Genomic DNA, 57,671 nt, shown 5'->3' with positions numbered 1-57,671 from the left:
GCCAATCCGGCCGATCCTGCGGCTCCGCGCGTCGTGGAAGAAGCCAGGACGGCCGGAGCCAGGCATCGGATCGCTGGTTCCGGTTTCCTTCCGCAGTCGGGCGCCGGAATGGCCCGGCTTCTTGCGGTGGTCGGCCTCGACGCCGCAGCGGTGATGCTGACCTTGCCGATCGCCGTTGCACGCGGAGCGGCGCCGATGCCGCGGGCGGTGCCCACGTCGCTGCTCGCCATGGCCGCCTTTGCCGCCGTCGCGGTTACGGTCTTCTTCGCGCTTCGGCTCTATCAGCGCAGCTGGCGGTATCTGAGCTTCGAGGACTGCGCCTTCCTCGGCGCCACCGTAATCAGCGGGGTGTCTGCCGCCTGGGCGATCCGCCTCTATTCTTCGCCTTCCACCTTTTCCGATGCGACCACCCTCCTTCCCTCCATCCTCCTCCATTTCGCCCTGGTCACCGGCGCGATGGGAGCAATGCGGATCTGCCGCCGGGCGTTGCGCGAGCGCCTTCGCAACAGGGTGGTCCGCAAAATCGAGGTGAAAGATCGCCGGCGCGTGCTCCTGATCGGCGAACTCGACTGGGCGCGTGCGATCATCGAGCTTGCACGCGCGGATCCTTCCTGCACGTTCGAGATCTGCGGGATCCTGACGGATACGCCACATGTCGGTCGGCTGCAGATCGCCGGAGTCCGCGTCCTCGGCCCGCCGGAACGGCTGAGGCTGGTGGTCGCGGCGCTCACCGCCGAAGCGCGGCGGCCGGAGGCGATCATCGTCCACGAGGATAGCGAGAAGTCACACGATACCCTTGCCAGGCTGTTGCCGGCCGCCGACGATCTCGAACTGACCATCGGCCGCATTCGTCATCTGTGGGGAGAGGCGGGCGGCGACGGTTCTCACCTTCAGCTCGAGCAATTGCCGCTCGCCGAGCTGCTCGGACGTCCGATGGTGGAGCTCGACAAGAGCCCGGTCGCACGCACCATCGCCGGCCAGCGGGTGCTGGTGACAGGCGCCGGCGGGACAATCGGCAGTGAGCTGGTGCGACAGATTGCAGGCTTCGGGCCCGCGGAGATCGTCCTCCTCGACCATGCCGAATACAATCTCTACAGGGTTGATCTCGAGGTGCGGGAGCGTTTTCCCGACGTCACGTTCCACTCGGAACTTTGCTCGATCCGGCAGATGCCGGCGCTTCGCCAGATCTTCGATCGGCACCGCCCGCAGCTGGTGTTCCACGCCGCAGCGCTCAAGCACGTCCCGATCGTCGAGGCGAGCCCGTGCGACGGCGTCCACACTAACGTGCTCGGGACTCGCAATGTCGCCAATGCGGTCTGTGAATTCGGCGCGCGTGCGATGGTCCAGGTGTCGACCGACAAGGCGGTCAATCCGGTCGGGATGATGGGGGCAACCAAGCGGCTGGGCGAACTCTACTGCCAGGCCCTCGACCTCATCGGCGCGTCGGACACGGAGAGCCCGCGGTTCATGACCGTGCGGTTCGGCAACGTGCTTGGTTCGAGCGGGTCGCTCATCCCACTCTTCAAGAAGCAGATTGCGGAAGGCAAGCCGCTGACCGTGACGCATCCCGACATGGAACGGTTCTTCATGACCGTAGAGGAAGCCGTCCAGCTGGTGCTGCAGAGCAGCACCCGGACCATGGAGCTCCAGGGCAGCCGCGGTGCGATCTTCGTCCTGGACATGGGCGCGCCGGTCAAGATCATGGATGTCGCCAAGAGGATGCTGAGGCTCGCAGGCCGCGCCGTGACGGAGGACTCGATCCGGGTGGTCGGGCTGCGCCCGGGCGAAAAGCTTTTCGAAGAGCTTTTCGACATTTCGGAGGAACGCGTCCAAAGTCAGATACCGGGCGTGTTCGAGGCGCGACCCTGCCCGCTGCCGCTCGACCGTCTCGTCAGCGGCTTCTTGCAGCTCGAACAGCTGATCGGAGAGGGCGACGCGGACGCGCTGCGGGCGCTGACTCTCAAGCTCATCGAAGCTCCGAAGGGCGCCGCCTGGGATCCGATGCTGCTCAGGCTCATCCAGGAGAGCTCTCAGATCCGTCCCCGCCCGGATCCGCTTTCGCGACGGCTGACGGGGGAGCCCCGGCTGCAGCCGGCGGTGCCGCTCACCTACTCCCAAGGGAACGAAACGATGATCCAGATATGCGCCCTTCAGAAATCCGGCTCGGCTCCCGCGGGAGCGGCGGAGAAAGGACCGACTGCAATCACCAAGGTCCGGACAGCCTGGCCGCGCCACGAGGCAGAGGAGATCGATGCCGTCACCGACATCCTTGCGAGCGGCCGTGTGAATGCGCTCGTGCACGGCGACGAGACGCGCGCCTTCGAGGACGAATTCGCTGCTTATTGCGGCGCCTCGGCCGGAATCGCAGTGGCCAATGGGACGCTCGCTCTCGAGCTCGGCCTGCGTGCGCTCGGCATCGGTCCGGGCGACGAGGTCATCGTGCCGGCGCGAAGCTTCTTCGCAACTGCGGCCTGCGTGGTCGCAGTCGGCGCCTCGCCGGTGTTCGCGGACGTCGACCCGGTCAGCCAGACGATCGACCCGGTTTCGGCGGCACGTGCGGTGACCAGCCGAACCCGCGCCCTGATCTGCGTCCATCTCGGGGGCTGGCCTTGCGCAATGCGCGAACTGCAGGCGCTGTCCAACAGCCGCGGCCTGCGTCTCATCGAGGATTGTGCGCAGGCGCACGGCGCCAGCTATCATGGCCGGCGGGTCGGCTCGTTCGGCGACGTCGCTGCCTTCTCCTTCTGCACCGACAAGATCATGTCGACGGGCGGCGAAGGCGGGATGCTGCTCGTCAACGACGAACGCGTCTACGAGCGCGCCTGGGCCTACAAGGACCACGGCAAGAGCCTTGCCAAGATCCGCACCGCCGCCTCCCCCGGCTGCTTCCGGTACGTGCACGACAGCTTCGGCTCGAACTTCCGGATGACGGAGATGCAGTCGGCGATCGGCCGGATCCAGTTGCGCAACCTTCCACGCTGGCTTGCCCAGCGGCGGGTCAACGCGGCGAGCCTAATTGCGGGACTGCGCGCGGTGCGCGGCCTCAGGCTGCCGATCGTGCCGGACGGCATCGAGCACGCTTTCTACAAGTTCAATTTCCTGCTCGACGATCCCGGGGGGGCGAGGCTCCATTCCGGCTTCATCCAGGAACTCATCGATCGCGGCGTTCCGGCCAGCGCGGGAACCTGTCCGGACATGTCGAGGGAGGAGGCATTTACCGCCCGAAGCTTCGTCAATCCGGTCGAGCTTCCGGGCGCCGACTACCTTGGTGCCCGGAACGTCACCCTGCCCGTCGACCACACGCTCGGCGAAGCGGAAATGACGTTCATGGCGGAGGCGATACGCGCCTCGCTTCTTCCCGTCGCGCGCGCCGTGGAGCTCATTCGATGACCTATACTTCCACCCTCCCGGACTTCGCGATCATCGGAGCCGTCAAGGGCGCGACCACCTGGCTGCACGCCCAGCTCCGGGCCAATCCCGGCGTCTTCCTGCCCGCTCCCGAACCGCATTTCTTCAGCCGAGAATATCATCAGGGCTTTCGATTCTACGCAGAGTTCTTCGAGGACGCGCAACCCGGCCAACTGCTTGGAGAAAAATCGGCCGACTATCTGGCGCATCCCCTCGCACCTGCGCGGATGGCCGCGGCCCTTCCCGACATCCCGCTGGTGGTGCAGCTGCGCAATCCCGTGGATCGTGCCTATTCGGACTACAAGATGCTTTACCGCCGCGGCACGATACGCGGCGGTCCGGAAGCCCATCTGACCAAGGCTGCCGGCGAGCACCGGCGCTTCCTCGAGGACGGGCTCTACGCGATGCACCTGCGGCGCTGGTTCGATCATTTTCCGCGGCATCGCGTCAAGGTGCTCCTTTACGAAGACGTCAAGGCGGATCCGGAACACACCGTCAGGTCTGTCTGTCGGCACGTTGGAGCGCCGGAGCGTTACACGCCCGAAGTCGGAGCGCGCCGGTTCAATGACGGGTCCGAACGCTTCCTGCCGCTCGGGATGCGGCGCCTGCTCGCGCCCCTCAAGTCGGCCGTGAAGCCGCTTCGAACGAACCCCGCCTTCGCAAAGGCAAGGAGCTTGCTGGCGCGGGAGATCGCCTACCCGCCGCTGACGGCCGAGCTCCGGCAGCGCCTTATGGATTTCTACGCGGACGACGTGACGCAGCTCGGAGACCTTATCGGCAGGGACGTCGGGGGATGGGTCGGCCTCGACGAGCCGCCGCTGCGGCAGGTTGCGGCGCGCTAACCACTTTGAGGCAATCCGGATGTCCGAATTCGCACCGGGCGTAACCGGAATCCCCACCCATCGGATCGGGTCGAACGGCTAGTCTGGCTCTGCCTGATCCATGTTGGAGGTACCCATGTCCGCCCCAGGTCTGAAACTGGCATGTGCCCTGATGCTCACGCTGACCGCCGCCTGCTCCACCGGGCTTGGCAAGTTGCCGGAGACGGCAGGCGCTGACGCCGCCGAACTCCGTCTCGGAAGCGGCGACGAGCTGCGGGTCGTCGTTCCGGGCCTCAGCGGAACCGACGCTGCCGCGAACACCGCTTACGTGGTCAACGACCGCGGCGAGATTTCGCTGCCCGTGGTGGGGGCGGTCCGGGCTTCCGGCCTCACCCTCAGCGAACTCGAAAGGGCGATCGCGTCGAAACTGGTGGACGGCGAATATCTCGTCTCGCCAAGCGTCAGCGTGCAACCGGTGAAACTGAGGCCGGTCTATGTGACCGGAGAAGTTCGCAACCCGGGCGAGTATCAGTATCGGCCGGGCATGGCGGTGCTTGCAGCCGTCTCGGCGGCGGGCGGCTACACCTACCGCGCCGTGCAGGGCAAGGTCGCGATCACCCGCGTCGTGGGCGGGCGGGCCACGACGACGCGCGCTACCAACGCCTCCTGGGTGCTGCCCGGAGACACGATCGTCGTATACGAAAAGTGGTTCTGAGACATGAGGCCGATCAGGGGGGCGGTGCTGGTCTCCATCTCCAGCCTTGCGCTCGTCGCCCCCCAATTGGGAGGAGCCCAGGAGCTCAGCCGCGCCACTCCGGTGATCGGCAGCGCCGAAACCGATTTTCCACGGACCCCCGTCACCGTCGGGGACACGCGGCTTTTCCTCAACGGCGATGTCCGGCTCGAATATGACAGCAACATCTATGCTCTCCCGAACGACGTGACCTCCGATTTCAAGATCGTGGCCGCGCCTGCGCTCAACGCGGTGCTCGAGAAAGAGCGCTATCGGATGACCGGTTGGGCCAATGCCCGATTCGAGCGCTTCCTTGATGCCACTACGGAAAATTCCACCGCGGCGTCGGTCGGTGCGACGGGCGAATATCGGGTCCGCGGAACCGATGCGATCGCCGCTCTCGTCGCCTACGAGCGGGCAGTCGAGTCGCGGGGAGATCCCGAGGCGAGGATCTCGCCGACCACGGGTCCTCGCCTGATCGACATCTCGCGCGCGGAGCTCGGCTATACCCGAACCGGCACCCGGGTCGGTTTTCGGGTGCGCGGTACGGCCGCACGGTTCGACCATGTCAGCGCCGTCGATCGCGAACGGGATCATGACAGCTTTTCGCTCAGCGGACGTTTGCGCTACCTGCTCACCGATCTGAGCAGCGCCTTTGCAGAGCTGTTCTACAATCGGCGCAACTTCGCGCTGCCCTTCGACTTGAGCGGCGTGAACCGGGACTCGGATACGGTCGGTGGAAGGATCGGGATCGCGATCGATCCCGGCGGGGTCCTGCGAGGCGAAGCGGGAGCGGGCATTTTCCGGTTCAATCCCGCAGATCCCTCCCTTCCTTCCCGCACCGGCTTCTCGGCGCAGGCGGCACTCATCTACCAGCCTCGCGCGCGGCTCGCCTTCACGCTCGACGGCTTCCATGGCGATGCCGCGACGGTACGCAGCGGCGCCTATGCCAGGGAGGACACGCGCGTGCGCCTCGGCGTGCAGCAGGAGGTCCGTCGCAATCTCCACTGGCAGGCCGGCGCCGTCTACCGCCGCTCGGCCTTTCTCGGCACGTCTGTCGTGGAACGGACGCTCGGCGGCTACGGCGAGGTCGAATATCTCGTCAATCGCCGGGTCGCGGTGGCGCTGAGCGGCCGCTACGCCGATCGCAACAGCAATCGGCCCGGCGAGGATTTCGAGCGATTTCGAAGTGCGCTCGAACTTCGGCTGCAATTCTGAGGCCGATCGTCATGATCTGTTCCGCACGCCCCCAGTTCCAGGCTCCAGGTCTTCGGCGCGGCTCCGCGCTGCTTGCCGGCGTGCTGGCCCTTCTCCCGTCCTGCTCCGGACGGACGGAAGCGGCGCCGCCGCCTCAGCCGACTCCGGTCTCGGGCGAGCTCGCCTTTCCCAGTGCCGTCGGCCATGGCGCCACCAGTCGCGGCGGTCGCGGCGGCCGCATCCTTTATGTCGACACGCTCGAGGATAACGGCCCCGCCTCGCTCAGGAGCTGCATCGAGGCCTCCGGGCCCCGGACCTGCGTCTTCAGGGTCAGCGGAACGATCCGCTTTCACGGCCCCTCTCCGGCGATCAAGCAGCCTTACCTCACGATCGCGGGGCAGACCGCGCCGGGCGGCGGGATTACCATCGCCAATTCTTCGGACGGTGCCGGACGAACTCCGATCATCGTCAAGGACACGCATGACGTGGTGATCCGCCATGTGCGGGTCAGGCTTGACACCTTCGGACCCGATCCGGCGGGGGAGGACGCCTTCACCATCGAGAACAGCCGCAATGTCATTCTCGACCATGTAAGCGGCAGCTGGGCCCGTGACGAACTGGTCAACCCTTATGGCGACAATGACCGGATCACGATCAGTTCGTCGCTGTTCGCAGAGGGAATACCGCCGCACGACAAGTGTGCGCTTCTCGGCAGCGACCCTCAGGGTCCGCAGAATCTGAGCTTCATCGGCAATCTTTGCGCGCACAGCGGCGATCGCAATCCGGACATCAATTTCGCACCCGGATCGTGCGTGGAAGTCGTGAACAACGTCTTCTACAACGCCAATTCGCAGTTCGCGGAAGTCTGGGAAAGCTATGGTGGAACGCCGGTGGCGATCACCGGCAATTATTTCCGTGGCGGGCCGAACACCGCACGCAAGGCGGTGGGCATCGACCGCGAGCTGATCGGCTCCAAGGGGATCTCCAGGGTCTATCTCTGGGACAATCACTTCGACGGCGCTTTCGTGCACATGTCCCCTCTCCTGCCGGCGGCGACCATCGACAAGCCGACCTGCAGTCCGACCGTCAGGACGATGCCGTCCGGACAGGCCTATGAACGGGTTCTGAAAGAAGCTGGTGCCTTACCGCGTGATGCTTTTGACGCCGGAGTGCTCTCGGACGTCCGTACACGGCGCGGCAGGATCAAGACCCGGCCCGGGACGATCCCGGCAGCGGCCGCGGCGCCGCCTTATCGCGACGACGATCGCGACGGAATGGACGACGAATGGGAGCGCCGGATGCAGATCGACCCGCAGCGCCACGATCCGTGGGGCGACGCCGACCATGACGGCAACTACAATTTCGACGAGTTCCTCGACCATCTGCACCGGCGCCTGACCGCAAGCGCTGCCGCAGACGCCGCAACCACGCTCCAGGGAGGGCAATGACATGCGCATCACCATCGTGGGAGCAGGCTATGTGGGCCTCGTTTCGGCAGCCTGCTTCGCCGATTTCGGCCACGACGTCATATGCGTCGACAAGGACGAGGCCCGGGTCACGGCCCTGAAGCACGGCCGCATGCCGATCTTCGAACCGGGTCTCGAGAAGCTCGTCATGCGCAACGCGAGCGCCGGACGGTTGCAGTTCGAGCAGGAGATCGGTCCGGCGGTGGCGACTGCGGACGTGGTGTTCATCGCGGTCGGAACACCGTCGAGGCGCGGCGACGGCCATGCCGACCTAAGCCATGTCTATGCGGCGGCGCGCGAGATCGGCCGGAGCCTCACGGGCTACACGGTGATCGCGACCAAGTCGACCGTCCCGGTCGGCACCGGCGACGAAGTCGAAGTGGTGCTGCGGGAGGCCGCTCCGAACGCGCGGTTCGACGTGGTCTCCAACCCCGAGTTCCTTCGCGAGGGCGCCGCGATCAGCGATTTCAAGCGCCCCGACAGGATCGTGATCGGCGCGGATTCCGGGGCAGCGCTCGCGGTGATGCAGGAGGTCTATCGGCCATTGTTCCTCAACCGCTCGCCGGTTGTCGCAATGGGGCGACGTTGCGCCGAGCTGACCAAATATGCGGCCAATGCGTTTCTCGCCACCAAGATCACCTTCATCAACGAGCTCGCCGACCTGTGCGAGGCCGTCGGAGCGGACGTCCAGAATGTCGCGCACGGCATGGGCCTCGACAATCGCATAGGATCCAAGTTCCTGCATGCAGGACCCGGCTACGGCGGCTCCTGTTTTCCCAAGGATACGCTCGCGCTTCTCAAGACGGCGCAGGATCATGAGACGCCCCTTCGGGTGGTCGAAGCAGTGGCAAGCGTCAACGAGGCGCGCAAGCGCGCGATGGGACGCCGGATCATCCGCGCGCTCGGGCGGGATGTGCGCGGAAGCCGAGTCGCCATTCTCGGCCTTACCTTCAAGCCGAACACGGACGACATGCGGGATTCGCCGGCGGTGGCGATCGTCCAGGCCCTCGAGGATGCCGGTGTCAGGGTCAGCGCCTACGACCCGGAGGGAATGGAGGCGGCACGAACCTATCTCCCCAATGTCACCATGGCCGGGAATGCCTATGAGGCGGCTGCGGACGCGGATGCGCTTGCGATCGTCACCGAATGGGACCTGTTCCGGGCGCTCGATCTCGAGCGGCTCGGCGCGGCGATGCGGCATCGAAGGCTCATCGATCTTCGCAACGTCTATTCGCGCGCCGCTGCGGAGGCTGCGGGGTTCGCCTACAGCGCGATCGGGACAGGATCGCCTGCTGTGTCGGCGTCGGCCGGGCATGCGGCGAACGTGGAACCTTCGGCCGGGCGCGCGCTGGCGGCCGCGGAATGAAGGGCTGGAGGGCTTCATGGCCGGCGACCGGCGTCTGACGGTCTGTTTCCCGTTCACGGGTGACACCGTGGGCGGCAGCCACATCTCCGTGCTCGGCCTCGTCAAGGGCTTGGACCGCGCCCGCTTCCGCATCCTGGTGGTGCCGCAGGCCCGAGAGGGTGCAATCGCCCGCCTGTTCGAAGGCGAGGAGATCGTGGCGAGCCCGGAGGCCGCCAACGAGCCTCTCGAGCCCGGTATGCGGATCGGGCCGCGGCAGGCCTTGCATGCGCTCTCGGGACTTCGCGCGAAGACAGCGTTCCTCAAGGCTCAAGGCGTCGATATCGTCCACAGCAATGACGGGCGCACGCATGCGGCCTGGGGCCTGGCCGCCCGGCTCGCCGGCGCGCGCTTGCTTTGGCACCATCGAGGCGACCCCAACGCGCGAGGACTTCGGCTGATCGCTCCTTTGCTGGCCGATCATGTCCTCGCCGTTTCTCAGTTCGCCTTGCCACCCGCAGGCCGATGGTCTGCGGCCCGCAAGGCGGAAGTGCTCCACAGCCCGTTCGACACCTCCGTCCGTGCGGATCGCCCATCGGCGCGGGCAAAGGTCCTGGCGGAGACCGGGCTGCCGCACGACACTCTCCTGCTGGGCTTCTTCGGAAGTTTCATCGACCGTAAGCGCCCGCTTGCCTTCATCGATGCCGTGGTCGCGGCAAGGGCGCTGCGCGGCTCGCGCCCCGTGGCCGGGCTCATGTTCGGGCGCCCCGAGGAGCCCGGAATGGAAGCTGCTATGGCCAGCCGCATCGCGGAGGGCGCAGCCGCCGGCTTCGTCCGGCTCATGGGCTATCGCTCTCCGGGCACGGAGTGGATCGCCGCGTGCGATCAGCTCGTCGTGCCGGCGATCGGCGAACCGTTCGGGCGCACCCTCATCGAAGCGATGCTGGTTGGAACCCCGGTCGTCGCCACCCGCTCCGGCGGCAACGTCGAAGCGGTCCGGGACGGCGCCGTCGGCATCCTGGTGCCGCCCGACGACCCGATGGCGCTTGCAATCGCCTGCTGTCGGCTTGCCGATCATCCCGGCGAGGCTGCGGCTTTGGCCGAACGGGCGCGCGAGGATGCGATCGCTCGGTTCGGGCAGGCGCGCCACTGCAGCCGGGTCGCGGAGCTCTATGCGACTCTTACCTGAGGCGCACGGACCGCCGGACGAGGCGTCGCGGCGAGTGCCTCGACGACATCGTTCCATGCGTTGAAGATCTGTTCGGGAGCGTAGCGGATCGCGACTGCGGGCGCGGCGTCCCGAAACCGGGCGCGGAGCGCCGCGTCGCCGAGAAGCCTGTTCAACCCTGCCGCGAGGGCCTCCATGTCGTCCGGTGCGACGAGCAGCCCGTTTGCGCCGTCGATGAGCAGATCCGAGGGCCCGAAATCGCAATCGGCGGCGACCGATGGCAGGCCGGCCGCGAGCGCCTCGCCGAGCACGTTCGGGAATCCTTCATAACGGGAGGAGAGCACGAACGCGCTCGCCTCCTTGACCCATGTGCCGGGCTCCGGGCTCAGACCGCGCAGGATCACGCGCTTACTCAGGCCCGCCGCCGCGATCCGCGCCTGCAGGACAGCACGCGATGGGCCTTCCCCCCAGATGTGCAGATCCCAGTTCGGGTGCCGGTCGGCAACGGCGGAAAAGGCATCGATGAGCATGTCGAAGCCTTTCTGCGGCGTAAGCCGGCCGACGGCTGCGAGGACCGGCCTCGCGGTCGCCACGGGCAGATGTTTCGCAGGGTTGACCGGGTTGGGAATGACGCGAACCCGGCTCCGCGCAGCGAGCGGGACACAGCGCCGGCTCCGTTCGGTCTGGCATATGACGAGGCTCGCCCGCAGGTGGACGAGGCTCGAGGCGAGACGCCAGAATATATGCGCATCCTGTCGCTCGGGATTGTTGCGCTCGGCGACCACGACCGGCGCCCGCAACCCCATGGTGGCGAGCAGGGTGAGGATGTTGACCTTGGTCAGGAAGCTCACCACGATGTCGGGTGCAAGCCCGTGCAGCGTGGATCGGAGGCGGCGAAGCCGGGCGAGGAAGGAGGCGCCGCCCTGGCCCGGGATGCCGAGCTTCACGACGGCGATCGGTTCCGGGAGCGGGTGGTAGACACGGTCGCCTGGACGATCGAAGCTGACGATCGTGACCCGGGTCCCGGCAGCCGACCAGCGCCCGGCAATCTCGGCGATCACCCTTTCGGCGCCGCCGGCGCCGAGCCCGGCGGTCACGATGGCGATGTGCCGCGGATGCGCGACGCTGCCGTTCATGCCGCAGGTTCCACCTCGTAGCCGAGCGCCGCGAGATCGTGATCGACGAACGCCTGGGTCCGTTGGTTGCTTTCGAGATAGTGATTGCCGACCCGGGCAGCGATGATCCGCCGAAGGCGGGCGTCCAGCCGACGCTCGACGATGCTTGGCGACAGGGCACGGAAGATGGGGGTCAGCCGCGCGAAGCGCTTGTGGAAGCGCGGAATGTGCAGCAGGGCGCCGGGGCTGAGCTCATTATGGTAGAACAACATGTTGAGCGGGCGCTGAACGGCCTGCATGATCAGCGGCCGTGCGGTGTTGACGCGCTCCCTGGCAGATGTCGGAATGCTCGCCTCGCCTCGGCAATGGCGGGCGATGCTGGCACTGAACGCGTGCGGATCCCGGGCGAGCAGCTCGTAGGGCAGAACCAGCACCCGCTCCTGGCCGAACAGCCGATGATACAATGCGATCAGCCGATCATAGCAGTAATATCCAAGGTTGAAGGTCGGCTTGCGGCAAAGCGCCGGCTCGGGCGTGGACAAGAACCGGGTGATCGATTCGACGCCTCCGTCGGTCACGTGCTGGCTGTACATCGAACGGATGACCGCCTTCTGTTCCCGGATGACGATCAGCACGTGCGCGCCCGGGAACGTCCCGGCCAGCCGCTCGGCCAGCAGCTGGCGGTCCCTACCGCCGGAGGAGGGATAGCCGGAAAGGCGTTCATGGCTGAGGACGAGCGTACAGCCCTTGTCGGCGGCAAGGCGAATGGCCCGGCGATAACCGGCGGCGGCTTCGGCCGGATCGTAGAATAGCGGGTCGGGCACGACGAGCCGCTCGACGAGCGCATGGCGCGGAGAGCCCGTTTCGGTCGTGAAGCCCTGTCGCGGATCATCGAACAGATTCGACTGCAGCCAGGTGGACGCGGTCTTGTGATAGCCGATGTGGAGAAGAAGCGGGACACGCGTCCGCACGCCTTCCTGTGGCATTGCACCGGTTTGCGCCTCTCGGGCCCGTTCGCCGACATGATCCATGCACACGATCTGCCATAGAGGCGGCCGGAATCGAAAAGGCGCAAAGAGCCTAACTCGGAATCGCAATTGCGGCCGGCTGCCCCTCGCCCGATGGTCGGGTCTGGGAGGCCGCAATGCACATCCTGTCCATCCTCACGAGCTTCACCTCGGGCGGTGCCGAGACGCTCGTCTGCAATCTTTCCAGGCAATTTGCCGGCAGCGGCCACGAGGCTTCGGTTGCCGCCCTGGCCGACGCCCGAGCGGTCGGCAATTCCGTCGAAACCGAGCAGGCGATGATGGCGGCCGTTCGCCAGGCAGGCGTGCACGCCAGCTCGCTCGGACTGGTGCGACGCGGCAACGTCCTGACGGGAGCGCTTGCCCTTCGCAGGCTGCTTGCGGACCTGCGCCCCGACGTCATCCATGCCCATACGGCACGAGTTCTTCCGATGCTCTGGCTTGCCCGCACCAGGCAGCCGGTGATTTTGACGCATCACAATACGAGGTTGAGCTTTCCGCCACGCATGTTTCGCTTCTTCGACCGATGTGTCCACGCCTATGTCGCGATCACGCCCGGCTGCGCCGCGATCGCAGCGCGCTACGCGCGTCGACCGATACGGCTTATCCCCAACGCAGCCTCCGAGTCGTTCCGCGCAGCAACATCCCGGGCCCGTCCTGCGTCAATTCCCACGATCCTCAGTGTCGGTGCGCTGACCAGCCAGAAGGATTATCCGACGCTGATCCAGGCGGCGCCCCTGCTGGCCCGCGCACTCTCGCCACACCCGTCGAGCGGGAGGATCAGGATCGTGGGAGGCGGTGCCCTGATGGACTCCCTCCAGGAGCTGGTCGAACGTCATCAAGCAGGATCGATCGTGGAGCTGATGGGACCGCGCGGCGACGTGCGCGAACTCATGGCCGCGGCCGACCTGTACGTGAATTGCTCGCTTTACGAAGGCATGCCGATCGCGGTCATCGAGGCGCTGTCGTCGGGATTGCCGGTCGTTGCGACGGATGTCCCCGGCAACAGGGAGTTGATCGGGCATGGGCGCAACGGCCTGCTCGTCCCTGGCGCCGATCCCGGTCGCCTTGCAGACGCGCTCGCGTCGATGCTGACCGACGAAGCTCTCTACCGTCGCCTGTCAGAAGGGGCGCTGGCCAGCGCGGCCGCCTTTTCGATCGAAGGCTGTGCGCAAGCGCATGTCGGGCTCTACGGCGAGGCGATCGGCAGCGCCACGGACGCGCGCAGAGTGGCCTGATATTCCGGTTCCCTCATACCGGTCCGATCACGGCATGAATACATCTGCGATGTCCGGCGGGCCGCGCTCCAGTCGCCGCGCGGCGCGATCATAAGCATCCGCCATCAGACGGAGGGTGTCGGTCTTCGCGCCACGCTCCGCGGTCGCCGCGAGCGCACGGTAACGATGCGCGCGTCGCCGCAGATCGGCGATGGATAGACTTGTCACTCTCCCCCCGCATTCGCCTGCCATGAAGATCGTCCCCCCGGCGGCTTGCAAGATCCTGTCTAGGCGGGGGGCGGACCATGAACCATAAGCCTAAAGGCGGTAGCGTTACTCTGCGCCCGATCCTTCGCCGCCTGCCGGGCCTGTTCCGCGGCGCGGGCTCACGGGGCGGCGAGGCGGCCGGTCTCCGGACCGCGGCGGGCGTAAACGGCGCTCAGCGCCACCATGACGGGCATCAGCCATAGACGTGCGTACATGTGCGCGCTCGAGTTCGTGTAGACCAGAAACACAACGAGGACTCCGGCCGCCATCGCTCCGGCCGCCTTGTCGATCCGGAGGGCGTTGAATGCGAGCAGCCCCAGCACTCCGAGGGTCGCGAGCAAGCCGAGGAACGCGATGAAGCCTCCCTCGGTCCAGATAAGGAGATACAGTTGGTGGACCGGGGCGCCGTGCAGGCTCTCCTCGCGAAACCGATCGACGCCGAGTCCGATGATCGCCGTGTCCTCTGCCATGCCCCATGCTTCCTTGATCAGCTCGGCCCGCCCGGCGAAGGTGCCCGCCTGGTTGAGGTCGCCGGATGCAATTGCTCCTGCAACGCGCTTTTCGAAGGTTGCCGGCAGCGGTGCGCCGCTGGCGAAGAAGATGGCCGCGGCAATCCCGAGCACGACCGCCAGGCGCATCATCTGCCGCCAGCCCAGGAGCAGGAGGGTGACCGACACGGAAAGCATCGTGGCGGAGAAGCCGGTGAAAGAGGCGCTCAGCAGCAGCCCCCAGACGAGGATCGCCCCGCAGATTGCGGCGGGAATCCAGCCGATGATCCGCTTGTGCAGCGTGTAGATCAGCATCGGCAGCGAGAATGCGATGACCGCACCATTCCAATTGGCTTCGCCGGCAAGCGCACCGAGACGCCCGCTGCCGGTGATGAACTTCGTTCCAAGCAGCGCACTCGTCTGGCCATAGGAAAAGAGATTTATGGCGATGATCCCGATGAGCTCCGACATCGCGGTGCCGAGACAGTAGATGAGCGGCAGCCTGCTCGTCTCCGACATCGAATAGGAATTGAGAAGCATCGGGATGAGGCAGAGCGCAAAGCTGTATTGCGCTCCGACAACCAGCCAGCGGCTGAGGTCCCCATGGATCGCGGTGCTGACGAACAACCCTCCGAGCATCGTCGCGACCGCCAGGAACCAGAGTGGCGTGAGGCCGCCGAACGGGGTGCCGCTGAGCCGCCCGGTCGCCACCATGATCGCGAAGCAGCCGACGAAGGCCACGTCCGAGACACTGATGTTGAGCGTCCCCGGGCGAAGCAGATGCCAGCTTCCGGCAAGCACCGACAGGAACATCAGCAAACGCCCCGTGGCGGTCAGCAGATCGCTTCCGGGCTCGATACGGCTGTCGGAGCGTCGCGGATCGGTGAAGCGCGCAGGGCGTACGTCCATCGTCCGGACCGAGGCCGAAGCGGGACCCGTGCCGTCTCCCGGAGGCACATTCTCGATCACGCCGGGACTCCTTCGCTGCGATCGCGCGACTGTGGAGTGCGGACCTCCGCGCAGCAAATGCGCATGGGGTACTTCCGCGGAACCTTTGACCTACCCCCTATGAGGTAGCTTCCCGGGCCGCCACGCCCCCGGCGGAGGATAACGAAGTTGTCATCGAGCAAGCCGCCCGGACTAACCCTTATGGCCCGTGCACCCACTCGGGAAAGCGATGTACTGTCGGGCCGACGGGACTTCGAAGCGCGCCGGGCGGCCGCTCGAGCGCGATGGCGGCTTACGAACGGAGAGCACCATGACCCTGCGACCTGCGTTCCTCGAGCGGGCCACGAGCGCCCGATGACCCGCTACGCCGGGCGCCCCGCCGACCGAAGCGGACGGGCGGACGGCCTCGCATGCCCGCCGAGCGGGTTCAGTCCTGCCGCGCATGGCCTTCGCGGGATCGCATGCCTGCTCGTCCTTACCGCGCATATCCTCGCGGGCGCATCGGAGCACATCTATCCGGGCGATCGGGACTATGCAGCGCTGGTTCGCATCCCTTCGATGTTCGGCACTTACGGGGTGTACCTGTTCTTCGTCATATCCGGCTATGTGATCCTTCCAAGTGCAGTCCGCTATTCGCCGAGGGAATTCGCGCTGCGCCGCTGGCTGCGTCTGTACCCGCTATTCTTTGCCTTCTCCGTGCTGTTCGTCGTGCTGAATGCGATCACGAACGCGTACCCCAAGGCAAACAGCCTCGAGGCGATCGTCGCCGGCTTTCTCTTCCTGGACCTCTTCACGCCGACGGAGCAGCTCACCCCCAACGCATGGAGCCTGTCCTATGAAGTCATATTCTACATTCTGACCTCGCTGTGCGTCTACGCGCTGCTGCGGCAGAACCGCAATTCGGTGCGGATTGCCGCCTTCATGCTCGCCGCGGCGTTCCTCCTGTTCGAGCCGGTCTCGATATATTTTGTTCTCGGCGTCGCCATCCGCCTCGTCCAGGATCGATGGTCGCTCCGGGCGAGCCCCGGGTCGCGCCTGCTCGAATGCGCCGTGCTCGCGCTGGCGCTCTATGCCGTCAGCAGGGGCCGCCATGAATATGTCTGGCACGAATTCGACCGACCGACCCTCCTCGCCAGCGTCCTGTTCACCGGTGCATTCTTCTATCTCGCAACCCTTCCCGGCAGCCTCACCGGGCAGATGCTCGGCAACCGGGTGACGACCTATGCGGGCACGGTGAGCTACAGCCTCTACCTCGTCCACCCCTATGTCTACTTCCCGGTGCGGGAGATTTTCCAGCGGCTGGGAGTCTTCACCGATGCGATCGCTCCCTCGATTCTGTTGTTTTTCGCAGTCGTCACGTGCCTGTCGATCGGTGCGTCTCACCTCGTCCATCTTCACCTGGAGCGCCGCCCCTATGAGTGGTTCTTCAGACAGAGGATCTACGGCAAGACAGGACAGGAGGCAGGCGCGGGGCGAACCTGCCCCTGAGCGCCGAAGCCGCCTTGTCCGCCGCGACGGTCAGTATTCAGGTCAGCCACGTCAACTTCCGGCGCTCCGATTCGCGGCGCAACGGCTGCCGATTGCGCGGCCGCGCATCGGAATGCCAGCCGCAGAATGGCCGCCCGCTCTTCTTCTGCCGCCGCATGAAAATCACGCAACCGGGTTCGTTGATTAGATAACTTGCTGTTAGCAACCTTCTAACGTCGAGTTTACGCAAGTACGACTTTCGGTCAGTAGTGAATCCCCGGCATTGATATCAGTTGTTGTCGCGGTAAATGGGTCGCGGTCAGCGCTCCAGGGCGCGGCTGTCCGACACGATGGCCTTATTGCCGATGTTTCGGTCGATTGGTCGGGAGTGATCTCGAAGTAGATCGCCTTGCTCCCGCGCGCCCCTGCTCCTGGAAAGCAAATCAACTGCATGTTCAAGGCTCCGAATAGCGTTCGATCGGGCCTGAATACCGGACGAAGAAGGTTATCGCGTTGAATAGCAAATATATGTACCTGTTGGTTGCAAGCGGGCTCGTGCTTGGCGTTGCCGCCTCGGAGGCCGTCGCCTACGACAAACCCAAGCCGACCAACCCGGCTCCGCCGCCGCCGCCGCCGCCGCCGCCGGCCCCTACGCCTCCTCCCCCTCCGCCCCCGCCTCCTCCAGCGCCGTCGCCATCGCCGTCGCCGACACCGGGCGCCTACAATCCCGCAAAATTGTCGACCGGTGCCCAGCGCGCATTTCCCACAGCCGAGGGCTTCGGCGCCGGCGCGCTCGGCGGCCGCGGCGGAAGGGTGTTCGCGGTCACGACCCTGGCGGATTCCGGCCCGGGCTCGCTCCGCGAGTGCATGATGGCGACGGGCCCCCGCACCTGCGTTTTCCGTGTATCGGGAACGATCGAGCTGCTAAGCCAGATCAAGCCGACGTCCGGGAATCTCACCATCGCAGGCCAGACCGCACCGGGGGGCGGAATCGCCGTGCGCAATGCCCCCTCCAACCTTACCGGCTCTCCGCTCTTCTTCAACAAGCCCGACAACATCATCCGGCACATTCGCGTTCGTCCCGGTCCGACGTCCGGAGCCAAGCAGGACACGACCGATTCCGTGACGGTCGACGCGGGCGCGAAGAACACCATCCTCGACCATGTGTCGCTATCCTGGGCGACGGACGAGCCGTTCAATTCGACGAAGATGTCCTCGAACATCACCGTTCAATGGTCGCTCGTCTATGAGGGCCTGAGCCACTCGACGCACAAGCAGCTCGAGCACGCCAAGGGCATGTTCATCGAGGGCAGCGGCATCACCGTGCACCACACATTCATCGGCCACGCCACCGATCGCCTTCCCAATGCGGGCGTCGGCGGGCGCGTCGACATCGTGAACGTCGTGTCCTACAACATGCGGGAGATGGCGCATCAGTATTTCTCGATGCTGCAGGTCGCGCGCAACGCCGGCTCCGGAGTGAAGCGCGAGGCGAACGTCGTTGGGAACTGGATCTCACGAGGGCCCAGCTCTTCGGCATGGCTTCCGATCTACGGCGGCGACTACCAAGAGGAATATTCGACCTATCCCGGGTACGCCGGCCTTTACCTCAAGGGGAATATCGATGGTCGACGCACGCACCCGACCCTCGACGAACGCTATTTCCTGGAGCCGAAAGACTGGAAATACGTGACCGCCTATCCGTTTCCGATGACGGTCACGCTGTACACGGATGCCACCCAAGGCGTCCGCGACGTCGCGCAATTCGCCGGCGCCTTCCCGCGCGACACTGCCGATACGAGGGTCGTCAGTGAGTTCCTTGCCTGCAAGGGCAAGATTATCGACAGCCCTGCCGAGGTGGGCGGCTGGCCCACCCTGGCGGGCGGAACGCCGTTTCCCGACGCGGACCTCGACGGCATGGACGATCGCTGGGAGGCGTCAAAAGGCATCACCCAGGGCACTCTCGACGCTGACGGCGACGGCTACACCAACCTCGAGGAATTCCTGAACGAACTGGCCGGCGACCAGGACGCGAACGGTGTCCTTATCCTCCGAACCGGCCGCGGCACCGCTACGGTCCCTGCGGTCAATTGCGGACTTGCGGTGAAGTGATGAACGCGCGGGCAGGCTCGCCCTGCCCGCGCCCCGGCAGCATTGCAGGCCCTTGTCCTTGGGCGCCCGGGGCCAGTGCAAATGGCGGCGTTCGCTCCGAAACGGCGAATTGTGCCGTTGCCGTGACGGTTGCAAGCGGGAGGCCTTGCAGGCCGCATAAGGGGCGAGCAGAGATACGGAACCAGGACAACGTGCTGACAGGCGGACATGATGCCGATTGACCAGGAAGCAACCGCCGCAGCGCGCCGGACCGAGTTCACCGTCCGGCGGCCGGACGCTCCGTCCTGCGCCTCGAGGCACTTTGAGGTCAGCGGCGAGGACGCTGACGGTCTCATCCACAGCTTCCATACCGACTGTCCGCAGCAGGCAGGCGACATCGCCGAGATCCTCTGCGAGGATCTGACCGACGTTCGCATCATCCAGCGATACCCGATCGCCTGAGATCCGGGCACATCGCTGACAGGGTGAGGCTGCCTCGGTGGCCGACGTGGTTACCCTGCGGGCGTCGCCTCAACCATGTTCCTCGACGCGAACGTTTGCGAGGTCTTCGGACAGGATCTCGGCAATATCCTGTGCCTGTTCAAGATTGTCCGTGTGGAAACTGTGCACGTTGCCGTCGCCATCCTCTCCGGCGACTTCGTAGCGACGGATCGCCGACGTAGGCATTCCCGCAGACCGTATGCTGAACTGAGTCGAACGATCGGCGTGAACCTGCGAGCGCTCGAACAGTGTCGAAGGAGGGGTTCGTCTCATGGGGCCGCACACGATATTGTTTTGGAAGCGGAATCAAGTCTACGGCACCTACTTATCCCCAAAAAAATGTGGAAAGTGTTTACGACGGGCGAAAACCAGTCCCGCGCAGAAACGCACCCGATGCCACATTATGTCTGATTGAATACTTCGTGGCTTCTTGCGCGCCACTCGGCGTGCAGAGCGCCTGCAATCGAGGCCGCCGGCTCTCCCTGCGAACTCTTTCGCACCAAGCCGTTGCGATGCCTCCCCGGCACCTCCTGCGGACAGCGCCACCAATCCTTGAAGAGGCGCCCGCGCGAGGCAGGACCGTGGCTCCGTAAACGGTCCGTCAGCGGATTCCCGAGACCGTTCTCGGCGGTTCGAGCAGCCGCCACCCGCTCCCGGTCACCGTCTGAAGGACATCGCGGCCACCCGGAATGTCGCGCAACTTGGCGCGCACGCGCGATATGTACACATCGATAATCTTCGAGGTCGCAGGCGCTTCCTCCCCGTACAGGATGGCGAGTAGCTCGGCACGGCTGAGTACGGCTTCTGCCGCTCCGGCAAGCGCTCCGAAGATTCGATATTCCGCGTCGCTCAAGCGAGCCTTCCCGCCGTTGAACGACACGCTCTGGTCGAACGGATCGAGCAGATATGAGCCGAGCCGGCTGGGAAGGCGGCCCGCGGCGTCGAACCCACCCTCTGCCGCATCGCCGGCCTCTGGAAGCGGTCTGCCATGTCGTCGCAGGCTCGCACGAATGCGGGCGAGAAGCTCGCCTGGCAGGAAGGGCTTGACGATGAAATCGTCGGCACCAAGGTCCAGAGCCTCGATGCGATCCTGTTCGGAGCCGCGCCCGGAGACCACCAGAATGGGCCGGTCGGAGAGTTGCCTCAGAATGATGAGGAGTTCGCGTCCGTCATAATCCGGCAAGCCCAGGTCGAGCAGCACGACGTCGCCGACACCCTGGGAGACGAGCGAAATCGCCTGGGATCCGCTTTCCGCTTCGCGGGTGTCGAAACCGCCGACCTGCGCGGTCGCGCTGAGAACCGAGCGGAGCTTGGGATCGTCTTCGACGACCAGTATTTCCATCGTCACCCCAAGTGCCTCCGGCTAGTGGCTTCGCAGCGGATTCACTCCTGGTCAGGCGATGCCGCCTTTGTTGACCAGCGAGCCCGGCCCGACTGCGACTGCCTGCGGACACTCGTCTCGAGCATTCGTGCAAAGCGCCGCTCGTGGTGGTGATGGCGGATTGCAGGGCATGCGAGCGCCGCAAGGTAAGTGCTGCAAATGTCATTATCGCATTCGTTTCGCCCGAACAATGGTAGCAAAGTTTCTACTGCTGGCGCTCAGTGGGAGCTAAGATGTGATGCGGCTGCGACAGGCTTGTTGTAAATCAAGGACTTGCCACAATCCCTCGGCGGTGGCGGATGCCTGTCCGAAAGGCGTAGTCCTTCGTGTCCATTGCGGACCTATCTTGGCGGCGTTGTACTTGCCGCGGCGCAATCGCCGGTCTCTCAAACAGGATAGGGACGCATCCATGCGACGGCGCTCGAAGCGGCTCACGGAAAGTTTGAGGCCATCCTACACGACCAAGCACCGCCTCCGGGAGAGCCTTGCGGGAGCCGATTGGACGTTCCTGCTCGCATCGTGCTGCCTCGTAGCCCTTGTGGTCCTCGGCATCGTTCTCCTTGGCTGATCCATGAACGCATCGGGGCGGCACGGCAGGACCGCAGGCGCGACAGGACCGGGCTACCCCCGGGCGGTGCGCAGGCAGTGCTACGAATGGAGCTTCACCGCGCCTTGGCCGAGACGATCCCGTACCTGATCAGCCCGTGCGGCCTTCGCGTCGACAACCTGCGACCGCTCCGGTTGCGCTGCGAACCTCTCGATCAATCGCCTCGCAGCGGGCGCTCGCCGTGCGGGTCACCGGGATCAGGGCCGGCGCTCCCCGCTTCGGACCCGAAGCGATTCCGACGCGTAGGCGTCTGCCATCATCGAAAGCAACTCCCGCAGCGGCGAATGCGGCGGGCATTCGACAGCCCGGGCGCGATAGCGGTTCGACCGGCCGGCCAGTTCCCGGGAGAGGACATCCCCCGGACCGACCGCTGATTGTCTCTCCGGCGCAGCAGGTGACGTCCTGTCGGTCATCCCGGCACTTTAGCCGCTTGCAGGCAGCGAAACCGTTCCGGTGCTTGCAAGGCTCGCGGTCCGGGCGCCCCCCGACGCCCGGACCGTCCGCCGCCTCCCCCGCCGACCGGACGCGCCGCCAGGGCCTCAAACATCGCGGTCGGCTTCGCACTGCGCTCATTCCCCTGGCACAGTCGCAAGCATCCGGCGATCGCCCCAGACACGCCCGGTCGTTCCAGTATTGCGGTTCTCGCCACGCCGGTGAACATCGGATCCCCCTTGCGCCCTGGTCCTCATGGGCAGGACACCATGAGAGGTATCAGGCGGAACCGGGGAGGAGGGATGTGGCAAAATGTGGCAAAATGTGGAATAAAGCGGCTAACCGGTCGGGATCAATGGTTTTTGCCGTGGTGTAAGGCTCCTCAGCAGCTGCTGCACCTCGGCGTCTCCCCGCCAGCGCTCAGCAATTCGCCGGGTGACCGGTGCCGAATACCATTGCTCCCGCAGGTCACTGGCCTCGGTCAGAAGCTGCACGAGCATGGCGCGCTCTCCCATGGAAGAAGCATAGAATGCAGGTGTGTCGCGCGACTTCCGCGCACCCGCCGCGATCTCGCGGCGTGACGCAGCGACGAGCACCCCCACGGCCGTGCGCGGATCCCGCCGCACCGCCGCCTCCACTTCGGCGGACACACGCAGCAGGTGAACCTCTCGCTGGATACGTGCTCGCGCCGAGAAGGCGTGGGCGAATTGCACGATGTCGCCATGAGAGATGTGGAGCCACGCCAGGCAATTGTAGACCGTGGCATCCTCCGGAGCCCGTTCTGCAAGCGCGGAAAGCTGCCTGAGTGCGAGTTCATCGCGTCCCGCCTGCCAGTGCGAGCAGGCTTGCTCGACCTCGATCGTGCGCGAACCGGGCGAAAGCAATCGCGCACGGTTATATTCCCGCTGCGCATTTTGGTCATCTCCGAGATCCGCCAGCACGTTAGCATACCAGAAGTGGGATTGCGGGTCGCGTTCATCGAGCGCGATTGCCCGCCGGAAGTTTTTGAGCGCGCTCGGCGCACGGCCGCTCCACCAATATTCGACAAATCCGAGGGCCCGATGGGCTCCGGGTAGCCGTGGGTCCAGGCGCAAGGCATCTTCGGCATGGCGACGCGCGCGCCGGTACGCGGTAGGATCGTCGACGGCCCCATATTCGCGGATGAGCAGCCACGCGTCTGCAAGTCCTGAATGCGCCGGCGCGAAGTGCGGATCACGCCGGATGACGCTCTCGTAGAGGCGGATCGCACTTACAAGGTCGCGCGACGAGCGGCGGGCCCACATATCGCGCGCGGTCACGAAATCCGCGGCAACGAGCGGGTCGCGCGGAAGAGACAAAGCCGGCCGCTCGACGATCTGCGCGGGTGCTTCGCCTGCCCGCCAAGCGACGTCGCCGGCCAGGATGACTGCAAGGGCGGCGCAGCCGGCCGCGATGACTGGGACGCGAATGGCCCGAATGCCCGCCGGACGCGTTTTCGCCGGTTCGGCAACAGTTGCCGCCAGCATCACCTGCTGAGGCACATGATCGGCTGCGATGGCAACGTCGTCGTGGCGCAATGCCCAAGCCGCGAGTTCGTGCTCGAACGCGAACACCGACCCCTGCTTGCCCCCGGGCATCCTGTGAATCGGCAGCTTGCGAGCGCGTGCCCAGCGCATGACGGTTGTCCGGTCACGGTTGAAGTAGGTCGCCACCGACTTCCAGCCATCGAGGCGCTTCGAACCCACCGGATCGGGATGATCCATCCGAACACTCCATGGCCTCATCGGTCAAGCCGGACGTACAGAGGTGCTTGATCGGGCAGGTTCACGTCAAGAGAGGATGTTGGCGCAGCAACCCGCATTCAGTCTCAAGCTCGGCCCCGGATCAAAGTGCCCCTAGCCTCTGCCGGGCGCCCACATTGCGGTTGTTGCCGCGGGCGACGCCTGCTCGCGATCCGCCGGACATGCCGCCTGCGCTCACAGGTAGGCAGTGCCCTCGGGTCATCGCCGGTTATTCCGTCACGGCCTGCGTTCGTGTCTTGAAGATTGGAGACCGCGCTTGGAGAGCCGGCGTCAAAGCGTGCCTCCGGTACGCTGCCGGTCGCTCCGAAGCGGGACATGGAAGAGGAGATTTGCATAGATATGTGTTGGAGCCGGCCGCACGGAGACGAGCAGGCATGCTGGGCGACGATTCTGCCGAAGCCGTTGAACTATCGTCGACGGCTGCACTCGAACCAGGTATCAGTGCAGCCCGGCCCTCCCGCGCCGTGTTGTCCACCTGCATCACGAAGCGCCCTGAGCTTCCGCGATTTTCTGGAACTCGGCGAGGATGTCGGAATGGTGGTGGGCGAGATGTCTTACCACCCGCACATTGCCGAGCAAACGTGTTACGAACCCGGTCGCGAGCACGAGGTCGAGCTGATCGACGCCGTAATCCTGCTCCACCAGGCGCAACTCACGGTCGAGGTTGCACGTCTCACGCCGCACTGTCTCGATCTGCGCGCGGGAGAGGCCGCGTCTGCGGCGCTTCTTGCCTTCCACCATCTGATCCGCGGGCGTCGCCGCGAGCAGTGACTTGGCGTAAGCGAGCGAATAACGGTTCATCGTGATCATCGCCTGCGCGGCTTCGATCTGCCGGACCGTTCTCATGAAACGCAGCTCGCGGAAAACATTGATAGGCACGTGCCGGTCCCGGAGCAGGTCGACCACCTCCGGACAGATACCGATCAGCATTTTCTGCTTGGCCCGAATATGGGCAATATTGACGTTGAGCGCGCGCGCGAGGCGCTCTTCCGGGACTCCCTTCGCGATCGCTTTCAGGATCATCTTGTGCTCCTGGATCGTGGCGACCCGGCTGATACGCTTGTTGTAGGTGAAAGCTTCGTCGTCGACGGCGATCAGGCATGTCACCTCCGTTTCGCCTTGCTCGCGCAAGATCGCGACGCGAACGTGACCGTCCAGAAGGTGGTAGAGATCGCGATCCTGTGCATCGCGTATGACGGCCGGCGGTTCGACGATCCCGACCTCCGCGATGGACGCGGCAATCTGACGATATGTCGCGGATCGCCTCGTACGGTCCGAAACTTTCCGCAAGGGCCGGATGGCGTCAATGGGGACGCGGACACTCGATTGCTCGAAGCCCAGCACGACCGGCTGTGCGCGGTGCAGCGCGGTCATGCCGCTTGCACGCTGGAGACGCGATCGGCGATCTTCTGAGGCATGGTATCCAGCCCTTCCTCCTTGATCAGCGCGGCGAAGGCCGCATCGGCGGCGAGCCGTCGAAGGGCTTCGGTGATCAGCACCAGCCTGTCCTTCGCGCTGTTGACCCGCCGGATGATCTCGCGCTTGCGTTGGGCATCGTCCTGGTAGGCCCGAACCAGCGCGGCGGAGTTGAGCTTCTCGGGCGCGTAGGGCTCGACGGACTTGAGGCGCTTCCCCCGGCGGCGGCGTGCTTCCACCAGTCGCTTGGCAGCGAGCAGCTTCCTGCCGCGCAGCAGACCCTGGTCGTAAGCGCTCTGCAAGGCACGCTGGACGTCATCATCGTCGGCGTCGGCGATCTCAATCGCGGCCTGAAATCACTGCTGGGACAAGCCGCATGCCGGATCAGGCTAATCCGCAACGTCTGCTCCGCGAACCACATTCCCGCCTTTCATAACCAATCGCACCCGGCGTGCCGCGGCGATGTCGCGCGTCGGGTCGCCGTCGACCGCCACGAGATCGGCAAGCAGGCCCGGCCGCACCGCGCCGACCCGATCGGCGATCCCGAAAATGCGCGCATTGCCGCCGGTTGCGGCGATGAGCACGTCCCCGGGACGCATGCCCCAAGCCGCCATCAGTTCCATTTCGCGGACATTGTCGCCATGGGCGAAGACGCCGACATCGCCGCCCATGCAAATCGGCGTTCCGGCGGCGAGCGCCGCGGCGAAGCTCTTTCTCTTCTCGGTGACGGCAGCGGGCTCGGGCGCGGCGCCGTTCCAGCCGCGGTAGCGCGAGGTCGCGTCGGTGGCGCCGAGCGTCGGGCAGAGCGCCACCTCCTTCTCCTTCATCAGCCGGAAGATTTCCGGCGTGCCGCCATTGCCGTGCTCGATCGTAGCGGCACCGCCGAGGGTTGCGCGGCGCATGCCTTCGGGCGTGCTGGCATGGATCGCGACCTGGCGCCCGGCGGCGCGCGCGGCGTCCACGACGGCGGCGATCTCGCTCAGCGAATAGGTCGGACGGCTGTCCTCGCCGGGACGCCACCGATAATCGCCGTAGAGTTTCACGACGTCGGCACCCGCACCGATCTGGCGGCGGGCGGCGGCAACGAGGGTGTCGCCGTCCGCTTCCTCGGCGCCGAGCGCGGCAAGATAGGGATTGCCGGATTTCGGCCCGTAGCTGCCGGTGGCGACCAGGGCACGAGTGGCAACCAGCATTCGCGGCCCAGGCACGATGCCCTGCTCGATCGCCTGCTTGAGGCCGACATCGGCATAGCCGGCGCCCTCGGTGCCGAGATCGCGCACCGTGGTGAAGCCAGCCATCAGGGTATCGCGCGCATGATTGACAGCGCGGGCGGTGCGCAGCGCCTCCGGCTCCTTCAGCACCTGATCGTCCCAGCTCGTCTCATTGTACGGGTGCAGGAAAAGATGTGAGTGGCCCTCGATCATTCCGGGCATCAGGGTCATGCCGGGAAGCTCGATCAGCCGCGCGCCGGCCGGCGCAGCCACGTTCGCACCCGCCGCCTCGATGCGATCGCCGCGGACGAGCACCGACCAGCCTTCATGCGCCGTTGCAGAGATGCCGTCGAACACGCGGGCCGGACGGAGAAGAACCAAAGTTTCCTGCGCGCCAGCAGGGGCGACGGCGACGAAGCAGGCGAGGAGCAAGGCGAGGAACCGCATGGATAATCCCGTTCGGAGCGGTTACGCCGCGTTGCAGCGCAGGATAGAGGGAGCCGGCCGTGGCGCAATATGAGCTGATTTCGGGCATCGAGATCGACGCCGAACTGAAGGCCTTCATCGAGGCCGAGGCGCTCCCCGGCACCGGCCTCGACCCTACGGAATTCTGGCGCGGCCTGTCGGCGCTGATCCGCGATCTCACCCCCGAGAACCGGCGGCTTCTGCGCCGCCGCGAGCAGCTCCAGGCGCAGATCGATTCGCGCAACGAATCGCTCGGCGGCCACATCCCCTCCCCTGCCGAAGAAGAAGAATTCCTCCGCGAGATCGGTTATCTCGTCGATCCCCCGGCGCCGTTCACCATCGGGACCGACAAGATCGATCCGGAAGTCGCCCTGATCGCCGGCCCCCAATTGGTCGTGCCGATGAGCAATGCGCGCTATGCCCTGAACGCCGCCAATGCCCGCTGGGGCAGCCTCTACGACGCATTGTACGGCACCGACGCGATGGGCGACCGCCCCTCGGCTGCGGGATACGACCCCGACCGCGGAGCCCGGGTGATCGCCTGGGGCCGCGACCTGCTCGATCGCATTGCCCCGCTTGCGGAGGGCAGCCATGCCGATGTCGGGAGCTATCGCATCGAGCAGGACCGTCTGATGACGGATCGCGGCGGGCTTGCCGATCCTTCGCTGCTCGCCGGTTGGCGCGAAGGCGCCATCCTGCTGCGTCACCACAATCTCCATCTCGAGATCGTGCTCCATCCAGACCATCCGATCGCGCGGCAGGACAAAGCGGGCGTCGCCGACATCCTGCTCGAAAGTGCGATCACCGCGATCATGGATTGCGAAGATTCGGTCGCGGCAGTGGATGCTGCCGAGAAGGTCGGAGTCTATCGCAACTGGCTCGGGCTGATGAAAGGCGATCTCTCAGCGCGCTTCGCCAAGAGCGGCCACAGCGTGGAACGCCGTCTCGACTCTGACCGGGTCTACAAGGCGCCAGGCGGAACATCGCTTACCCTCAAGGGCCGCGCCTTGCTGTTCGTGCGCAACGTCGGGCATCTCATGGCCAATCCGATGATGCGGATCGGCGGCGAGGACGTCCAGGAAGGCCTGGCCGACGCGGTGTTTACCTCCCTGATCGCGCTTCACGATCTGAACGGCGCACGCGCCAACAGCTCCACAGGATCGATCTACATCGTCAAGCCGAAGATGCACGGACCGGAGGAGGCCGCCTTCGCCGACCGCCTGTTCGCCCGCACGGAGGATCTGCTCGGTCTCGCGCGCTGCACGATCAAGGTGGGCGTGATGGACGAGGAGCGCCGAACCTCCGTCAATCTCGCGGCGGTGATCGAGGCAGTCCGCCACCGCATCGTGTTCATCAACACCGGCTTCCTCGATCGCACCGGCGACGAAATCCATACGTCAACGAAATTGGCTCCGATGATCCGCAAGGGCGAGATGAAGAGCGCGGCGTGGCTGAAGGCCTATGAAGACAACAATGTCGATGTCGGCCTCGCCTGCGGCTTCCACGGCCGCGCGCAGATCGGAAAGGGCATGTGGGCGATCCCCGATCGCATGGCCGACATGCTTGCCCAGAAGGTTGCCCATCCGCTGGCCGCTGCGAGCACCGCCTGGGTGCCCTCGCCGACCGCCGCCACGCTGCACGCGCTCCATTACCATGAGGTCGATGTCGCTGCACGTCAGCAGGAGATTGCCGGGCGCGCACCGGCGCGCCTCGCGGACATGCTCACCATTCCAGTCGCGGCCGGCCGCAACTGGTCGGCCGATGAAGTTCGCGAGGAGCTCGACAACAATGTTCAGGGCATTCTCGGCTACGTCGTCCGCTGGATCGATCAGGGAGTCGGCTGTTCCAAGGTGCCCGACATTCACGATGTCGGCCTGATGGAAGATCGCGCGACCTGCCGCATTTCCAGCCAGCACGTCGCCAATTGGCTGCATCACGATATTGTGGATCGGGATGCGGTCGAACAGGCGCTGGTGCGCATGGCCAAGGTCGTCGATCGCCAGAATGAGGGGGATCCGGCCTACCGGCCAATGGCGGCGGATCCGGGCTCCAGCATCGCCTTCCAGGCTGCGCGGGCGCTGATCCTCGATGGCGAGGCCCAACCGTCCGGCTACACCGAGCCAGTCCTGCATGCGCATCGGCTGCTGCTGAAAGCGGCGGAGTAACCGCGCCCGCCCGAACATAAGATGATGAGAGAGGATGGAGATGGACAGGAGCGCCCAGAATAGCGGCACGATCGATGTCCGCGATGCGCACAGGTTCGATGTCGAGGCGCTCGCCGGCTGGCTGGAACGCGAGGTCGACGATTTCGCCGGTCCGCTTGCCGTCGAGCAGTTCAAGGGTGGACAGTCCAACCCGACCTACAAGCTGATCACGCCGGGCCGGTCCTACGTGCTGCGCCGCAAGCCGCCGGGCAAGCTGCTGCCCGGTGCCCATGCGGTCGACCGGGAATATCGGGTCATCAGCGCCCTGCACGGCCAGAACTTCCCGGTCGCCCGTGCCTATGCCCTCTGCACCGACGAAAGCGTCATCGGGACCGCATTCTACGTGATGGAGATGGTCGAGGGCCGGATCTTCTGGGAGGCCGACTTCCCGCAAGTGCCCGAGGCCGATCGGCCCCGATATTTCGACGCGATGAACGAAACCATTGCCCGGCTCCACACGATCGATCCCGAGGCTGCGGGACTCGCCGACTACGGCAAGCCCGGCAATTACTTCGAGCGGCAGATCGCACGCTGGTCGGGCCAGTATCTCGGCGATGTCGAGGCCGGGCGGGTTCCGGCCATGGATCGGCTCGTCGAGTGGCTCCCGGCCAACATTCCGCCCGGCGAGGACGAGGCGAGGATCATCCATGGCGATTTCCGCTGCGACAACATGATCTTCCATCCCACCGAACCACGCGTGCTGGCGGTGCTCGACTGGGAGCTGTCGACGCTCGGTCACCCGCTCGCCGATTTCAGCTATCATCTGATGATCTATCGGATGCCGGCGGGCATCACCACCGGCCTCGCCGGGCTCGATCTCGCCACCCGCAACATTCCGTCGGAGGCGGATTATGTCGCGGACTACTGCCGCAGGACCGGGCGGGAGGGCATCGCGAACCTCGATTTCTACATCGCCTTCAACCTGTTCCGGCTCTCGGCGATCGTTCACGGGATCAAGGGCCGGATCGTCCGCGGCACCGCCGCGTCCGCCCATGCCGACAAGATGGCGGCCGGGCTTGAGCCGCTCGCGGAATTGGCCTGGGCCCAAGCGGTGAAGGCTGGTGCCTGATGGCAGACGGGCCCGGCATCGCTGCCGGGCCCGCTCGTCTCATTTCACCGGAAAGCCGCGCTTGCGCATCAGCGCCTTCACGTCGGGATCGCGTCCGCGGAACGCACGATAGGCCTCCGCGCGGTCGGTCTCGTTGCCTGTCGACAGCAGGGTCGAACGGAAACGATCGGCAGTCGCCTTGTCGAACGGATTGCCCGCTTCCTCGAATGCCGCCCAGGTGTCGGCGTCCATCGTTTCCGACCAGAGGTAGGAATAATAACCGGCCGAATAGGCATCGGACGAGAACAGGTGGTTGAACTGGGGCAGCCGGTGCCGCATCACGATCTCGCGCGGCATGCCGATCTTCGCCAGTGCATCGCGCTCGAACGCATCGGGATCGACCACGCCGGCCGGATCCATGTGCAGCATCATGTCGACGATCGCCGACGAAAGATATTCGACCGTGGCGAAGCCCTGGTTGAACGTCGACGCCTTCTCGATCTTGTCGATCAGGGCTGCGGACATCGGCTGCCCGGTCTTGTAATGCTTGGCGAAACGACTGAGCACCGGCTGGGTCAGCAGCCAATTTTCGTTCACCTGGCTCGGATATTCCACGAAGTCGCGCGGCGTACCGCCGAAGCTCGGATAATGAACGTCCGACAGGAAATAGTGAATGGCATGCCCGAACTCGTGGAACAGGGTCTCGGCATCGTCGAGGCTGATCAGCACCGGCTCACCGGGCGCGGGCTTGACGAAATTGTTGTTGTTGGAGCCGAGTACGATCTTGTCGCCGAGCAGTCCGGCGCGGCTGCGATAGGTGGTCGCCCAGGCCCCAGAGCGCTTGCCGGTGCGGGCATAATCGTCGCGATAGAAGACGCCGACTTGGTGACCGTCGCGGCGATCGGTGACGCTGTACACCCGAATGTCCGGATTCCAGGCCGGAACGGTGCCGGTGATCTCCTTGAAATCAAGCCCGTAGAGTTCGCCCGCCGCCCAATAAGAAGCCTCGATGATGTTGTTCAGCTCGAAATAGGGTTTCACCTCTTCCTGGGAGAGGTTGTAGCGGGCCTTGCGCACCTTCTCCTGATAGTAGCGGTAATCCCAGGGCTCGATCACCAGCTTGGGCTCGGTCTTGCGGGCGAGCGCCTGCTGGTCCGCAACCTCTTCCTTCACCCGTGCGACCGCCGCCGGCCACACGCCCATCATCAGCTCCATCGCCTTGGGCGGCGTCTTGGCCATCGTGTCCTGCATGCGCGCTTCGGCATGGCTTGCGAAGCCGAGCAACTTGGCACGACCGGCGCGCAGCTTGACGATTTCGGCAATCGTCTGGTTGGTGTCGTTCGCCCCCTTGTTGTCGCCGCGGTTGACGAAGGCGCGCCACACCTTCTCGCGCAGCGCGCGATTGTCGGCGAAGGTCAGCACCGGATCGACGGCGGAGCGCGTGTTGACGATCGCGAAGCTGCCGGCCGGCAGCCCGCGCTCCTTGGCGGCCGAGGCCGCGGCAGCCTTGATGTCCGCCGGAACGCCTTTCAGCTCCGCGTCCGTGGCCACGATGTGAGTGCTCTCGTCAGCGAGCACCTTCTCGCTGAAGGTCGCGAACTTCTCGGCAAGCTGCGAATTGTAGGCCGAAAGCTGCTGCTTCTGCTCGGACGTCAGATTGGCGCCGCGCCGGACGAAGCTCTCGTACAGGCGGGTGACGAGGCGCTGCTGCTTGGCGTCGAGGCCGGCGCTTGCGCGCGCCTCGTAGACCGCCTTGATACGCTGGAACAGCTTCGGATCGAGGGTGATCTCGTCCGAGGCGGCCGAAAGCTTGGGCGACCATTCCTTGTCGAGCGCCTGGTACGCCGGCGTCGCCATGTTCGACGTCATTACGCCGAACATCGACAGCACGCGGTCGAGCCGCTGGCCGGCCTTTTCCAGCGCCTCGACCGTGTTGGCGAACGTCGGCGCCTCCGCGCTGTCGGCGATCGCGCGAACCTCGCGGCGCTGTTCGTCGATGCCGAACTGGATGGCTTCCGGGAACAGCTCGGGCTTGACCTGGTCCCAGGGCGGAACCCCGTCATAGGCGCCCGTCCAATTGGCGAGCAGGATGTTGTCGGGCACGGTCACTGGGGCTTCCACGGGAGCCACGGCCGGTTCGGCGGCGGCGGATTGAACGGGGGCGGTGTCGGTGGCGCTGGTGCAGGCCGCCAGCGACATGGCGGCGGCCGAGGCAAAGAGGAATGCCTTCAAGTTCGAAACTCCGTTGAGCGGCCCCGAACGTGCGCCGGGGCGGATGGCGGCGACCATAATGGGAGGGGGCCGAACCGCAAGCAACGCGCCGTTCTTGCGCGATTTTCTTGGCCGAACGCCGGGCCGTGTCAGGCGCCTCCGATCCGCTTCAATCGGCCGATCAACCGCTCGCGGGCAGCGAGCACATCCGCCTGGCGCTCGATCAGGATGTCGCGGGTGAGAAAATGGCCGGTGATCCGCAGGCCGTCGAAAATATCGCTCCACGCCGCCGGGCCGCCGTCGAGCAGGAACGGGGGCAAGGCGAACAGGCGGTCGCGATAGCCCTCGCCCGCAACGGCACTGACGGCACGCCCGCTGCGGGGACTTACATAAGCAAGGTCGCTTTCGACCCCGGTAGCGGCGCATTCCGAAAGATCGAGGCCGAAGCCGAGTTCGGCGAGCAGCAGCAACTCGTACCGCACCAGCGCGGTCGCCCAGCCCCGCGCGGCGGGCGCCGCTTCCACGGCGGAAAGCAAACCATCCAGCGCCTCGTACAGCCTGGGATAGGGCTGCCCCTCCGGCAGTGCGGCGGCGGTGAGCGCCGTCGCCCATTCGATGGCAGCCGCCGGAAGCGGCTCCGACAGCAGCGCCCCGCGGCTGGCAACCAGTTCCAGGCTCATATGTGGAAGCTGATCCTCGGTGCGCGCGCGATATTCGGCGGCGACGAGATTGCCGGGGAGCAATACCGGCCGCAAGGTGCGCGACTTGCCGCCGCGCACGTAGCCGGCCTGAATGCCGGCGCCCGGCGTCAGCGCACGCACGATCGCGGCATGCTCGCCATGCGGCCGAACCGCGCAGATGATCGCCTGGGTCTCGAGCCGCATCGCGGCGGAGACTATCAGCGGCGGAGGCGGCGGGCGAGGCCCTGGAGCGCAGGCGAGCGAAGGATGCGCTTGATCCCTGCCACACCGGCGTCGAACCCTGCGAGCGACGCACCGACGATCAGGTTCGGGAGCGTAGGCTTCAGCAGCAGCAGATCGACGCAGGCGACTTCGCCGGTCGAGAAGGTCCTTTTGTGCTGCCCCTCGCCCTCGGTGAAGTCGAACAGCCGGAAGCGCCCCTCCTCCATCAGCTGCCGCATCGCTTCGAACTGCAGAACCGTGCCCGGCGAAATGTCCGCGAAGTCGGGATCGTAGCCGAGATAGGCATAGATCAGAGTTGCCCCCTCGGCCGGCGCGTAGAGATAGGCGATCGGCTCGCCGTCGAGCGACAGGATCCAGCCACGCATCGAGTCGCGGGAGGCCAGGCATCGCATCTCCGCCAAGGCCCCGTCCCCGTCGGGCAGACCGGCGTCGAGCAACTGCTCCTGATAGCTTCGTGCCGAGACGTGCCGGGCCGCGCGGTGGAAGTCGTCCACCTCGGCCACATCACGATAGCAGCGCAGATCCAGCGTTCCGCCCGAGCGCTCAGTGAACTTGCGGACCTTGCGCTTGAGGGTCGAGCGACTCTTGGCCGAGAAGCCGGCCAGATAGGCGTCGAAGCTTGAGTCCAGACGCGCGTAGAAACGGTTGTAGCGCTGGCGCACGAACGGCTTCAGCCCGCTGTTCTGCGCAAGAACGCTGTCGAGCCGATCGGCCGGAAGCGACAGGATCAGGAAGCCGTCGTTGGCCCCCTCCACGCCACGCAAGGTCGGCACCTCGCCCGCCTGCGCCTGCTGGAGCGACACGGGGACGCGGGTCAGCCGACGCCGCACCCGCCAGAGCGTGCGCGCGCCGATCCGAAACGGAAGTGCGACCGAGGCCGTCACAGCGACCGCTCATAGACGAGGTTCGACCAGAGTTGCTGCGCCATGCGCCGCGTGGTTCGGAGCCGGTCCGCCGGAAGCGGCCGCGCCGGCCGGTCCAGTGGAAGGTCCGTCAGATCGGCGAAGTGGACGGTCGGAAAACGTTCGGCCTGATCGGCAAGGAAGGCGCAGAGCTTCTCGAACCGGCGGGCGAGCGTTCGGTTCGGGCGCTGCCCGTCGCGGCTGGCGAATTCGAAACTGTGGCTGACCAGGGTCACGATCGGGTGCGACTCCGCCTCGGCATGGACCAGCGCCGCCTCCATTTCCTCCATCGAGACCGCGCACAGCTGGAGGTGGCGAAGCCGGCCGGCACGATCCTCGATCTGCGACACCGGCACCTCGACGATTCCGGCGACCTCCAGCGGCGCGATCTGCGCCGGCGTCAACGGCAAGGCACTCGGCACCGGGTGATGCGAACCGTTGTGGCTGCTGTCGTAGCGGATTCCAGCTCCTGCCAAAGCAGCCAACGTGCGGACGTCTGCGGCATAGCTTCCGGAGCGAAAGGCGGTGGGCGGGGGTGCCCCCGCCTCGATCAGCAGGCGCCGCGCCGCCATGACAAGATCGCTTTGTCCCGCGGCATCGAAGCAGGTGAGCTCGAAATCCGCACCCTCGCGTACCCCCGCCGCAATGCTTCGCCAGCAGGGATGCAGGTGAAGCTGCACCTCCTGGCCCGCGTTCAGGATCGGCCCGATCATCTGCCGGATCGGTACGAGACCATAATGTTCCGCGGGCATGGGATCGACGAAGAAGCAGGCCTTGAGCTTATGCTCACGCAGCAGCTCGAGCTGCCACGATACGCCGACTCCGGCCGGATCGAACGACCGCGCCAGATTCTCCTGCCACGACGCACCGCGGGCGTAAGGCCCCCAGGTGAGCTCGGTGTCGACGGTGAGGAGGACTGGGGTTGCCATCCTCCGGGGCTTAGCCGCCGGAATGAAAATAATCGTAAATGGCGCGCGCCGTGCCCTTGGAGATGCCGGGCGCCTTTTCGAGATCCTCCAGCGCCGCGCCTTTGACCGCCTTGGCGGTGCCGAAGTGCATCAGCAGGGCGCGCTTGCGCCCGGGCCCGATTCCCGGAACCTCGTCGAGCGGCGACGACGTCATGCTCTTGGCCCGCTTCTGCCGATGCGCACCGATCGCAAAGCGGTGGGCTTCGTCGCGCAGCCGCTGCAGGTAGAACAGCACCGGCGAATTGACCGGCAGGGTCAGCTCGCGCCCGCCGGGCAGATGCATCACCTCGCGCCCGGCATTGCGATCCGGCCCCTTGGAAATGCCGACCACCGGCACGTCGTGGATGCCGGCGCACTCCAGCGTCTCGAGCACCGCATTGAGCTGGCCCTTCCCGCCGTCGATCAGCAGCAGATCCGGCCAGTCGCCGCGGCTGCGATCGGGATCCTCTTTCTCGAGCCGGGCGAAGCGACGGCCGAGCACTTCGCGCATCATCGCGAAATCGTCGCCGGGCACCGTCTCCGCCCGCTTGATGTTGAACTTGCGATACTGGTTCTTGAGGAAACCTTCCGGGCCGGCGACGATCATCGCGCCGACGGCGTTGGTGCCCATCACATGGCTGTTGTCGTAAACTTCGATCCGCTTCGGGGTCTCGGACATTTCGAACATCTCGGCGATCGCCCGCAGGTTGCGCACCTGGGTCGATGATTCCGCCAGGTGCCGATCAAGCTCCTCCTCCGCGTTGCGCTGCGCCTGGCGCATCATCCGCGCCTGGTCTCCGCGCTTGGGTTCCTTCAACGTCACCTTGCGTTCGGCGCGTTCCGACAAGGCTTCGGCGAGCAACGCCTCTTCGGAAAGCGCCCGATCGACGAGGATCAACTTGGGCGGCGGCAGCTCCTCGTAGAATTGCATTAGGAACGAAGTCAGCACCTCCTCCTCCGGCACCTCGGCAGTGTGGGCGGGGAAAAAGCTGCGATGGCCCCAATTGTTGCCGCCGCGGATGAAGAAGGCCTGGATCGAGATCGTTCCGCCCTTCGCCGCCAGCGCGAAAATGTCGGCATCGCCCATGCCTTCGGCGGCAATGGTCTGGGTGCCCTGGATGAAGGTCAGCGCGCGAAGCCGGTCGCGATAGAGCGCGGCCATCTCGAAATCCATCGCCTCGGCGGCCTGCTGCATCGACGCCGCAAGCTTCTGTTGCACCCGGGTCGACTTGCCGGCGAGATAGTCCTTCGCATCCTGGACGAGCTCGGCATAACCGTCCTCGCTGATCCGTCCCACGCAGGGCGCGGAGCAGCGCTTGATCTGGTAGAGCAGGCAAGGCCGGTCGCGGGTGGCGAGGAAGGTATCGGTGCAGCTGCGCAGCAGGAACAGCTTCTGAAGCGCATTGAGGGTCCGCGTGACCGATCCTGCGCTTGCGAACGGGCCGTAATATTGCCCCTTGTGCCGGCGCGCACCGCGATGCTTGCGCACCTGCGGGAATTCATGATCCTCGCGCAGCAGGATGAACGGGAAGCTTTTGTCGTCCCGCAGCAGCACGTTGTAGGGTGGCCGGTAGCGCTTGATCAACTGCGCCTCGAGCAGCAGCGCTTCCGCTTCGGTGTTGGTGGTGACGATCTGCATCGACCGTGTCTGCGCGACCATGCGCTGCAGCCGCTTCGTCAGGCGCGACACCTGGGTGTAATTGGTCACCCGGTTCTTCAGCGCGCGCGCCTTGCCGACGTAGAGCACTTCGCCCTTGGCATCGAGCATCCGGTACACGCCCGGCCGCACCGGCAGGGTCTTCACCACCGCACGGATCGCCGCACAGCCCAGCTCGATGTCCGGCTGATCGGACCCGCGGACGGTGTAAGCGGATTTCTCTTCGTTGAAGCGGTCGGTCGGGGTGTCGGTCACGGCTGCGGATGTAGGTTGGATGGGCCTTGAGGGCCAGTGGGTGAGAGGCTCGAAATCACCAAATCGCCGTTCGGGCTGAGCCCGTCGAAGCCCTCATTTTACCCCTTACGGCGCAAGAACAAGGAAGGGGTTCGACAGGCTCAGCCCGAACGGACTTCCAGTGCCCACAAACACGAACGCCGCGGCGGTTTCCCGTCGCGGCGTATGGTGTTCGAAAGGGAGGAAGGCTCAGTGGGTGGTGCCTAGCCCTGCAATCGTGCGATCGACGACGGCACGATCGGTCGCCGGATCCATTTCGGCACGGATCAGCCGTTCCGCGGCGGCGGCCGCTGCAGCAGCAGCCTTGGCCCGAATCTCGTCGACCGCATGGCGCTCGGCCGCAGCGATCTTGTCCTCCGCCATGCGGGCACGCCGCTCGATCAGCGCGTCGCTGTCGGCTTGGGCCTGCCGGACGATCGCGTCGGCCTCGTGGCGGGCGCGCTCGACCATGGCGGCGGCTTCGGCTTCGGCCGACGCGGCCTTCGCCTGATATTCGTTGCGCAGCGTCTCGGCCTCGGCACGCAACTGTGCGGCCTCGTCGAGCTGCTGGCGGATGCCCTCGATCTTGCGATCGAGCGCCTTGCCGATCGCCGCCGGCACCTTCTTCCAGAGCATGATCGCGATGACCAGGATCATCGCCAGGGCGACCCAGGCGGTGGCGTCCATGCCGAGCGCCTTCGGCTCGGCATGCGGTGCGCCATGCCCCTCGGCGGCGGCGGTGGTCACCGCATCCCCGCCGGTGTGCGGCATCGCCCCATGCTCACCCTTGGTGGATGCATCGGCGAGGTTCTGCTCGACGGCGGCATCGCCGCTGGTGATCGGATGATTAGCCATTGGCGAGCGCCGCCTTCACTGCGTTGTCGGCCTGGTCGCGGCTGACGGTCTTGCCGGTAAGGCGAGCGACCATCTCCTGCGCGGCTTCGGCAGCGACAGTCTCGATGTCGCCCATGGCAGCCTCGGTCGCCTCGCGGATCCGCGCTTCGGCGGTAGCGACCTTGGTCTCGCCCTGGACGTCGGCCGCCTTGACCTTTTGCTCGGCCTCGCGGGCGGCAGATTCCTTGGCGGCCTGGGTGACTTTCAGGGCCTCGGCACGATTGGCCTCGGCGCGGGCGCGATTGGCCTCGTCGATCTCCTCCGCCGTGCGGCGCGCCGCTTCGGCGGCGGCGAGGTCGCCGGCAATCTGCTTGTCGCGCGCATCGACGGTCGCTTCGATCTTCGGCAGCATCCCCCGGCCGATGACCAGGTAGATGAGACCAAAAGTCAGCACGAGCCAGAAGAGCTGCGACGCGAAGATTTCGGAGATTTGATCGATCTGAGGCATGTCGTTCCCGCTTCCGCGCCCGCCGGACGCTCAGGGCGTCGCGGCGGAGGCGGTTGTCTGGATCAGCGTGTTACGCGACGAAGAGCAGGATCATCGCAACGACGAACGCCAGCAGGCCGAGAAGCTCGGCGGCGGCGAAGCCGATGAAGAGACGGCCCTGCTGGCTGTCGGCAGCGGCCGGATTGCGCAGCGCGCTCTCCAGAAACGAGCCGAAGACGTTGCCCACGCCGAGTGCGGCCATGCCGACGCCGATCGCGGCGAGACCGGCACCGACATACTTTGCGGCTTCTGCGTCCATTTCAAAAACTCCTTTGTTGAATGCGTTGGTAAGTAAGCGATGAAAGTCAGTGAAGATTGATCGCGTCGTTCAGGTACAGCGACGTCAGCAGAGCGAACACATAGGCCTGGATGGCACAGACCAGCAGCTCGAGCAGGGTGATCCCGATCATCAGGATGAAGCTCGGCAGGCTGACCACGGGGGCAACCCAGAGGGCCTCGGCATTGAGGCCGTTGATGACGAATCCGGCAAGCACCTTCATCAGGATGTGGCCGGCAGTCATCGCCACGAACAGTCGCAGCGCGAGGCTGAACGGACGCACCATGAACGACACGAGTTCGACCGGCACCAGGATCGGCATCATCCACCACGGCGCGCCATGCGGCACGAACAGCGAGAAGAAATGAAAGCCGTGGCGCAACAGGCCGACGATCAGGACGATGCCGAACGAGACGATGGCGAGAACGCCGGTGACCGTCAGGTGGCTCGTCACGGTGAAGGGATGGATACCCACGATCCCGGTCGGCAGCATGCCGAGCAGGTTCGCGACCAGGATGAACATGAACAACGAGAAGACATAGGGCGTGAACTTGCGCCCCTGAGGCCCGATATTGCTGTCCATCATCGACGTGATGAAGCCGGTGACGCCTTCGACGGCCGCCTGCCAGCGGGTGGGGACGAGCTGACGCTTCATCCCGCCGAGCATGAACAGCCACAGGGTCGCGACCGCGACGACCATCCACAGCGCGCTGTTGGTGAACGCGATCTGGTGTCCGCCGATCGAGAAACCGTCGAAAATGGACTGCACCTCGAACTGGTGCATGGGGTCGATCTTGCCTGCTTCGGCCGCCACGTCTTCTTCCCGTCGATAATGCAAACGCCCGAAGATCAATCCGGGCGCTTGCTTGAAATCCGAATGATGCTCCTGAAGCCGGCCGCCGTTCCGAGGAACATCAGCAGCAACAGGAAGAACGGTGAGGTGCCGAACCACTGGTCCAAGACCCAGCCGATCACTGCACCGCCGCCAAGGCCCCCGATCAGGTAGGACAAAACCCGGCTGCCGAGCTGCTCGTTCCGATCAGCCGGCTTCCGGTCCGTGCCCGTCCTGACCGCCTCTTCCGCCTGCGCACTCCTCAGCCGCTCGTCGAGCTTCGAAAAACGCGCATCCCGCGAAGGAGACGTGGGATCCTGCCGGTTCTCGTCTTCCGCCATGTCTGTCTTCCATGTGCGGCCGCGCCGATCGGCGAGACTGCCATAAGGTGTGCGAGGACATGCCGGCGAACGATCCCGCCAAGGCGCCGTCCCTTTAGGAAGCGCCCCGGATCAAGTCAACACGTGGAAAGAATTGGAGAGTGCAAACACACGCGCCCGCCGGACTCGGAAGGCGCTTGGGGTAGCCTGGGGTGGCCCGATCATGGCGTGAAGCCCAATGTCCCCCTCCCGGTCGCGGAAGGGGGTGGGGCTTAGCCGCAATAGCTCGGCAACGGCACGGCAGCGCTTCCTTCGCGCTTCTTCCAGGCGCCATCGGTGCCGCGGTAGAACTGCCCCGGGCCGACCTTGGTGCGGAACAGCTCGCAGGCGGTGGTGGCGGCGACTTCCTCGATCTTGGCGCCGCGCTTGGCGGCGAGATCGGTGTAGTAGGCACGACGCTTGATGTTAACCGAATCGACCTGCGCGCGGACCGCGCCAGACGCGGAGCCGACGACGCCGAGATAGCCGTCGGCCTGCTCGCCCGCCTGGCCGCTGGAGCGCAATTCGGCGGCGGCATCCGCCTGGTACATGGCGAAGGCGGCCGTGGCGCCGCCCGTGATCGCGACGACCGCGACACCGGCGGCAATGATCAGCTTGAGACGGCGGTTCATGTCAGAAGACTCCCGGATTCTTGTCGATGAGATCGCGCACGTCCTGCTGCAGCCGCACGACGACCTCTTGCCTGATATTGATGTTGAGGTTGATCTCGATCGGCTTCTCCGGCGCGCTCACCTGAACGCAGCCCGCCGTCGAGATCATGACCGGCACAAGGAGAAGAACCCTTCCCATCGCACCCTGCGTCGCAGCGCCACGCAATCTCGTCAATATCGGGGCTTTCATCGCACACTCTCGCTTTCGTTGGGCTGAACAGGGGAAGGCGCCTGAGCCGGCAACGCCGCAGCAGGCGTGGGCGGTCGCTTGGGCGGTTCCGCGGGCGCAGGCGCCGGCGCCGCGGGATCGGCCGTCGGGATTGCCGGCGGCTCGCGCAATTTCTCGGGAAGAACGGACTGGATGAGGTTGCTCGGATCCTCGAACGACCGGGCGGTCGCAAGCAGGGCGCGGAAAGGACCGCGCACCGCGATGTTGAACTCGAACGGGATCTTGGCCAGCTGGCTCAACGCCCGACCGACCACCAGGCCGCTAATTCCACCCGAAGGGGCCGCGGTCAGCGCCGGATTCCGCGCGATGCCGTCGAGTTCGATGCCGGCGACGAACTCGCCGTCGAGGGCCCCGTCCAGATTGATGGCCAGCTTCGAATAGCGCATCGACTTGAGCGCGTCGAAGGCGAGCTTGCCGTAGGCGCCGAGATCCTTGTCGGTGAGTTCGCCGACATAAGACAGGGTGCCGCCGTCCTCGCGCGCAACCAGATGGCCGCCGACGATTCGGCCGCCGCGCTCGTCGAACAGCATCGGGATGATCCCGTCGAACGTGCCGGTCGCCGACAGATTGGAGAATTCCATCTGCGCGATGAAGCGCGCCGCATCGAGACCAGTGACCCGGAAGGTCAGCGCCTTGGTGCTCGGTTTTGCAAAATCGAGGATCGTCTCGTCGAGGTCGAGCTCGCCACCGGCGTAGGGCCATTTCCCGCTCTCGACCTTGACCCGCAGATCGGGGAGCAGCTGGTAGCGGACCCGGCCGTCGAAGACGTCGATGCCGGCGCGCACGAGATCGGCTTCGGCGATCTGCGACGGGGCGCTGACGAGGCCGAGCAGGTCCGTGAAATGCACCATCGTGCGGACGCCCTCGACCGGGCCGAAGGCGGCGGCGAAGTCCATGTCGTCGGTGCCGAAAGCGCCGCTGCTGGTCGTACCTTTCTCGTCCCAGGCGATCTCCCCTTCGCCGCGCAACACGCCCCGTACCAGCGCAACGACTCCGGTGGTCAGCCGGGTGAGCTGCTCCGGCTGGTAGCTTTCATCGAAGACGATCCCGGGAACGTCCAGGGTTGCACGGCCGCGTCCGGTGGCCAGATCGTGGGCGATGCGAGTCTCGAGGATGTGCGTGCCGGTTTCCGGATCGTCGAGCCGGCCGGCCGCGGCGATCTTGCCATCCGAAAGCGCGAGGCGGAACTGGGGCGCGACCAACGGGTAAAATCGTGCCGGATCGACCGTGTCCGAGACCCGGATCCGTCCGTCCATCTTGAGGTCGCTTCCGACCAGCGACCAGCGCCCGCTCCCGTCGTCGAGCAGGAGCGGCACCGCTGCCAGTTTGGCGCTCAGGCCCTGATAGCGTCCGTTGAGGCCACGTCCGTCGATCGTTCCCGTGAACGAGGCCGCGTCGAGCTGATTGACGGCGTCCGCCTGTCCGAGCCGGACCGACAGGCTCGACGCGTTGAAACCGCGCCGCTCCCATCCGAAATCCAATCTCCTGGCGGCAATGGCGATCGGCGACGTGCCGAGGTGACCGGTCAGCCGCGGTGCGCGGATCGCGGCGCCCCCGGCAACTGCGCCCCCGGGGACCTTCCACACCAATGCGCGACCGGTGGCGCAGAGCGGCAAGGCCGCCGGCGCCAGGCGAAGCGTGCCGGTGGTGAGGGCTCGGAAGCGGACGGCGGTACAGCCCTCTCCGACGACAAACCCGCCGCTCCCATCGAATCGTGCCGCAATTGGAAGGACGAGCCCTGAAACGCTGCCGCCGCCAAATGCTCCGTCGATCGTTGCAACAGTCTCGACCCGCGTGGTTTCTCCAGGCGCGGCCGTGAACCGCACCGGGCCGAGCGCGAGACGTGAGCCTTCGGCCTGCATCGCTGCGATCCGGCCCTCGCCGCTGATCGGCCCGCCGAGCTCCGGCTGCCGGAGCGTGAAATTCGCGGTCGGGAAGCCGCCGCCTGAAAGTGCAAGATCGCCGTCGATCCGGGACAGACCGGTCGGCCAGGCATAAGTGACCCCCTGCCCGCCTTTCAGCGTCAGGCGGGCGCCGCTCCGGCTGCTCGCGACCAGCCGATCGATCCGAATACCACCGCCTCCATTGCCCCCGACGATGCGGACCGCGCCGGCGGCGTCGAACGACTGCCCGGCGCGGCGCAGCGCGGCGGCGAGCGCCTCTCCAACCGATTCGACCGGGCTGCCGCCGAGCGATGCCAGCGCTCCGGCAGCGCCCTCGACGACCGGCCCCGCTGTGATGCCGCGGGCGCCGACATTGGCCTTGAGCGATGCCTGCCCCGTTTTCGGCGAGAGCGAATAGAAGCCGTCGACCCGTGCGCGCCCCGACGCCACCTGCCCCACCCGTGCCGATTGCGCGGCCAGAGCGATCTCGCCCCGGGTTGCTTCGGCGTTGCCGTTGAAGCCGAAATTCCCCGCCAGCGTGCCGAGCGCATCGGCGCCGAGGCGAGCGCCGCCGGCAGTGATCTCCGCCTTCCCGCGCCACGCGTCGAGCGCTTCGGCAAGGCTGGCGTCGATCGCGAGTGTCGGCCGATCGAGCAGCAGATCGCCGCAGCCGAGACTGGCGGCGCGCACCGGCCCGGCGAAACGCGGTTTCGCATCGTCGATCGCCACCTGCCACGACGAGGATAATGCCGAGAGGCGGCACGTGCCGATGCTCAGCCTCTGCGAGGCAGTCGCAACCTTGCCCCGGAAGCCATCGGCAAGATTGCCCTTGCCCTCCATGCCGATCCCGATCCGACCCCACGGGGTGTCGAGGCGCAGGGAGGCATCGGCCACGTCCACCGCCTGAGCGGGGAAGCGGAACGGCGCGCCGCTCGGCGGCGGCAGCAATTTGTCGACCTCGCCGAAACTGACCCGGCCGTCGATCACGCGTCCGCGGAGCCGAACACCCCGCGCCGTGATCATCGAGACTCGCGGCCGGCGGAAGCCCCAACTCAGCCGGATCTCGACGGTTCTCGCCGTCAGATCGGGATTGCGCGGGTCGCCGATGATCAGATTGGCGAGGCGCTGGCGGCCGAACTCGATCCGCTCGACGTCATAGCTTGCCTGCACCCCGCGACGGGCAAGCTCTCGGTCCAGGAAATCCTGGGCAATGCGCATTCGCGAAGCCCACAGCAGCGCGACCACGCCGACCAAGACGAGCAGGATCGAGGGCAGGACGAGTCTCTTGCCGCGGCTTCTTCGCACCTCCTGGCTGGGCTCTTCGTCCACGTATCCGCCTTAGGCTCCCGTCCGCACCCGCAAGGGAATACCTTCCTGCCCGAGAGCCATCCGTTGCTCAACCTCCATGCAACGGCTTCGTTCCGGTGCCGTCACTTTCCTGGCTATGCGTCAAGCCGATCCTAGCTGAACCGCCGCTGATTGCTCGGCCGGATCGTCCGTTGCGCCAGCCGAAGCGAAGACCCTTGCGAGGCAGAGTGCAAGCGCTCAAGATGCTGCAGAGGGGGATCAACTGTTTCCGTGAACGCGAAGCGGTTCTTCGGCGCAGGCCCGTCCGCTGGAACGGCGCCCGATCGTGGCGGCGAGCCAGTCGCCGGCGAGCATCTCGCGACGATCGATATCCTGCGCGGAATCGCTGCGATGTCCGTCTGCCTCTATCATCTTACCCGCCGCAACCTGATGACCTTCAACGATCCGGTGGCAAGCTGGCTGTTCGCCTGGGGTGCTGCGGGAGTCGACATCTTCTTCGTCATTTCAGGCTTCATCATTCCCTATACGATGATGAGCAGCAGCTATCGCCTCGCCGACTTCGGCCCCTTTTTTGGGCGTCGATTCGTCCGCTTGGTGCCGCCATCCTGGGTACAGATCGCGTCGATCCTGCTGCTTTTCGTCGTGGTTCGTGCGGCCTATGGCAGCGGCCCCGCATGGCTCGGAGAGCTGACGACCTCACGACTGTTGCACAATCTTGCCTACACCGTACCCTTCACTGACGAGGCGTGGATCAACCCGGTTTTCTGGACCCTCGCGGTTGAATTCCAATTCTATATTCTCGTCGGTCTCGCCTTCCCCTGGGTGTTTGCCGGGAAACGCGAATTCCTCGCCACGTGCCTGTTGCTGATCGTGCTGCGCCACGTGCCCTTCATCGGCGGGCTCCTCTTCCTCAAACATTCCACCCTGTTTCTGATCGGCGGCGCGGCCCTGCTCCACCGCCGCAAGGTCCTCACCAACCGGGATTATGCGCTGCTGCTCGCCGGCCTGACGTTCGCCACGGCGGTCCAGCCCGGGCCGCTTCAGGCAGGGTTCGGATGCGCCACCGCGCTGATCATTTCCTTTGTTCCGCTTCGCAGCGCGCTCGGCGCGTTTTTCGGCCGAATCTCCTATTCGCTTTACCTCACACATTCGCTCACCGCTGGCCTCACCGCGACCGTCCTGATCCGGATCATCCCGCCATCCGGCGCCGGTGCGAAGCTGCTCATCATTGGCGTCGCCGTGCTGATGGCGATCCTGACGTCCTGGATGTTCTACCGGATCGTCGAGCGACCCTTCATCGGGCTGGCCAAGCGATCATTCCCCCGCCCTCGCGAAAAGCCACAAGGCAGCGTCGAGATTGCCATATGACGGGGCTCCTAACCTGTTCCGCGCGCAGCGTTGATGCCGATGGCTGACGATTATCCGGATGCCAGTGGCGATCGCGCACGGCTGCGCAAGCGGCTTCTGGAAGGCGGTCCGGATGCGCTGCTGGACCACGAGATCGTCGAATTCCTGCTCGGCCTGTTCATCCTCCGCCGCGACACCAAGCCGATCGCGCGCAAGTTGATCGATCAGTTCGGCGGCTTTGGCCCACTGATGTCGGCGGATGCCGAGGCGATCCGGCGGGCCGCCGACGTCAGCGAAAGCGCCGCGGGCGCGATCAAGATCGTCCAGGCGGCGACGCTCCGCCTGCTCGAATCGCGTTTTCAGGATGCGCCGGTACTCGGCAGCTGGCAGGCCCTGCTGGATTATCTTCGCGCGGACATGGCCTTCAATCCGGTCGAGCGCGTCCGGGTTCTCTATCTCAACGCCAAGAACATGCTGATACGCAACGTGGCGATGTCGGAAGGCTCGGTCGACGAGGCGGCGGTCTATGTTCGCGAGGTAATTCGGCTGGCGCTCGAATATCACGCCACCGCGATGATCCTGGTCCACAATCACCCAAGCGGCGATCCGTCGCCGAGCCAGCAGGACATTCGCCTCACCCGCGAGATCATCGATGCCGGGCGGCCGCTGCGGATTGCGGTGCACGACCATGTCATCATCGGGTCGAAGGGCCATGCAAGCTTGAGAGCGATGGGCCTGATCTGAGGGAGCGAAAGACTTGGCGACACAAGAAAGGGCGGCCGAAGCCACCCTTTCCCTCGCGTCGCTCCGCCGTCGGAAAACTCCCGGCGGCGAAGGAGTCGGATGACGTGGTCGCCGTCAGCGCCGCGAACGGCCGCGCTGGATGCAGCTGTCGCGCACGGTGCGCGAGCAAACCGGATAATCCCGTGCTTCGCCAGTCGACGTGCTATTGGCCATGCCGGTGCCGGTCTGACCGGTCGTGCCCATCGAGCCGGTCGTTCCCATGGTGCCGGTCGAGCCGGTGGTGCCCATGGTGCCGGTCGAGCCGGTGGTGCCCATGGTGCCGGTCGAACCCGTGGTATCCATCGTGCCGGTCGTCCCCATCGTACCGCTGGTGCCCGTCTGGCCGCTGGTGCCCGTCTGGCCGGTGGAGCCCATCGTTCCGGTCGAGCCGGTGGTGCCCGTCTGCCCGGTGGTCCCGGTCTGGCCGTCCATGGTCGCCGTTCCGCTGCCCTGGGTGGTCATCGTCCCGTGGTTCATGCCCTGATGGCCGGTCGTGCTGCCCTGCGTGCCAAGGCCGGCGCCGGTCGTGCTGCTGGTGGTGCCGCCGCTCGCCTGAGTTCCGACCGAAGCATTAGGATCGGTCGTCTGATCGGCCGCGCTGTCGGTCGACGTCGTGCTGTTGGACGTTGCCGTCTGGCTCGTCGAATTGTTGGACGTGCTCATCGTCTGGGCAAGGGCGGGAACGGCCAACAGCATGGCGCCGCCAAGCAGAATAGATTTCAACATCGTGCTTTCTCCTCTGGTCTTGTCTCGTTCTTCGCGACCGAGATTGCGAGGTGGCCGCGATCGGTACGACAAGAACGACAGGATCGGACGCGCGTTCCGACTCTCACCTGCCGAAGGATCGGATTCGGTGGAAAGCATCGCGCTTCATTGAAGCACAGCCCGGTGCTTGCTAAGCGCGCCGCTCGCCAACGAACACAGGATACGCGCATGATCCCCCGCTACTCGCGGCCGCAGATGACGAGCATCTGGGCACCGGAAACCCGGTTCCGCATCTGGTTCGAGATCGAGGCGCATGCGCTCGACGCGATGGCGGAGCTGGGAATCGTGCCGAAGAGCGCCGCCGACGAAGTCTGGGCCAAGGGCGCATTCGAAGTTGAGCGCATCGATGCGATCGAAGCCGAGGTGAAGCACGACGTCATCGCCTTTTTGACCAATGTCGCGGAGCATGTCGGGCCGGAAGCGCGCTTCCTTCACCAGGGCATGACCAGCTCTGACGTGCTCGACACCTGCCTCGCCGTTCAGCTCGCCCGCGCGTCCGATCTGCTGATCGAGGATCTGGATCGGCTGCTCGAGGTTCTGAAGCGCCGCGCCTACGAGCACAAGCTTACGCCGACGATCGGCCGCAGCCACGGCATCCACGCCGAGCCGGTGACCTTCGGGCTGAAGCTTGCTTTCGCTTATGCCGAGTTCGACCGCTGCCGTGCCCGGCTGGTCGCCGCCCGCGAAGAAATCGCCACCTGCGCAATTTCCGGCGCCGTCGGTACCTTCGCCAACATCGATCCACGGGTCGAGGCGCACGTCGCCGAGAAGATGGGGCTGACCATCGAGCCCATTTCCACCCAGGTGATCCCGCGCGATCGCCATGCCATGTTCTTCGCGACGCTTGGCGTAATCGCCTCGTCGATCGAGCGGCTGGCCACCGAAGTCCGCCACCTCCAGCGGACCGAAGTGCTCGAAGCCGAGGAATATTTCTCGCCGGGCCAGAAGGGCTCGTCGGCGATGCCCCACAAGCGCAACCCGGTGCTGACCGAGAATCTCACCGGGCTCGCCCGCATGGTGCGGGGCTACGTCACACCAGCGCTCGAAAATGTCGCGCTCTGGCACGAGCGCGACATCAGCCATTCGTCGGTCGAGCGCTATATCGGGCCGGATGCGACGGTGACGCTCGATTTCGCCCTCGCTCGTCTCACCGGCGTGATCGACAAGCTGGTCGTCTATCCCGATCGAATGCAGAAGAATCTGGATCGCATGGGCGGCCTGGTCCACTCGCAGCGGGTGCTGCTCGCCCTCACCCAGGCCGGCGCCAGCCGCGAGGATTCGTATCGCCTCGTTCAGCGCAACGCGATGAAGGTGTGGGAATCGGACGGCGCTCTGTCGCTGCTGGAACTGCTGAAGGCCGATCCCGAGGTTTCCGCCCTGCTCACCACCGAGCAGATCGAGGAGCGCTTCGACCTTGGCTACCATCTGAAGCATGTCGACACGATCTTCGGCCGCGTCTTCGGATTGGATGCCTAAACGTCTGACGTACGACTGGGGCTGGAGCATTCCGCGCCACCCCAGCCGACCCCACCCTATTTACCCATCGTCGATCGGCACCAAGGGTCCGTCAGCGCGAAGTTCATCTTGCGGTCGCCACCGTAGCGATTGCCGATGATCCTTCCATTGCGCGGCATCCCTCCTATTTCGGCTGCGTCACGAAGGAGATCCACGCATGGCCGATCTGTCGCACTTTCCGATCACCCGCCGCTGGCCAGCCCGGCATCCTGGCCTGCAGCTTTACTCGCTCAACACGCCGAACGGGGTCAAAGCGTCGATCATGCTCGAAGAAACCGGCCTCCCATACGAGCCGCACCTGATCGACATCGGCCAGAACGAGACCTGGACTCCCGAGTATCTGTCGCTGAACCCGAACGGCAAGATCCCCGCGATCATCGATCCCGACGGGCCCGGCGGCGCTCCGATCGCGCTCTTCGAATCGGGTGCGATCCTGCTCTACCTTGCGGACAAGACCGGCATGTTCATCGCCTCCGATCCAGGTCGACGTTGGGAGACGATCCAGTGGGTGTTCTTCCAGATGGCGGCGATCGGGCCGATGTTCGGCCAGTTGGGCTTCTTCAATCGTTTTGCGGGCAAGGAGATCGAGGACAAGCGGCCGCTTCAGCGATACGTGGCCGAGTCGAAACGGCTGCTCGGCGTGCTCGATACGCGGCTCGAGGGGCGTGACTGGATCATGGATGACTATTCGATCGCCGACATCTCCGCGATCGGCTGGGTCCGCAACCTGATCACCTTTTACGAAGCCCGCGATCTCGTCGAGTTCGATTCGCTGCGCAACGTACCGGCATGGCTCGACCGCGGGCTGGCGCGGCCGGCCGTGCAGCGCGGGCTCGAAATTCCCAAGCGGAGCTAAGCAGCGGCTCCCGATTCCTCGTCAGTGGCGGTGCGTCTTGCCGCCATGGGCATGGGGCGCGCCCTTCGGCGGGCTGCGCAGGCTGGTATAGACCGCCTCGACGAACGCGTCGGGTTTGATGAACCCGTCCGGCATCCCGTAGGCCGCCGCCGGTTTGCTCGCCTGGATCTGGGTGAGACTCCGCTTGGCGGCGATTCCGGCGGCGACCTTGCCGCGAATGGCAATGAGCATGTCGCGATAGGCGGCGAGATCGGTGCGCCGCGCGATCGGACCGTGACCGGGGATGATCCGCGTCTCGTCGTTGGCCATCTTGAGCCCCTTCTCCGCCGCAGCGATGACCCCGTCGATCGATCCGCCCGAGCTCAGATCGATGAACGGGAAGCTGGCGCGGTGGAAGAAGGTGTCGCCCATGTGGAGCACGTTCGCCTTCTGCCAGTGGACGATGGAATCGCCATCGGTGTGGGCATTGCCGACATGGATCACGTGCAGCGTATCGCCGTTGAGATTGAGGTCGACACCTTCCGCAAAGGTGACCACCGGCAGCGCGTCCTTGGGGGACGGCGGGATCTTCATGTTCATCGCGGCGAGGAATTGCTCGGTGGACATCCGCTCGCGGACGTTGCGATGGGCGAGGATCACCGCGCCGGCCTTGCCATGGTCCTCGTTGCCGCCGGTGTGATCGAAATGCCAGTGCGTGTTGACGACGAAGCGCACCGGATCGGGATCCAGGCTGCGGATGGCGGCGAGGATCTTGGGGGTCAGCGGCGCAAACTGATCGTCGACAATGACGTTGCCGTCGACTCCGTGGGAGAGGCCGATATTGCCGCCGGCGCCGAACAGCACCGCAACTCCCGGCGCGATCTGCTCGATCCTGATCTCGACCTTGGAATAATCCGGCTGCTGCGCCGCAGCTGGCGCGGCGAGCGCCAACAGCCCGGCGGTGAAGGTGCGAAGTTGCATGTCATCTCTCCCCTGTCGGGGTGGAGACTAACCCATTCTCGAGACATGCAGAAGAGCGCGCGAGAATCGAACTCCTCCCCGCGAGGAACGCCGGGGAGGCGCTTGATCACCCGTCCCACAAGCTTCTGAGCTTGCCGAAGAAGCTCTTGCTCGCCGGGCATTCGTCGCCGGTCTCGGTCTTGCGGAATTCCTCCAGCAATTCCTTCTGGCGTGACGACAGCTTGGTCGGGGTTTCGACCTCGACCTGGACGACCATGTCGCCATTGCCGCGGCCGGACAGGATCGGCATGCCGGCGCCCCGAATGCGGAGCTGCTTGCCGGACTGGATGCCGGCCGGAATCTTGACCTCGTGGGTGGCCCGGTCGAGCCCCGGGATCTCGATCGTGCCGCCGAGCGCGGCAACGGTGAAGCTCACCGGGCAACGCGCGAACAGGGTCGTGCCCTCGCGCTGGAAGACGCTGTGCCGCGCCAGGTGCACGAAGATGTAGAGATCGCCGTTCGGTCCGCCGCGAACGCCGGCCTCGCCCTCACCCGACAGGCGGATGCGGGTGCCCTCGTCGACTCCAGGCGGAATGCGGACTTCCAGGCTGCGCCGTTTCTCGGCGCGGCCTTCGCCACGGCAGCGATCACAGGGATCGGCGATGACTTCGCCGACTCCTCGGCAGCTCGGGCAGGTGCGCTCGACGACGAAGAAGCCCTGCTGCGCACGCACCTGGCCGCGACCGTGGCACATCGTGCAGGTTCGGGCACTGGTCCCGGACTTGGCGCCGGTGCCTTCGCAGGGCTCGCACTTGACGCTGGTGTCGATCTGCAGCTCGACCTGCTTGCCATGATAGGCGTCCTCGAGACTGATCTCGAGATCGTAGCGCAGGTCCGAACCGCGCAGCACATTGGTGCGGCGATCGGCCTGGCCGTTCATGAACTCGCCGAAAATGTTCTCGAAGATGTCGGAGAAGGATCCGAAATCCTGCGCGCCGCCGCCGCCATGCCCGCCGTTGCGGAAGGCGGCGTGGCCGAAGCGATCATAGGCCGCGCGCTTCTGTGGGTCCTTCAGACAATCATAGGCTTCGCTGACCGACTTGAACCGCGCTTCGCTGTCCTTGCAGCCCGGATTGCGATCCGGGTGGCATTCCATTGCGATGCGTCGGTAGGCGGACTTGATCGTCTTGTCGTCTGCGGTGCGCTCGACCTGGAGCAGCTCGTAATAATCGGTTTCAGTCATGGCGATGGTCCGCAAGGCGCGCCGTCCCCAGGGCGAGACCCCGGGTCCCGGGAAGGACGGCCAAGGCCATCGTCCCCGGGATGCCGGCGTTCACCGGCATGACGGCGCTGCTCACGTTGTTAGCCCTTGTTCTCGTCGTCGACTTCCGAGAACTCGGCATCGACGACTTCCTCGTCGCCACCGGCCTGGGCACCCTGAGCGGCACCGGCACCCGCTTCGGCACCGCCGGCCGCACCGGAGGCCTGCTCTTTCTCGTAGATGGCCTGTCCGAGCTTCATTGCGACCTGCGCGAGCGCTTGGCTCTTCTGCTCCATCTGCTCGGCGTCGCCGCCCTCGATCGCAGTCTTGGTCTCGGCGACCGCAGCCTCGATCTCGGACTTCAGCGACGCGTCGATCTTGTCGCCATGCTCACGCAGCTGCTGCTCGGTCGAATGGACCAAGCTGTCGGCCTTGTTGCGCGATTCCGCGGCGGCGCGGCGCTTCTTGTCCTCTTCGGCGAAGCGCTCGGCTTCCTGGACCATCTTCTCGATGTCGCTGTCGTTGAGACCGCCCGAGGCCTGGATCCGGATCTGCTGCTCCTTGCCGGTGCCGCGATCCTTCGCCGAGACGTTGACGATGCCGTTGGCGTCGATGTCGAAGGTGACTTCGATCTGCGGCACGCCGCGCGGCGCCGGCGGGATTCCGACCAGATCGAACTGGCCGAGCATCTTGTTGTCCGCCGCCATCTCGCGCTCGCCCTGGAAGACGCGGATGGTCACCGCATTCTGATTGTCTTCCGCGGTCGAATAGGTCTGGCTCTTCTTGGTCGGGATCGTCGTGTTGCGGTCGATCATCCGGGTGAACACGCCGCCCAGCGTCTCGATGCCGAGCGAGAGCGGAGTCACGTCGAGCAGCAGCACGTCCTTGACGTCGCCCTGCAGCACGCCGGCCTGGATGGCGGCGCCCATTGCGACGACTTCATCCGGGTTGACGCCGGTGTGCGGCTCCTTGCCGAAGAATTCCTTCACGACGTCGCGGACGCGCGGCATGCGGGTCATGCCGCCGACGAGCACGACTTCGTCGATGTCGCTCGCCTTGACGCCGGCGTCGGCAAGCGCCTTGCGGCACGGCTCGAGCGTGCGCTGAATCAAGTCGCCCACCAGGCGCTCGAGATCGGCGCGGCCGAGCGACTTGACGAGGTGCTTCGGGCCGTTCTGGTCGGCGGTGATGAACGGCAGGTTGATCTCGGTCGTCTGCGCCGACGAGAGTTCGATCTTGGCGCGCTCGGCCGCTTCCTTCAGGCGCTGCAAAGCGAGACGGTCGCCGCGCAGGTCGATGCCTTCCTGCTTTTTGAATTCGTCGGCCAGCCAGTCGACGATCTTGGCGTCGAAATCCTCGCCGCCGAGGAAGGTGTCGCCGTTGGTCGACTTCACCTCGAACACGCCGTCGCCGATTTCCAGCACCGACACGTCGAACGTGCCGCCGCCGAGATCGTAGACCGCGATCGTCTTGCCGTCCTGCTTCTCCAGCCCGTAGGCGAGCGCCGCTGCGGTCGGTTCGTTGATGATGCGCAGAACTTCAAGGCCGGCAATCTGGCCGGCGTCCTTGGTCGCCTGGCGCTGTGCGTCGTTGAAGTAAGCGGGAACGGTGATCACCGCCTGCGTGACGGTCTCGCCGAGATAAGCCTCGGCGGTTTCCTTCATCTTCTGCAGGGTGAAAGCCGAAATCTGCGACGGGCTGTAATCCTTGCCGCCGGCATTCACCCATGCGTCGCCGTTCGGTCCGCGGGAGATCGTGTACGGGACCAGCTCGGTGTCCTTCCTGGTCACGGGATCGTCGAACCGGCGGCCGATCAGGCGCTTCACAGCGAAAATGGTATTGTCGGGATTGGTGACCGCCTGGCGCTTTGCGGGCTGACCGATCAGCCGTTCGCCGTCCTTGGCGAACGCGACGATCGACGGCGTCGTGCGCGCGCCTTCCGCATTTTCCACCACCTTGGGCTTGCCGCCTTCCATGACCGCGACGCAGCTGTTGGTGGTGCCAAGATCGATACCGATAACTTTTGCCATACAGAACCTCTTATGCCCCAATAGAAATCGTTCTCGCCGCGCCCAATCAGGCACGCGACGAGTGTTTCGGGAGCGATATAGGGGCCGTTTCAGGGGCGACAAGAAGCGGATGCGCCCGTAAGGTCGCGAGGATGTTGAAGAAGATGCGGAAAAGCCACAGCCGGCAGGCGATGCTCGGCTTCCTTGCCGTCCTCGCCGCCTGCGACACCAGCCCCAGGGTCGAGGCGGAGGATGCGGTGATCACCCTCCCCGCGCTCGCCGGTCGGCCCGGCGCCGCTTATTTCCGGCTCGAGACCAACCAGGCCGGCGACAGGCTGCTAAGAGTCGAGACCGATGCGGCGGGGCGCGCCGAGCTTCACGAAACGATGACCGCGGGGGGGATGGCGGGGATGGCGCCGCTTGCCAGCGCGCCGTTCGACACCGACGGCACATTGGCATTCACTCCCGGTGGCCGCCACGCCATGCTGTTTGATATGAAGCCGGGGTTCGCGGCCGGATCCAAGGCGAAGATGACCTTCACCTTCGAAAAGGCGCCGCCGCTCACGATCGTCGCTGATGTCCGCGGCCCCGGCCAGGGTTCTGCCGATCATCAAGGCCATTGATTTCCGGCCTGCGGACTCGACAGCGCATTGCGGCACGATAGGCTGGCGGACCGCACGACAGGAACGGACTCGATGAACGTCACTCGTCTGGCAGCAACGGCCATGATGCTCGCCGGCGCAAGCGCGCTGCACGCGGGGGCACCACCCGTGTCGCCCTCGTCGCTCGCGCCCGTCGTCGAAGCGGGGACGATCGAACCGCCCGTGGCGAAGCCGGTCGCCGATCCTGCGGTCGTCGTCCGAACCCTGCCCAACGGCATGCGCTATGCGCTGATGCCAAATTCCGGGCCGCCGGGCGCCGTCTCGATCCGTCTCGCCTTTCGGGTCGGCAGCTACGAGGAGGCCGATGACGAGCGCGGCTTCGCCCACTTCCTCGAGCACATGGCCTTCCGATCGACTCGGAATGCGCCGAACGGGGTGATGGACAACCGTTTCGCATCGTTCGGCGTCACCCTTGGGCAGGACCAGAACGCCTTCACGATGCTCGATGCGACCGTCTATCGTGTCGATCTGCCGGCCGGCGAACAGGACGGCATCCGTCAAGTGCTCGCCTGGCTGCGCGACACCGCCGACGGCGTGGTGTTCACGCCGGCCGCCGTCGATGCCGAGCGCAACGTGCTTGCCGCCGAATTGCGGGCCCGCATGACCCCGCTGGCGCGGGTCCAGAGGCAAACCGCCACGTTCCTCACCCCGGAATTGCGTTCGACAGTGCGCGATCCGGGCGGCACCCCCGAATCCCTGTCCGCCGCGCGCCCCGAGGCGCTCCAGGCTTTCTACCGACGCTGGTACCGGCCCGAAAACGCGATGCTGGTCGTCACCGGCGACATCGATCCGGCGGCCGTTGCAAGGCTTGCGGAGCAGAGCTTCTCGAGCTGGACCGCGTCGGGTCCGGCCCCGCAGCGCCCTGCGCGCCCGAAGGCCCTGAACCCGCGCCCGCTCGAGGCGATCAGCCTCGTCGATCCGTCGCTCCCGGCCAGCATCGCCGCCTGCCGGGCGGCGCTTCCCGATGTCGAGCGAGCGCCCTCGCCCGAGCGGTTGCGCAAGGAGATGCTGTCCGCGCTGTGGCTGCGCATCTTCAACGCGCGCCTGAGCCGCCTTGCCGCCGCGGGCGGAGCCAGCTTCCTCGGCGCCGGCGCGGTGGTCGCCCGCGATGGCCCCGACAGCCGCATGACCTGTATCTTCACCGCGCCGGCAGACGGCCGCTGGCAGGATTCGCTCGCGTCGGTCCAGGCGGAGTTGCAGCGCTTCGTCAAGGACGGGCCGACCGAGCTCGAGGTCAAGGACGCGGTCAACAATGCGGTGGTGACGGCGTGGAGCGCCGCCCGCCAGGCCGCCACCCGCCAGACTCCCGACCTCGCTGACGCGATCGTCGGAGCCGATCTCTCCGGCCGCACCTTCGAGACTCCGATGGGCGCCGCCGATACGGCCGAGGCGCTCACCGCAGGCGTCACCCCCGCCACAGTGAAGGATGCCTTTGCCGCGGACTGGAGCGGCACCGGTCCGCTGATCGCCGCGACCACGCCGGCGGCGATCGCCGAGGAGGCGCTGGTTGCCGCCTGGACGGCCAACGCGGCCGCGAAGCCGCTCGACGTCTACGCCGATCATCAGGCAGCGGTCTGGAATTACTCGAACTTCGGCAGGACCGGGAAGGTCAAGAAACGCGTCCCGTTCCCCGATCCGGGCTTCGTTCGCCTCGTTTACGGCAACGGCGTCATCCTCAACTTCAAGCATACCGATTTCGCCTCCGGCACCGCCGAGGTGCGCGTACGCTTCGGCCATGGCGAGCGTGCCTTCACCGCGCAGACACGCCAGCCGATCGGGTTCGGCGCGGGAATGGTCGCCTCGGGCGGGCTCGGCAAGCTCAGCGCGGCCGAGATCACCGAGGCGCTCGGCACAGGCAGCTGGACCTTCGACCTGATCCCGGAGACGACCTCCTGGGTGATGAGCGGCAGCGCCTTTGCCAGCGACATGCTGCGCGAGATGCAGGTGCTTGCCGCCTTCGTGACCGATCCTGGCTTCAGGCCGCTGATCGACGAGAAGATGCCGACGGTGGTCGACATGGGCTATCGCCTGATGAGGGCGGATCCGGCGGCGGTGGCCAATGATGCATTCGAGGAGGCCCTGTTCCCTGAGCAGCGCAGCTTCCCGCCGCGCGAGGATTTGCTCAAGTGGCGCTCGGCCGACATTGCCCAGGTCCTGAAGCCGGTGCTCGCATCCGCGCCGATCGAGATCACCATCGTCGGCGACATCGCCGAGGACTCTGCCCGGCAGGCGGTCGCCGCAACCTTCGGCGCGCTTCCCAAGCGTGCGTCGCTGCCCGTGCCCAGCGGCCCCGGCCCTTTCCGCCGCTTCCCCGCACGATTGCCGGCACCGGTCACCGGCTATCATGAAGGCGGCGCCGACAAGGCGGCCGCGCTACTGGTCTGGCCGCTTTATGTCGCCAACGTCGCTCGGCGCGACGAGGAATATGCGATCAACCTCGCCGCCGCCATCTTTCGCGACCGGCTGATGCAGCGCGCACGCATCCAGATGGGCAAGACCTACTCGCCGAGCGTCGACACGCAGACGCCCGACGATGCGGATCAGGGTTTCCTCGCGGCCTCGTTCGAGACGACCCCGCAGGATCTCGACGCGCTCGTCGCCGCCGCCGGCGAAATCGCGCAGGATCTCGCCGTCGGCAGCATCACCCAGGACGAGCTCGATCGTGCGCGCCTGCCGATGCTTGCCGATCGCCAGCAGGCGCTGACCCGCAACGAGGCCTGGGCAAGCATACTCTCGCTCTCCTATCGCTATCCCGAAGCGATCGACGAACTCGTCCGCTACCGCGATCAGATGCAGGCGCTGACCCTCGCGGACGTCAAGCGCGCCGCGGCGACCTGGCTCCGCCAGGAGCCGATGATCGCGCGCGCGCTCCCCGATCCGAAACGCTTCGCCACCGAGCGGTCGGCGCCTGCCGGGCCGGCAGGCGCGTTCGAGAAGCACTAGCCGGGTCGGGCAGGCCCGCTATGATAGCTTCGGATCATCCTGGGTCTGAAGGGACAGCCATGCAGCAGATCGACGTCTTCCGCTCATCGACCTGGGGCTGGCTGCGCGGCACGCTGGCAGGATGGGCGACCTTGTTGTCCTGCCTGATCGGCGTCGGCTTCCTGATCATCCTTGTCAAGTGGGTCGAGAACCTCGCCGCGACGTACGAGATCAGCGAGGATCGGCTGGTCATCCGCCGCGGCATCTTCATGAAGAGCATTGACGAAGTGGAGCTGTACCGGATCAAGGACATCCGGATCGACTTCAGCCTGATCAACCAATGGGCGGGCATCGGCACGATCACGATCAATTCCAGCGACGAGACCACCCGCCGCGCTCCACTGGTTATCCCGCACATCGAGGAGGCGCAACGCCGGCGCGAAGCCCTGCGCGCCCTCGTCGATGCCGCCCGCCAACGGCGCCACGTCCGCGAGATTGACATGGCGCACGAGGAATATTGAGCGCGGCTCTGGTGAAAGGCGGTGACGGCGATCCGGCCCGAAAGCTTTCCGACCGGCTCAACACCGTCGTCATTTGCGCATCCGGGATTTGGTCCGGCCCTGCCTGATCTTCTGGCGCCAGGCGCTCGGCATTCTGCCGCCTTTCTACGACGCGCCATCGCGCGGCAGCGATTTGCCCAGTTTGCCGCAGATTCCTTGATCGGCGGGGCCATGTTGCTGCTGCCGAAAGCATATTACCGCACGCGGCGGTTCGAGCACGGCGGCATGTGCCTTTCGCAAGGTCATGACCAACGGCAACCGGATCAACCGCAGGGCTAGAGCATGATCATTTTTCTGTGAATCTGGCAGGGGATTCCCAAAGGGCCTGGATCGTGATTCAAGGTGCTGGCTGGAAGGAGGCCAGCATGGATGACGCGGCCTTATTCAAATGATCTTCGCG

At 65.7% G+C, this 57,671-nt stretch carries 47 protein-coding genes (1 of these 47 running past the window's edge); 20 read left to right on the top strand and 27 right to left on the bottom strand.

What is annotated here, in order from left to right:
• The 7 genes from C7I55_RS26465 to C7I55_RS26435 all read left to right on the top strand — a co-directional run.
• Nucleotides 1-3,390, top strand: partial view of a polysaccharide biosynthesis protein gene (locus tag C7I55_RS26465; RefSeq protein WP_106516061.1) — the 3' portion only. The gene continues 18 nt to the left of window position 1, outside the view; only the last 3,390 of its 3,408 coding nucleotides appear in the window; its start codon lies beyond the left edge, outside the window; it ends in the stop codon at nt 3,388-3,390.
• A complete protein-coding gene (locus C7I55_RS26460) occupies nt 3,387-4,250 on the top strand; it encodes a sulfotransferase family protein (RefSeq protein WP_106516060.1) in 864 nt (287 codons plus the stop codon). Before C7I55_RS26465 ends, C7I55_RS26460 begins: the two co-directional genes overlap by 4 nt.
• Nucleotides 4,251-4,365: 115 nt before the next feature.
• The gene (locus C7I55_RS26455) at nt 4,366-4,944 is read left to right on the top strand and encodes a polysaccharide biosynthesis/export family protein (RefSeq protein ID WP_106516059.1); all 579 of its coding nucleotides are present in this window, start codon (nt 4,366-4,368) and stop codon (nt 4,942-4,944) included.
• Between the two features lie 3 nt (nt 4,945-4,947).
• On the top strand, nt 4,948-6,180 hold the full coding sequence (locus tag C7I55_RS26450) for an outer membrane beta-barrel protein (RefSeq protein ID WP_106516058.1): 1,233 nt from the start codon (nt 4,948-4,950) through the stop codon (nt 6,178-6,180).
• 11 nt (nt 6,181-6,191) lie between these two features.
• On the top strand, nt 6,192-7,607 hold the full coding sequence (locus C7I55_RS26445; protein WP_233222430.1) for a pectate lyase family protein: 1,416 nt from the start codon (nt 6,192-6,194) through the stop codon (nt 7,605-7,607).
• A 1-nt stretch (nt 7,608) separates the two neighbouring features.
• Nucleotides 7,609-8,991: a UDP-glucose dehydrogenase family protein gene (locus C7I55_RS26440; RefSeq protein ID WP_106516057.1), complete on the top strand. Its 1,383-nt coding sequence runs from the start codon at nt 7,609-7,611 to the stop codon at nt 8,989-8,991.
• Nucleotides 8,992-9,007: 16 nt separating this feature from the next.
• A complete protein-coding gene (locus C7I55_RS26435) occupies nt 9,008-10,156 on the top strand; it encodes a glycosyltransferase family 4 protein (RefSeq protein WP_106516097.1) in 1,149 nt (382 codons plus the stop codon).
• Here the strand turns inward: C7I55_RS26435 and C7I55_RS26430 are convergent.
• Nucleotides 10,138-11,271, bottom strand: a complete 1,134-nt coding sequence (locus C7I55_RS26430; protein ID WP_106516056.1) for a glycosyltransferase family 4 protein — start codon at nt 11,269-11,271, stop codon at nt 10,138-10,140. The genes C7I55_RS26435 and C7I55_RS26430 overlap by 19 nt on opposite strands.
• Nucleotides 11,268-12,221, bottom strand: a complete 954-nt coding sequence (locus C7I55_RS26425) for a sulfotransferase (RefSeq protein ID WP_158266608.1) — start codon at nt 12,219-12,221, stop codon at nt 11,268-11,270. The genes C7I55_RS26430 and C7I55_RS26425 overlap by 4 nt, the downstream gene beginning before the upstream one ends.
• Nucleotides 12,222-12,394: 173 nt before the next feature.
• Here C7I55_RS26425 and C7I55_RS26420 point away from each other — a divergent pair, with 173 nt between their 5' ends.
• Complete coding sequence (locus C7I55_RS26420; protein ID WP_106516054.1) at nt 12,395-13,513, top strand: glycosyltransferase family 4 protein; 1,119 nt, start codon at nt 12,395-12,397, stop codon at nt 13,511-13,513.
• 27 nt (nt 13,514-13,540) lie between these two features.
• On the opposite strand, the gene C7I55_RS26415 is transcribed toward C7I55_RS26420, so the two are convergent.
• Both C7I55_RS26415 and C7I55_RS26410 read right to left on the bottom strand, forming a co-directional pair.
• Nucleotides 13,541-13,720 carry a hypothetical protein gene (locus C7I55_RS26415; protein ID WP_106516053.1) on the bottom strand — a complete coding sequence of 60 codons (180 nt, stop codon included), beginning with the start codon at nt 13,718-13,720 and terminating at the stop codon, nt 13,541-13,543.
• A gap of 158 nt (nt 13,721-13,878) precedes the next feature.
• On the bottom strand, nt 13,879-15,216 hold the full coding sequence (locus C7I55_RS26410) for an O-antigen ligase family protein (RefSeq protein WP_106516052.1): 1,338 nt from the start codon (nt 15,214-15,216) through the stop codon (nt 13,879-13,881).
• 333 nt (nt 15,217-15,549) lie between these two features.
• Between C7I55_RS26410 and C7I55_RS26405 the strand changes: the two genes are divergently transcribed.
• From C7I55_RS26405 to C7I55_RS26395, 3 genes are all read left to right on the top strand, one after another.
• Nucleotides 15,550-16,683 (top strand): acyltransferase family protein, encoded by a 1,134-nt coding sequence (locus C7I55_RS26405; protein WP_158266607.1) that lies wholly within the window; start codon nt 15,550-15,552, stop codon nt 16,681-16,683.
• 507 nt (nt 16,684-17,190) lie between these two features.
• Nucleotides 17,191-18,774: a hypothetical protein gene (locus C7I55_RS28605; protein WP_199193092.1), complete on the top strand. Its 1,584-nt coding sequence runs from the start codon at nt 17,191-17,193 to the stop codon at nt 18,772-18,774.
• A gap of 210 nt (nt 18,775-18,984) precedes the next feature.
• Nucleotides 18,985-19,215 (top strand): hypothetical protein, encoded by a 231-nt coding sequence (locus C7I55_RS26395; protein ID WP_146151156.1) that lies wholly within the window; start codon nt 18,985-18,987, stop codon nt 19,213-19,215.
• A gap of 69 nt (nt 19,216-19,284) precedes the next feature.
• On the opposite strand, the gene C7I55_RS28390 is transcribed toward C7I55_RS26395, so the two are convergent.
• From C7I55_RS28390 to C7I55_RS26370, 6 genes are all read right to left on the bottom strand, one after another.
• Nucleotides 19,285-19,440, bottom strand: coding sequence for a hypothetical protein (locus C7I55_RS28390; protein ID WP_158266606.1), 156 nt, complete (start codon nt 19,438-19,440; stop codon nt 19,285-19,287).
• A 415-nt stretch (nt 19,441-19,855) separates the two neighbouring features.
• Nucleotides 19,856-20,596 (bottom strand): response regulator transcription factor, encoded by a 741-nt coding sequence (locus tag C7I55_RS26390; protein ID WP_106516048.1) that lies wholly within the window; start codon nt 20,594-20,596, stop codon nt 19,856-19,858.
• Between the two features lie 1,416 nt (nt 20,597-22,012).
• Nucleotides 22,013-23,416, bottom strand: a complete 1,404-nt coding sequence (locus C7I55_RS26385) for a tetratricopeptide repeat protein (RefSeq protein WP_106516047.1) — start codon at nt 23,414-23,416, stop codon at nt 22,013-22,015.
• Between the two features lie 519 nt (nt 23,417-23,935).
• On the bottom strand, nt 23,936-24,829 hold the full coding sequence (locus C7I55_RS26380; RefSeq protein ID WP_106516046.1) for a plasmid partitioning protein RepB C-terminal domain-containing protein: 894 nt from the start codon (nt 24,827-24,829) through the stop codon (nt 23,936-23,938).
• Nucleotides 24,826-25,173: a hypothetical protein gene (locus C7I55_RS26375; protein ID WP_106516045.1), complete on the bottom strand. Its 348-nt coding sequence runs from the start codon at nt 25,171-25,173 to the stop codon at nt 24,826-24,828. The genes C7I55_RS26380 and C7I55_RS26375 overlap by 4 nt, the downstream gene beginning before the upstream one ends.
• A gap of 87 nt (nt 25,174-25,260) precedes the next feature.
• Nucleotides 25,261-26,529, bottom strand: a complete 1,269-nt coding sequence (locus tag C7I55_RS26370; RefSeq protein WP_106516044.1) for a metal-dependent hydrolase family protein — start codon at nt 26,527-26,529, stop codon at nt 25,261-25,263.
• A gap of 59 nt (nt 26,530-26,588) precedes the next feature.
• Between C7I55_RS26370 and C7I55_RS26365 the strand changes: the two genes are divergently transcribed.
• Nucleotides 26,589-28,712 carry a malate synthase G gene (locus C7I55_RS26365; protein WP_106516043.1) on the top strand — a complete coding sequence of 708 codons (2,124 nt, stop codon included), beginning with the start codon at nt 26,589-26,591 and terminating at the stop codon, nt 28,710-28,712.
• 34 nt (nt 28,713-28,746) lie between these two features.
• A complete protein-coding gene (locus C7I55_RS26360) occupies nt 28,747-29,820 on the top strand; it encodes a phosphotransferase (protein WP_408640641.1) in 1,074 nt (357 codons plus the stop codon).
• A 39-nt stretch (nt 29,821-29,859) separates the two neighbouring features.
• Here C7I55_RS26360 and C7I55_RS26355 read toward each other — a convergent pair whose 3' ends face one another.
• From C7I55_RS26355 to C7I55_RS26295, 13 genes are all read right to left on the bottom strand, one after another.
• A complete protein-coding gene (locus C7I55_RS26355; protein WP_332888443.1) occupies nt 29,860-32,031 on the bottom strand; it encodes a M3 family metallopeptidase in 2,172 nt (723 codons plus the stop codon).
• A 128-nt stretch (nt 32,032-32,159) separates the two neighbouring features.
• The gene (gene recO, locus C7I55_RS26350) at nt 32,160-32,894 is read right to left on the bottom strand and encodes a DNA repair protein RecO (RefSeq protein ID WP_106516042.1); all 735 of its coding nucleotides are present in this window, start codon (nt 32,892-32,894) and stop codon (nt 32,160-32,162) included.
• A gap of 14 nt (nt 32,895-32,908) precedes the next feature.
• Nucleotides 32,909-33,817: a GNAT family N-acetyltransferase gene (locus C7I55_RS26345; RefSeq protein WP_106516041.1), complete on the bottom strand. Its 909-nt coding sequence runs from the start codon at nt 33,815-33,817 to the stop codon at nt 32,909-32,911.
• Nucleotides 33,814-34,764, bottom strand: coding sequence for a polysaccharide deacetylase family protein (locus tag C7I55_RS26340; RefSeq protein WP_106516040.1), 951 nt, complete (start codon nt 34,762-34,764; stop codon nt 33,814-33,816). Before C7I55_RS26340 ends, C7I55_RS26345 begins: the two co-directional genes overlap by 4 nt.
• 10 nt (nt 34,765-34,774) lie before the next feature.
• Entirely contained in the window at nt 34,775-36,694 is a 1,920-nt protein-coding gene (gene uvrC / locus C7I55_RS26335; RefSeq protein ID WP_106516039.1) for an excinuclease ABC subunit UvrC, read from the bottom strand.
• Nucleotides 36,695-36,922: 228 nt separating this feature from the next.
• Nucleotides 36,923-37,567 (bottom strand): F0F1 ATP synthase subunit B family protein, encoded by a 645-nt coding sequence (locus C7I55_RS26330; protein WP_408640640.1) that lies wholly within the window; start codon nt 37,565-37,567, stop codon nt 36,923-36,925.
• On the bottom strand, nt 37,560-38,054 hold the full coding sequence (locus C7I55_RS26325) for a F0F1 ATP synthase subunit B family protein (RefSeq protein ID WP_106516038.1): 495 nt from the start codon (nt 38,052-38,054) through the stop codon (nt 37,560-37,562). Before C7I55_RS26325 ends, C7I55_RS26330 begins: the two co-directional genes overlap by 8 nt.
• Before the next feature lie 70 nt (nt 38,055-38,124).
• Complete coding sequence (locus C7I55_RS26320; protein WP_106516037.1) at nt 38,125-38,352, bottom strand: F0F1 ATP synthase subunit C; 228 nt, start codon at nt 38,350-38,352, stop codon at nt 38,125-38,127.
• 46 nt (nt 38,353-38,398) lie between these two features.
• Nucleotides 38,399-39,184 carry a F0F1 ATP synthase subunit A gene (locus C7I55_RS26315; protein ID WP_106516093.1) on the bottom strand — a complete coding sequence of 262 codons (786 nt, stop codon included), beginning with the start codon at nt 39,182-39,184 and terminating at the stop codon, nt 38,399-38,401.
• Between the two features lie 35 nt (nt 39,185-39,219).
• Nucleotides 39,220-39,543 carry an AtpZ/AtpI family protein gene (locus tag C7I55_RS26310; protein WP_106516036.1) on the bottom strand — a complete coding sequence of 108 codons (324 nt, stop codon included), beginning with the start codon at nt 39,541-39,543 and terminating at the stop codon, nt 39,220-39,222.
• 251 nt (nt 39,544-39,794) lie between these two features.
• Nucleotides 39,795-40,193: a YdbL family protein gene (locus C7I55_RS26305; protein WP_106516035.1), complete on the bottom strand. Its 399-nt coding sequence runs from the start codon at nt 40,191-40,193 to the stop codon at nt 39,795-39,797.
• 1 nt (nt 40,194) lies between these two features.
• Nucleotides 40,195-40,371, bottom strand: coding sequence for a YnbE family lipoprotein (locus C7I55_RS26300; RefSeq protein WP_106516034.1), 177 nt, complete (start codon nt 40,369-40,371; stop codon nt 40,195-40,197).
• Nucleotides 40,372-40,418: 47 nt separating this feature from the next.
• On the bottom strand, nt 40,419-43,673 hold the full coding sequence (locus C7I55_RS26295) for a YdbH domain-containing protein (RefSeq protein ID WP_106516033.1): 3,255 nt from the start codon (nt 43,671-43,673) through the stop codon (nt 40,419-40,421).
• Nucleotides 43,674-43,922: 249 nt separating this feature from the next.
• Here C7I55_RS26295 and C7I55_RS26290 point away from each other — a divergent pair, with 249 nt between their 5' ends.
• On the top strand, nt 43,923-45,020 hold the full coding sequence (locus C7I55_RS26290; RefSeq protein ID WP_106516032.1) for an acyltransferase family protein: 1,098 nt from the start codon (nt 43,923-43,925) through the stop codon (nt 45,018-45,020).
• Nucleotides 45,021-45,059: 39 nt separating this feature from the next.
• Nucleotides 45,060-45,743 carry a RadC family protein gene (gene radC / locus C7I55_RS26285; RefSeq protein ID WP_199193090.1) on the top strand — a complete coding sequence of 228 codons (684 nt, stop codon included), beginning with the start codon at nt 45,060-45,062 and terminating at the stop codon, nt 45,741-45,743.
• 114 nt (nt 45,744-45,857) lie between these two features.
• On the opposite strand, the gene C7I55_RS26280 is transcribed toward radC, so the two are convergent.
• On the bottom strand, nt 45,858-46,508 hold the full coding sequence (locus C7I55_RS26280; RefSeq protein WP_106516030.1) for a hypothetical protein: 651 nt from the start codon (nt 46,506-46,508) through the stop codon (nt 45,858-45,860).
• A 207-nt stretch (nt 46,509-46,715) separates the two neighbouring features.
• Between C7I55_RS26280 and purB the strand changes: the two genes are divergently transcribed.
• Entirely contained in the window at nt 46,716-48,023 is a 1,308-nt protein-coding gene (gene purB, locus C7I55_RS26275) for an adenylosuccinate lyase (RefSeq protein ID WP_106516029.1), read from the top strand.
• A 196-nt stretch (nt 48,024-48,219) separates the two neighbouring features.
• Entirely contained in the window at nt 48,220-48,918 is a 699-nt protein-coding gene (locus C7I55_RS26270) for a glutathione S-transferase N-terminal domain-containing protein (protein WP_106516028.1), read from the top strand.
• A 21-nt stretch (nt 48,919-48,939) separates the two neighbouring features.
• Here the strand turns inward: C7I55_RS26270 and C7I55_RS26265 are convergent, their stop codons facing one another.
• The 3 genes from C7I55_RS26265 to dnaK all read right to left on the bottom strand — a co-directional run bounded on the left by C7I55_RS26265 (nt 48,940) and on the right by dnaK (nt 53,148).
• Nucleotides 48,940-49,878 carry an MBL fold metallo-hydrolase gene (locus C7I55_RS26265; RefSeq protein WP_106516027.1) on the bottom strand — a complete coding sequence of 313 codons (939 nt, stop codon included), beginning with the start codon at nt 49,876-49,878 and terminating at the stop codon, nt 48,940-48,942.
• A 106-nt stretch (nt 49,879-49,984) separates the two neighbouring features.
• Nucleotides 49,985-51,100: a molecular chaperone DnaJ gene (gene dnaJ / locus C7I55_RS26260; RefSeq protein WP_106516026.1), complete on the bottom strand. Its 1,116-nt coding sequence runs from the start codon at nt 51,098-51,100 to the stop codon at nt 49,985-49,987.
• Nucleotides 51,101-51,219: 119 nt separating this feature from the next.
• Entirely contained in the window at nt 51,220-53,148 is a 1,929-nt protein-coding gene (dnaK, locus tag C7I55_RS26255) for a molecular chaperone DnaK (protein WP_106516025.1), read from the bottom strand.
• Between the two features lie 143 nt (nt 53,149-53,291).
• Here dnaK and C7I55_RS26250 point away from each other — a divergent pair, with 143 nt between their 5' ends.
• From C7I55_RS26250 to C7I55_RS26240, 3 genes are all read left to right on the top strand, one after another.
• On the top strand, nt 53,292-53,750 hold the full coding sequence (locus C7I55_RS26250) for a copper chaperone PCu(A)C (protein ID WP_158266605.1): 459 nt from the start codon (nt 53,292-53,294) through the stop codon (nt 53,748-53,750).
• Between the two features lie 72 nt (nt 53,751-53,822).
• Entirely contained in the window at nt 53,823-56,732 is a 2,910-nt protein-coding gene (locus tag C7I55_RS26245) for a M16 family metallopeptidase (RefSeq protein WP_106516023.1), read from the top strand.
• Between the two features lie 59 nt (nt 56,733-56,791).
• Nucleotides 56,792-57,232, top strand: a complete 441-nt coding sequence (locus tag C7I55_RS26240; protein WP_233222429.1) for a PH domain-containing protein — start codon at nt 56,792-56,794, stop codon at nt 57,230-57,232.
• Nucleotides 57,233-57,671 lie beyond the last annotated feature (439 nt).

It is taken from the genome of Allosphingosinicella deserti, assembly GCF_003012735.1.
GTDB classification, from domain to species: domain Bacteria; phylum Pseudomonadota; class Alphaproteobacteria; order Sphingomonadales; family Sphingomonadaceae; genus Allosphingosinicella; species Allosphingosinicella deserti.
Note: the sequence above shows the minus strand (reverse complement) of the source record. Positions and strands in the feature narration are given on the sequence as shown.

Bases quoted from the DNA above. Each gene is read 5' to 3' on its own strand.
- C7I55_RS26455 (WP_106516059.1), top strand. From the start codon at position 4,366: ATGTCCGCCCCAGGTCTGAAACTGGCATGTGCCCTGATGCTCACGCTG.
- purB (WP_106516029.1), top strand. From the start codon at position 46,716: ATGATCCCCCGCTACTCGCGGCCGCAGATGACGAGCATCTGGGCACCG.
- C7I55_RS26430 (WP_106516056.1), bottom strand. From the start codon at position 11,271: ATGAACGGCAGCGTCGCGCATCCGCGGCACATCGCCATCGTGACCGCC.
- C7I55_RS26420 (WP_106516054.1), top strand. From the start codon at position 12,395: ATGCACATCCTGTCCATCCTCACGAGCTTCACCTCGGGCGGTGCCGAG.
- C7I55_RS26360 (WP_408640641.1), top strand. From the start codon at position 28,747: ATGGAGATGGACAGGAGCGCCCAGAATAGCGGCACGATCGATGTCCGC.
- C7I55_RS26370 (WP_106516044.1), bottom strand. From the start codon at position 26,529: ATGCGGTTCCTCGCCTTGCTCCTCGCCTGCTTCGTCGCCGTCGCCCCT.
- C7I55_RS26270 (WP_106516028.1), top strand. From the start codon at position 48,220: ATGGCCGATCTGTCGCACTTTCCGATCACCCGCCGCTGGCCAGCCCGG.
- C7I55_RS26250 (WP_158266605.1), top strand. From the start codon at position 53,292: ATGCGGAAAAGCCACAGCCGGCAGGCGATGCTCGGCTTCCTTGCCGTC.
- C7I55_RS26395 (WP_146151156.1), top strand. From the start codon at position 18,985: ATGCCGATTGACCAGGAAGCAACCGCCGCAGCGCGCCGGACCGAGTTC.
- C7I55_RS26390 (WP_106516048.1), bottom strand. From the start codon at position 20,596: ATGGAAATACTGGTCGTCGAAGACGATCCCAAGCTCCGCTCGGTTCTC.
- C7I55_RS26240 (WP_233222429.1), top strand. From the start codon at position 56,792: ATGCAGCAGATCGACGTCTTCCGCTCATCGACCTGGGGCTGGCTGCGC.
- dnaK (WP_106516025.1), bottom strand. From the start codon at position 53,148: ATGGCAAAAGTTATCGGTATCGATCTTGGCACCACCAACAGCTGCGTC.
- C7I55_RS26440 (WP_106516057.1), top strand. From the start codon at position 7,609: ATGCGCATCACCATCGTGGGAGCAGGCTATGTGGGCCTCGTTTCGGCA.
- C7I55_RS26310 (WP_106516036.1), bottom strand. From the start codon at position 39,543: ATGGCGGAAGACGAGAACCGGCAGGATCCCACGTCTCCTTCGCGGGAT.
- C7I55_RS26325 (WP_106516038.1), bottom strand. From the start codon at position 38,054: ATGCCTCAGATCGATCAAATCTCCGAAATCTTCGCGTCGCAGCTCTTC.
- C7I55_RS26265 (WP_106516027.1), bottom strand. From the start codon at position 49,878: ATGCAACTTCGCACCTTCACCGCCGGGCTGTTGGCGCTCGCCGCGCCA.
- C7I55_RS26280 (WP_106516030.1), bottom strand. From the start codon at position 46,508: ATGTTGAAATCTATTCTGCTTGGCGGCGCCATGCTGTTGGCCGTTCCC.
- C7I55_RS26460 (WP_106516060.1), top strand. From the start codon at position 3,387: ATGACCTATACTTCCACCCTCCCGGACTTCGCGATCATCGGAGCCGTC.
- C7I55_RS26405 (WP_158266607.1), top strand. From the start codon at position 15,550: ATGACCCGCTACGCCGGGCGCCCCGCCGACCGAAGCGGACGGGCGGAC.
- C7I55_RS26445 (WP_233222430.1), top strand. From the start codon at position 6,192: ATGATCTGTTCCGCACGCCCCCAGTTCCAGGCTCCAGGTCTTCGGCGC.
- C7I55_RS26435 (WP_106516097.1), top strand. From the start codon at position 9,008: ATGGCCGGCGACCGGCGTCTGACGGTCTGTTTCCCGTTCACGGGTGAC.
- C7I55_RS28390 (WP_158266606.1), bottom strand. From the start codon at position 19,440: ATGCCTACGTCGGCGATCCGTCGCTACGAAGTCGCCGGAGAGGATGGC.
- C7I55_RS26385 (WP_106516047.1), bottom strand. From the start codon at position 23,416: ATGGATCATCCCGATCCGGTGGGTTCGAAGCGCCTCGATGGCTGGAAG.
- C7I55_RS26450 (WP_106516058.1), top strand. From the start codon at position 4,948: ATGAGGCCGATCAGGGGGGCGGTGCTGGTCTCCATCTCCAGCCTTGCG.
- recO (WP_106516042.1), bottom strand. From the start codon at position 32,894: ATGCGGCTCGAGACCCAGGCGATCATCTGCGCGGTTCGGCCGCATGGC.
- C7I55_RS26330 (WP_408640640.1), bottom strand. From the start codon at position 37,567: ATGGCTAATCATCCGATCACCAGCGGCGATGCCGCCGTCGAGCAGAAC.
- C7I55_RS28605 (WP_199193092.1), top strand. From the start codon at position 17,191: ATGTACCTGTTGGTTGCAAGCGGGCTCGTGCTTGGCGTTGCCGCCTCG.
- C7I55_RS26300 (WP_106516034.1), bottom strand. From the start codon at position 40,371: ATGGGAAGGGTTCTTCTCCTTGTGCCGGTCATGATCTCGACGGCGGGC.
- C7I55_RS26380 (WP_106516046.1), bottom strand. From the start codon at position 24,829: ATGACCGCGCTGCACCGCGCACAGCCGGTCGTGCTGGGCTTCGAGCAA.
- dnaJ (WP_106516026.1), bottom strand. From the start codon at position 51,100: ATGACTGAAACCGATTATTACGAGCTGCTCCAGGTCGAGCGCACCGCA.
- C7I55_RS26320 (WP_106516037.1), bottom strand. From the start codon at position 38,352: ATGGACGCAGAAGCCGCAAAGTATGTCGGTGCCGGTCTCGCCGCGATC.
- C7I55_RS26245 (WP_106516023.1), top strand. From the start codon at position 53,823: ATGAACGTCACTCGTCTGGCAGCAACGGCCATGATGCTCGCCGGCGCA.
- radC (WP_199193090.1), top strand. From the start codon at position 45,060: ATGGCTGACGATTATCCGGATGCCAGTGGCGATCGCGCACGGCTGCGC.
- C7I55_RS26340 (WP_106516040.1), bottom strand. From the start codon at position 34,764: ATGGCAACCCCAGTCCTCCTCACCGTCGACACCGAGCTCACCTGGGGG.
- C7I55_RS26305 (WP_106516035.1), bottom strand. From the start codon at position 40,193: ATGAACCGCCGTCTCAAGCTGATCATTGCCGCCGGTGTCGCGGTCGTC.